This window comes from Acidiphilium cryptum JF-5, from assembly GCF_000016725.1.
GTDB lineage: Bacteria > Pseudomonadota > Alphaproteobacteria > Acetobacterales > Acetobacteraceae > Acidiphilium > Acidiphilium multivorum.
Genome location: NC_009484.1, coordinates 2,522,070 through 2,577,525, shown reverse-complemented (window position 1 = coordinate 2,577,525; position 55,456 = coordinate 2,522,070). Strand labels below are relative to the sequence as shown.

At 65.5% G+C, this 55,456-nt stretch carries 59 protein-coding genes, 1 tRNA gene and 2 pseudogenes (2 of these 62 only partly in view); 39 read left to right on the top strand and 23 right to left on the bottom strand.

Annotated elements, in window-relative coordinates:
- The 14 genes from ACRY_RS14195 to ACRY_RS14125 all read right to left on the bottom strand — a co-directional run.
- Nucleotides 1-518, bottom strand: the 5' portion of a protein-coding gene (locus ACRY_RS14195; RefSeq protein WP_012039987.1) for an integrase. Its footprint begins 607 nt before the window's first position; only the first 518 of its 1,125 coding nucleotides appear in the window; its start codon is at nt 516-518; the stop codon falls past the left edge of the window.
- A complete protein-coding gene (locus ACRY_RS14190; RefSeq protein WP_012039986.1) occupies nt 518-1,693 on the bottom strand; it encodes a hypothetical protein in 1,176 nt (391 codons plus the stop codon). Before ACRY_RS14190 ends, ACRY_RS14195 begins: the two co-directional genes overlap by 1 nt.
- Nucleotides 1,686-2,111, bottom strand: coding sequence for a hypothetical protein (locus ACRY_RS14185; protein ID WP_012039985.1), 426 nt, complete (start codon nt 2,109-2,111; stop codon nt 1,686-1,688). Before ACRY_RS14185 ends, ACRY_RS14190 begins: the two co-directional genes overlap by 8 nt.
- Nucleotides 2,112-2,138: 27 nt before the next feature.
- On the bottom strand, nt 2,139-3,308 hold the full coding sequence (locus tag ACRY_RS14180) for an FAD-binding domain-containing protein (protein ID WP_012039984.1): 1,170 nt from the start codon (nt 3,306-3,308) through the stop codon (nt 2,139-2,141).
- 18 nt (nt 3,309-3,326) lie between these two features.
- Nucleotides 3,327-4,580, bottom strand: coding sequence for an ISL3 family transposase (locus ACRY_RS14175; protein ID WP_011930454.1), 1,254 nt, complete (start codon nt 4,578-4,580; stop codon nt 3,327-3,329).
- A 147-nt stretch (nt 4,581-4,727) separates the two neighbouring features.
- Nucleotides 4,728-5,372, bottom strand: a complete 645-nt coding sequence (locus tag ACRY_RS14170; protein WP_012039983.1) for a deoxyribodipyrimidine photo-lyase — start codon at nt 5,370-5,372, stop codon at nt 4,728-4,730.
- A 59-nt stretch (nt 5,373-5,431) separates the two neighbouring features.
- A complete protein-coding gene (locus ACRY_RS14165; RefSeq protein WP_012039982.1) occupies nt 5,432-6,649 on the bottom strand; it encodes a DUF1501 domain-containing protein in 1,218 nt (405 codons plus the stop codon).
- A gap of 5 nt (nt 6,650-6,654) precedes the next feature.
- The gene (locus ACRY_RS14160) at nt 6,655-8,034 is read right to left on the bottom strand and encodes a DUF1800 domain-containing protein (protein WP_155856381.1); all 1,380 of its coding nucleotides are present in this window, start codon (nt 8,032-8,034) and stop codon (nt 6,655-6,657) included.
- Between the two features lie 13 nt (nt 8,035-8,047).
- Nucleotides 8,048-8,314 carry a hypothetical protein gene (locus ACRY_RS19755; protein WP_043509211.1) on the bottom strand — a complete coding sequence of 89 codons (267 nt, stop codon included), beginning with the start codon at nt 8,312-8,314 and terminating at the stop codon, nt 8,048-8,050.
- Between the two features lie 48 nt (nt 8,315-8,362).
- Nucleotides 8,363-8,551, bottom strand: coding sequence for a hypothetical protein (locus tag ACRY_RS14150; RefSeq protein ID WP_043509210.1), 189 nt, complete (start codon nt 8,549-8,551; stop codon nt 8,363-8,365).
- Between the two features lie 88 nt (nt 8,552-8,639).
- On the bottom strand, nt 8,640-9,179 hold the full coding sequence (locus ACRY_RS14145) for a periplasmic heavy metal sensor (protein WP_012039980.1): 540 nt from the start codon (nt 9,177-9,179) through the stop codon (nt 8,640-8,642).
- Nucleotides 9,176-9,604: a hypothetical protein gene (locus tag ACRY_RS14140; RefSeq protein WP_012039979.1), complete on the bottom strand. Its 429-nt coding sequence runs from the start codon at nt 9,602-9,604 to the stop codon at nt 9,176-9,178. Before ACRY_RS14140 ends, ACRY_RS14145 begins: the two co-directional genes overlap by 4 nt.
- Nucleotides 9,601-10,212, bottom strand: a complete 612-nt coding sequence (locus ACRY_RS14135) for an RNA polymerase sigma factor (protein WP_231295271.1) — start codon at nt 10,210-10,212, stop codon at nt 9,601-9,603. Before ACRY_RS14135 ends, ACRY_RS14140 begins: the two co-directional genes overlap by 4 nt.
- 859 nt (nt 10,213-11,071) lie before the next feature.
- Nucleotides 11,072-11,947, bottom strand: a complete 876-nt coding sequence (locus tag ACRY_RS14125; RefSeq protein WP_012039976.1) for a LysR family transcriptional regulator — start codon at nt 11,945-11,947, stop codon at nt 11,072-11,074.
- 107 nt (nt 11,948-12,054) lie between these two features.
- Between ACRY_RS14125 and ACRY_RS14120 the strand changes: the two genes are divergently transcribed.
- The gene (locus ACRY_RS14120; protein WP_012039975.1) at nt 12,055-13,614 is read left to right on the top strand and encodes a proton-conducting transporter membrane subunit; all 1,560 of its coding nucleotides are present in this window, start codon (nt 12,055-12,057) and stop codon (nt 13,612-13,614) included.
- A gap of 19 nt (nt 13,615-13,633) precedes the next feature.
- On the top strand, nt 13,634-16,060 hold the full coding sequence (locus ACRY_RS14115; protein ID WP_012039974.1) for a YbcC family protein: 2,427 nt from the start codon (nt 13,634-13,636) through the stop codon (nt 16,058-16,060).
- Nucleotides 16,061-16,408: 348 nt separating this feature from the next.
- On the opposite strand, the gene ACRY_RS14110 is transcribed toward ACRY_RS14115, so the two are convergent.
- The 4 genes from ACRY_RS14110 to ACRY_RS14095 all read right to left on the bottom strand — a co-directional run bounded on the left by ACRY_RS14110 (nt 16,409) and on the right by ACRY_RS14095 (nt 20,377).
- Complete coding sequence (locus ACRY_RS14110) at nt 16,409-17,530, bottom strand: Gfo/Idh/MocA family protein (RefSeq protein WP_007421623.1); 1,122 nt, start codon at nt 17,528-17,530, stop codon at nt 16,409-16,411.
- 4 nt (nt 17,531-17,534) lie between these two features.
- Nucleotides 17,535-18,527, bottom strand: a complete 993-nt coding sequence (iolG, locus tag ACRY_RS14105; protein ID WP_012039972.1) for an inositol 2-dehydrogenase — start codon at nt 18,525-18,527, stop codon at nt 17,535-17,537.
- Nucleotides 18,528-18,597: 70 nt separating this feature from the next.
- Entirely contained in the window at nt 18,598-19,584 is a 987-nt protein-coding gene (locus tag ACRY_RS14100) for a hydroxyacid dehydrogenase (protein ID WP_007421625.1), read from the bottom strand.
- 1 nt (nt 19,585) lies between these two features.
- The gene (locus tag ACRY_RS14095) at nt 19,586-20,377 is read right to left on the bottom strand and encodes an HpcH/HpaI aldolase family protein (RefSeq protein WP_012039971.1); all 792 of its coding nucleotides are present in this window, start codon (nt 20,375-20,377) and stop codon (nt 19,586-19,588) included.
- A 323-nt stretch (nt 20,378-20,700) separates the two neighbouring features.
- On the opposite strand from ACRY_RS14095, the gene ACRY_RS14090 reads away from it, so the two are divergent.
- From ACRY_RS14090 to ACRY_RS19750, 4 genes and pseudogenes are all read left to right on the top strand, one after another.
- Nucleotides 20,701-21,645 carry a MurR/RpiR family transcriptional regulator gene (locus ACRY_RS14090; RefSeq protein ID WP_012039970.1) on the top strand — a complete coding sequence of 315 codons (945 nt, stop codon included), beginning with the start codon at nt 20,701-20,703 and terminating at the stop codon, nt 21,643-21,645.
- Nucleotides 21,646-21,758: 113 nt separating this feature from the next.
- A complete protein-coding gene (iolE, locus tag ACRY_RS14085; protein WP_012039969.1) occupies nt 21,759-22,670 on the top strand; it encodes a myo-inosose-2 dehydratase in 912 nt (303 codons plus the stop codon).
- Nucleotides 22,667-23,479, top strand: a complete 813-nt coding sequence (locus ACRY_RS14080; protein WP_012039968.1) for an SDR family oxidoreductase — start codon at nt 22,667-22,669, stop codon at nt 23,477-23,479. Before iolE ends, ACRY_RS14080 begins: the two co-directional genes overlap by 4 nt.
- Before the next feature lie 354 nt (nt 23,480-23,833).
- Nucleotides 23,834-24,010 (top strand): annotated as a pseudogene (locus ACRY_RS19750) (IS481 family transposase); the annotation flags it as partial.
- Here the strand turns inward: ACRY_RS19750 and ACRY_RS14075 are convergent.
- The gene (locus ACRY_RS14075; protein ID WP_012039966.1) at nt 24,007-25,080 is read right to left on the bottom strand and encodes a LacI family DNA-binding transcriptional regulator; all 1,074 of its coding nucleotides are present in this window, start codon (nt 25,078-25,080) and stop codon (nt 24,007-24,009) included. The pseudogene ACRY_RS19750 and the gene ACRY_RS14075 sit on opposite strands and share 4 nt — an antisense overlap.
- Before the next feature lie 129 nt (nt 25,081-25,209).
- On the opposite strand from ACRY_RS14075, the gene ACRY_RS14070 reads away from it, so the two are divergent.
- The 10 genes and pseudogenes from ACRY_RS14070 to istA (ACRY_RS19205) form a co-directional block, all read left to right on the top strand.
- On the top strand, nt 25,210-26,118 hold the full coding sequence (locus ACRY_RS14070) for a sugar phosphate isomerase/epimerase family protein (RefSeq protein ID WP_043509209.1): 909 nt from the start codon (nt 25,210-25,212) through the stop codon (nt 26,116-26,118).
- A gap of 1 nt (nt 26,119) precedes the next feature.
- Entirely contained in the window at nt 26,120-27,130 is a 1,011-nt protein-coding gene (locus ACRY_RS14065; RefSeq protein WP_012039964.1) for a Gfo/Idh/MocA family protein, read from the top strand.
- Nucleotides 27,131-27,138: 8 nt separating this feature from the next.
- Nucleotides 27,139-27,927: a TIM barrel protein gene (locus tag ACRY_RS14060; protein WP_007421527.1), complete on the top strand. Its 789-nt coding sequence runs from the start codon at nt 27,139-27,141 to the stop codon at nt 27,925-27,927.
- A 164-nt stretch (nt 27,928-28,091) separates the two neighbouring features.
- Complete coding sequence (locus ACRY_RS14055; protein ID WP_012039963.1) at nt 28,092-29,054, top strand: sugar ABC transporter substrate-binding protein; 963 nt, start codon at nt 28,092-28,094, stop codon at nt 29,052-29,054.
- An 89-nt stretch (nt 29,055-29,143) separates the two neighbouring features.
- On the top strand, nt 29,144-30,202 hold the full coding sequence (locus ACRY_RS14050) for an ABC transporter permease (protein WP_231295269.1): 1,059 nt from the start codon (nt 29,144-29,146) through the stop codon (nt 30,200-30,202).
- A gap of 1 nt (nt 30,203) precedes the next feature.
- Nucleotides 30,204-31,007 carry an ATP-binding cassette domain-containing protein gene (locus ACRY_RS14045; RefSeq protein WP_007421524.1) on the top strand — a complete coding sequence of 268 codons (804 nt, stop codon included), beginning with the start codon at nt 30,204-30,206 and terminating at the stop codon, nt 31,005-31,007.
- A 2-nt stretch (nt 31,008-31,009) separates the two neighbouring features.
- Nucleotides 31,010-32,986 carry a bifunctional 5-dehydro-2-deoxygluconokinase/5-dehydro-2-deoxyphosphogluconate aldolase gene (locus ACRY_RS14040; RefSeq protein WP_419465244.1) on the top strand — a complete coding sequence of 659 codons (1,977 nt, stop codon included), beginning with the start codon at nt 31,010-31,012 and terminating at the stop codon, nt 32,984-32,986.
- On the top strand, nt 32,983-34,821 hold the full coding sequence (gene iolD, locus ACRY_RS14035) for a 3D-(3,5/4)-trihydroxycyclohexane-1,2-dione acylhydrolase (decyclizing) (protein ID WP_012039961.1): 1,839 nt from the start codon (nt 32,983-32,985) through the stop codon (nt 34,819-34,821). Before ACRY_RS14040 ends, iolD begins: the two co-directional genes overlap by 4 nt.
- A 31-nt stretch (nt 34,822-34,852) precedes the next feature.
- A complete protein-coding gene (gene iolB / locus ACRY_RS14030) occupies nt 34,853-35,647 on the top strand; it encodes a 5-deoxy-glucuronate isomerase (RefSeq protein WP_012039960.1) in 795 nt (264 codons plus the stop codon).
- Between the two features lie 119 nt (nt 35,648-35,766).
- Nucleotides 35,767-36,841 (top strand): annotated as a pseudogene (istA, locus tag ACRY_RS19205) (IS21 family transposase); the annotation flags it as partial.
- Between the two features lie 79 nt (nt 36,842-36,920).
- On the opposite strand, the gene ACRY_RS14025 reads toward istA (ACRY_RS19205), so the two are convergent.
- Nucleotides 36,921-37,727, bottom strand: coding sequence for a tyrosine-type recombinase/integrase (locus ACRY_RS14025; RefSeq protein WP_012039958.1), 807 nt, complete (start codon nt 37,725-37,727; stop codon nt 36,921-36,923).
- 499 nt (nt 37,728-38,226) lie between these two features.
- On the opposite strand from ACRY_RS14025, the gene ACRY_RS14020 reads away from it, so the two are divergent.
- The 22 genes from ACRY_RS14020 (at nt 38,227) to ACRY_RS13920 (ending at nt 51,948) form a co-directional block, all read left to right on the top strand.
- The gene (locus tag ACRY_RS14020; protein ID WP_012039957.1) at nt 38,227-39,459 is read left to right on the top strand and encodes a tyrosine-type recombinase/integrase; all 1,233 of its coding nucleotides are present in this window, start codon (nt 38,227-38,229) and stop codon (nt 39,457-39,459) included.
- 95 nt (nt 39,460-39,554) lie between these two features.
- Nucleotides 39,555-39,749 (top strand): hypothetical protein, encoded by a 195-nt coding sequence (locus ACRY_RS14015; protein WP_043509207.1) that lies wholly within the window; start codon nt 39,555-39,557, stop codon nt 39,747-39,749.
- Nucleotides 39,746-40,150 carry a hypothetical protein gene (locus tag ACRY_RS14010; RefSeq protein ID WP_012039956.1) on the top strand — a complete coding sequence of 135 codons (405 nt, stop codon included), beginning with the start codon at nt 39,746-39,748 and terminating at the stop codon, nt 40,148-40,150. Before ACRY_RS14015 ends, ACRY_RS14010 begins: the two co-directional genes overlap by 4 nt.
- Complete coding sequence (locus ACRY_RS14005; RefSeq protein ID WP_012039955.1) at nt 40,147-40,398, top strand: hypothetical protein; 252 nt, start codon at nt 40,147-40,149, stop codon at nt 40,396-40,398. The genes ACRY_RS14010 and ACRY_RS14005 overlap by 4 nt, the downstream gene beginning before the upstream one ends.
- Nucleotides 40,395-40,598, top strand: coding sequence for a hypothetical protein (locus ACRY_RS14000; RefSeq protein WP_043509206.1), 204 nt, complete (start codon nt 40,395-40,397; stop codon nt 40,596-40,598). The genes ACRY_RS14005 and ACRY_RS14000 overlap by 4 nt, the downstream gene beginning before the upstream one ends.
- On the top strand, nt 40,595-41,242 hold the full coding sequence (locus tag ACRY_RS19745) for a hypothetical protein (protein WP_012039954.1): 648 nt from the start codon (nt 40,595-40,597) through the stop codon (nt 41,240-41,242). The genes ACRY_RS14000 and ACRY_RS19745 overlap by 4 nt, the downstream gene beginning before the upstream one ends.
- 101 nt (nt 41,243-41,343) lie before the next feature.
- On the top strand, nt 41,344-41,532 hold the full coding sequence (locus ACRY_RS13995; protein ID WP_043509204.1) for a helix-turn-helix transcriptional regulator: 189 nt from the start codon (nt 41,344-41,346) through the stop codon (nt 41,530-41,532).
- Between the two features lie 139 nt (nt 41,533-41,671).
- The gene (locus ACRY_RS13990; RefSeq protein WP_043509202.1) at nt 41,672-41,935 is read left to right on the top strand and encodes a hypothetical protein; all 264 of its coding nucleotides are present in this window, start codon (nt 41,672-41,674) and stop codon (nt 41,933-41,935) included.
- Entirely contained in the window at nt 41,935-42,411 is a 477-nt protein-coding gene (locus ACRY_RS13985; RefSeq protein WP_012039952.1) for a bifunctional DNA primase/polymerase, read from the top strand. The genes ACRY_RS13990 and ACRY_RS13985 overlap by 1 nt, the downstream gene beginning before the upstream one ends.
- A gap of 138 nt (nt 42,412-42,549) precedes the next feature.
- Nucleotides 42,550-44,076, top strand: coding sequence for an IS21 family transposase (istA, locus tag ACRY_RS13980; protein ID WP_081432832.1), 1,527 nt, complete (start codon nt 42,550-42,552; stop codon nt 44,074-44,076).
- A gap of 17 nt (nt 44,077-44,093) precedes the next feature.
- Complete coding sequence (gene istB / locus ACRY_RS13975) at nt 44,094-44,840, top strand: IS21-like element helper ATPase IstB (RefSeq protein ID WP_011930761.1); 747 nt, start codon at nt 44,094-44,096, stop codon at nt 44,838-44,840.
- A gap of 390 nt (nt 44,841-45,230) precedes the next feature.
- Nucleotides 45,231-45,377, top strand: a complete 147-nt coding sequence (locus ACRY_RS19740) for a hypothetical protein (protein WP_155856379.1) — start codon at nt 45,231-45,233, stop codon at nt 45,375-45,377.
- Nucleotides 45,378-45,385: 8 nt separating this feature from the next.
- On the top strand, nt 45,386-46,861 hold the full coding sequence (locus tag ACRY_RS13965; RefSeq protein WP_231295268.1) for a YfjI family protein: 1,476 nt from the start codon (nt 45,386-45,388) through the stop codon (nt 46,859-46,861).
- Nucleotides 46,858-47,331, top strand: a complete 474-nt coding sequence (locus ACRY_RS13960; protein WP_012039950.1) for a hypothetical protein — start codon at nt 46,858-46,860, stop codon at nt 47,329-47,331. The genes ACRY_RS13965 and ACRY_RS13960 overlap by 4 nt, the downstream gene beginning before the upstream one ends.
- Nucleotides 47,332-47,665: 334 nt before the next feature.
- Nucleotides 47,666-47,890, top strand: a complete 225-nt coding sequence (locus ACRY_RS13955; RefSeq protein ID WP_043509199.1) for a hypothetical protein — start codon at nt 47,666-47,668, stop codon at nt 47,888-47,890.
- Between the two features lie 11 nt (nt 47,891-47,901).
- Nucleotides 47,902-48,549 carry a hypothetical protein gene (locus tag ACRY_RS13950; protein ID WP_012039948.1) on the top strand — a complete coding sequence of 216 codons (648 nt, stop codon included), beginning with the start codon at nt 47,902-47,904 and terminating at the stop codon, nt 48,547-48,549.
- Entirely contained in the window at nt 48,546-48,851 is a 306-nt protein-coding gene (locus ACRY_RS13945) for a hypothetical protein (RefSeq protein WP_012039947.1), read from the top strand. The genes ACRY_RS13950 and ACRY_RS13945 overlap by 4 nt, the downstream gene beginning before the upstream one ends.
- 90 nt (nt 48,852-48,941) lie before the next feature.
- The gene (locus tag ACRY_RS13940; RefSeq protein WP_012039946.1) at nt 48,942-50,783 is read left to right on the top strand and encodes a hypothetical protein; all 1,842 of its coding nucleotides are present in this window, start codon (nt 48,942-48,944) and stop codon (nt 50,781-50,783) included.
- 103 nt (nt 50,784-50,886) lie between these two features.
- A complete protein-coding gene (locus ACRY_RS13935; RefSeq protein WP_012039945.1) occupies nt 50,887-51,147 on the top strand; it encodes a hypothetical protein in 261 nt (86 codons plus the stop codon).
- Nucleotides 51,148-51,226: 79 nt separating this feature from the next.
- Nucleotides 51,227-51,433: a hypothetical protein gene (locus ACRY_RS13930; protein WP_155856378.1), complete on the top strand. Its 207-nt coding sequence runs from the start codon at nt 51,227-51,229 to the stop codon at nt 51,431-51,433.
- 4 nt (nt 51,434-51,437) lie between these two features.
- Nucleotides 51,438-51,764, top strand: a complete 327-nt coding sequence (locus ACRY_RS13925; protein WP_155856377.1) for a hypothetical protein — start codon at nt 51,438-51,440, stop codon at nt 51,762-51,764.
- Nucleotides 51,757-51,948, top strand: coding sequence for a hypothetical protein (locus ACRY_RS13920; protein ID WP_043509195.1), 192 nt, complete (start codon nt 51,757-51,759; stop codon nt 51,946-51,948). The genes ACRY_RS13925 and ACRY_RS13920 overlap by 8 nt, the downstream gene beginning before the upstream one ends.
- A 19-nt stretch (nt 51,949-51,967) precedes the next feature.
- Here ACRY_RS13920 and ACRY_RS19200 read toward each other — a convergent pair whose 3' ends face one another.
- Both ACRY_RS19200 and ACRY_RS13915 read right to left on the bottom strand, forming a co-directional pair.
- Nucleotides 51,968-52,228, bottom strand: coding sequence for a hypothetical protein (locus ACRY_RS19200; protein ID WP_012039943.1), 261 nt, complete (start codon nt 52,226-52,228; stop codon nt 51,968-51,970).
- Between the two features lie 1,278 nt (nt 52,229-53,506).
- A tRNA-Ser gene (locus ACRY_RS13915) sits at nt 53,507-53,599 on the bottom strand.
- Between the two features lie 198 nt (nt 53,600-53,797).
- On the opposite strand from ACRY_RS13915, the gene ACRY_RS13910 reads away from it, so the two are divergent.
- Nucleotides 53,798-55,264: an oligosaccharide flippase family protein gene (locus ACRY_RS13910; protein ID WP_012039941.1), complete on the top strand. Its 1,467-nt coding sequence runs from the start codon at nt 53,798-53,800 to the stop codon at nt 55,262-55,264.
- 4 nt (nt 55,265-55,268) lie between these two features.
- Here ACRY_RS13910 and lipB read toward each other — a convergent pair whose 3' ends face one another.
- Nucleotides 55,269-55,456, bottom strand: partial view of a lipoyl(octanoyl) transferase LipB gene (lipB, locus tag ACRY_RS13905; RefSeq protein ID WP_012039940.1) — the final stretch only. Its footprint extends 499 nt past the window's final position; the window shows 188 of its 687 coding nt (coding positions 500-687); its start codon lies off the right edge, out of view; the stop codon is at nt 55,269-55,271.

Here is a 55,456-nt window from a genome sequence, read left to right as displayed (position 1 = left end):
GCCGTCCCCATCAGGCGCAATCCCTCGGCATAGAGGATGCGGGCATCGGGGATGAGGAGTTCACGCTTGTCCATGAACAGGCGCTGACGGATCGAGGCGCCGTTTGGCTGGAGGATGCAGGTCCGGTCGGCCTCGGGTGCCAGAACCCGGATCGCCAGGTTCAGTTCGGCGAAGCGGCCGGCGATAGTGAAGGGCGCATTGCCGCGCGCCATCAGGGCACGGAACCAGGCGGCGCTGCGGGCATGGGAGATCCGGGCCCCGGGTGGCGCTGCCGGGTCGAGCCATCCGGCCTCGTCGAGGAACCGCAGCCAGTAGGTGTAGCCCCTGGCGATCTTGTGCCGGCTGGCGAGGCGCAGCGTGCTGCCATATCCGGGATCGTCGAGCGGATCGGCGGGCGCACAGTTCTGCTCCCATCGCTGCCGGTCGATCGCAGGCCAGGTGGCGAGATAGCGCGCAAGCCGCCGCGCGAGCCGGGCCTCGTCCTGCGACGCCGGCCTCTGTTCCCCAAGGTCACGCATCACGCTCTCCCTTCCATCGCTCTGCGGCGATCTGTCCTGCGGTCGGGCCCGGACTTCCGCGGGCGGAGCGTCCTCATCTGCTCGAGCACGGTCTGGTCGAAGCGCTCGAACGCACTGTCCTTCTCGGGGCCGGTATAGGACTTGCGGGCCGTCCGATCGGTCTTGTGGCCGAGCAGGACGCGGATGACCTCGAAATCTCCCGGATATTTCTTCAGATGGGCGACCGTGCCGGCAAGCAACGCTCGGCCCCGGCCGGCCATGAAGCGGATGACTTGGCGGGCCCGCTCGACCGGCACGACGAGGTCGCGGATACCGCGGATCTCCTCGAGCGGTACGCCGGTCTGCACCAGCGCCCAGACGGCCTGGCGGGCATGGCGCATGCGCTCCTCGATGGTGATGGCGCGCAGCGCCCGCCGTGGCGCCGGGGATGGTGATGCCCGACCGGCCAGACCGTCGTCATGATCGCCGCGGAGGTGATCGGCATCGAGATCATCGAGATCGGAACAGCCGAGGTGGCGCCGCATGCGCTCGAGATCGGCCTGCAGGCCGGGATGCATGGTCTCGAGCGGGACGGTGCACCGGGCCCGCTGGCGTGCGGCGCCGAGGATCGGCAGCCCGAGATTGGGCTGTTCACGTGCGGCCTTGTTCCATTGATAGCGCATCTGGGCGAACAGCCGGGACGGGCTGCGGCAGAGGGTCGCGGCACGGATCCAGGCCTGGCAGCGCTCGAAGCTCGCATCCGAGACGGTGGACGGCGGAATGCCCTCGCGGCTGTGGAACTCGATGAAGCGGGTGAGGGTGGTTGCCGCCCGGGACGGGAGGCCGTCGCGAAGTGATCTCCAGTCGGCATCGAGGGGCGCGCGCGGCTCCAGCCGGCCGAGGCGGCGCATCGCGAAGCGTGTATTCGACCGCACGGTTGCCATCGAGGTCGCCGAGATGCCGAACAGCTGGGGCGGCTTACCGAGCACCCTGTCGTTCAGCTCCGCCGGGCAGAGGCGCAGCTGGGTCGGATCGGTCCCGGCGATGCGGGCGAGTGCGCGCAGAGAGGAGATGATGCTCCGGCGACGTTCGTTCGTGAGATCGTTCCACGAGGCGACGAGCGCGATGGCGTCCGCAACGGTTGGTGCCGCGGGCGGAACATCGCCCGGACCCGGATGTTGAGTGTGTTCAGTCACTGTCGCGCCGTGGAACCGGCGCAGGGCGCTCCGCAGTTCCGATGCCGGGAAAGATTCCGAGCGCTTCGTGCAGGAGTTCTTCCACGAACCGCGAGAACGTGCCCGCCTTCGGATAGCGTCCCCCGATCGGTTCGTTCCTGAATGAGATCCACAGCGAGGCGCAGCACGTCACCGCGAAGTCCGCCGGGTCCGACATCTCCCGGCGCCCGTATCTTGTGCCCGCCACGTCCTGCTCGATCGAATAGGCCCCACGGTCCCCCACCGCCAGCAGCAGTCGGCACAGGGCGCGGAGACGCCGGGTCGCTCCGCGCCGGATCACCCCCACGCCGCGCGTTGGCGTTGCATGCGCCGCCGATGCTACGTGCCAGCCTCCTTCGACAATCCGCTTCGCCAAAAGGCTTCGACCTTGAACGGTCATCCGCGCATTCTCATGGACGTTCTCCGGTCAGGGTCGGCGCTTCGTAACCCCAACCCCGCCCCCAAGCCCCGTGCGAGCAACCTTCATAGATTCGACATCTGGCGCCACGGCGGCGCCGTCGAGATCAAGCACGAGCTGCCCCGGCGCTGCGCGGGAGCGTGTGTCGCGCTGCTGCCGGGCCCGTCCCCGACGCGAGCCGTGGCGGCGCTGCACCGCATCCGCCTCGCGCTGCGCCTCGGCCAGTTGCCGCCGCGCGAACAGCGCCGCCTTCGCCGCCCGCGCCGCCTCCTCATGGATCACAATCCGCGCCGGATACTCCGGGCAGAGCCGCGCCCGCTCGGCCGCGTCGAGCCGCCAGGGCTCATGCACCAGCGCCCCCGCCACCGCCGCCAGCTCCGGTACATGAAGCCGGATGAGCCGGCCCGCCGGGTCCTGGTCGAATCCCTGCTTGACCGGCGAATACACCCGCACCGTGTTGATCCCGGTCTCGCCGGACTGCATCTGGCATTGCGGCCAGTGGATTCCCGGCTCGTAATCGGTGAACAGCCGCGCCAGCACCAGGCCGCTCTCCTGCCAGGGCAGGAACAGGTCATGGCTGGCGAACGACATCAGCATCGCCCGCATGCGGAAGTTGATCCATCCATGCGCCGCGAGGTAGCGCATCGCCGCATCGATGAAGGGATACCCCGTGCGCCCCTCAGCCCAGGCGGCGAGGCGCGCCGGGTCGGCGGGCGGCCGCATTCCCTCGTAGATCCGGGCAAAGGGCCGCCACTCCGCCTCCGGCTCGGCCTCCAGCTTCTGGATGAAATGGCAATGCCAGTGCAGCCGGGCGATGAACGAGCGCAGCGCCGCCCCCCAGCGGCTGGCCGCCGGCACCTCGCGCTGCCGCCGCCAGGCCGCCTGCGCCGCCTCGCGGATGGAGACGCAGCCATAGGCGAAATAGGGTGAAAGCCGCGAGCACGCCGCCTCGCCCGACACCGGTGATGACATCGCCCTCGTATAATCCTCGCCCCTCGTGGCGAGGAACGAGCCGAGCGTTGCCAGCGCCGCCGCCCGCCCCGGCGTCTGGCCGTGCCGCAACCCGTCCGGCGCGAGGTGGAGTGCGGCCGCGGCCGGAACACCAGCTGCGGCCAGCCCCTCCGGCGGCGGCGCCCAGGCGATGCCGCGCGGCTGCGGCAGCGAAGGTGCCGCCATCATCCGGGGCTCTTCGACGTCTCAAGTGGAATGGAAGACGTCGAGCATGGCGTTGATGGGCGCGCCGAGCAGGTAGATGATGCACGCGAAGGTAGCGGTGTTGCGATAGCCTCGGGCGCGAGCGCGGGCTGCCTGGAACAGCCCATTGAGCGCTTCGAGGCGGGCATTGGAATGGCCTGACTTCCAGCGTCGAATGATCCGCTTGGCATTGCGCCGTACGGTATCGACGGCCTGTCGAACAGGATCGAGCAGGTGGTCGGGATCGTCCAGCCGGGCGGTGACGTGGTTGAGGAAGTTGGTCAGCCGCCAGCGCGCGGCCTGTGGCGTTGCGGCCAGGCGAACCCAGCGCAGCATCTCCTTGGCGCGATAGGCTTCGGCTGTGGCGAAGCCGCTGTTCTCCAACTGGTCGAGCGCCTGCCGCTGGGCCATGGTCAGGTTTTCCGGTCGCTTCAACGTGGCCCAGCGTACCCCCTTGGGCAGGTTGTGCTGATGCGCCTCGGCGCGCCGCACCTGCTCGACCGCGGTGGTGAAGATCTGCACGACGTGGAACCAGTCCACGGTGACCGAGGCCTGCGGGAAGCTCTCCGCCGCAGCAGCAAGGAAGGCCGCCGACATGTCACACACCACCTCGGCGATGCGGCGGGCCTCGCCGCCGTGCTCCGCCAGGAAGGCCCGGAAGGCGGTCATGCATTCCTTACCCTTTCCGGGGGTGACGAACAGCACCGGGCGCTCGGCCGCATCGAGGTCAATGAACACGGTGACGTAGCTGTGGCCTCGCTTGGCCGCGGTTTCGTCGAGTGCGATCGCCTCGACCCCGCTGAGATCGAGCCGCTCGATCGCCCGGCCGACATAGTACCGCAGAATGCGCCACAGCCGCTGGTCGGTGACGCCGATGATGCGCGCGGCAGCGGCAACCGGCATCTCGCGCATCAGAGCCAGCGCGGCCTGCTCGAACAACAGCGTGAAGCCGCTGTCGGGACGTGCCCAAGGCACAGCAATGCGGAGTACGCCGTGCTCCGGACAGTCGGTGCGTGGCACACGGGCCTCGATGATGCAGGCGTGCTGAAAGAAGTTGAGGTGCCGCCAGCTCAGTTCCTTCCAGTCGTGCGGTTTGCACAGCCGGCCGCAGGTTGGGCAGGGGAAGCGGGCGCCTGGGTCGGCGGCGACGGCCAGATGCAACTCATGCGGCTGGTAGTCGGTTTCCAACCGCTGGTCGACCACGCGCCAGGGTGGGGTCAGTCCGAGGCCGAGGGTGAAGATGTCGCTGCTTGCCATGGCGGTGCTCCGCGCAATCAGAGTGTCCCGTGCGGGCTGGCACCGCATGCCGCGCCAATGCGCGATCGGACTGCGGGATGCGGCTGCTCGGCCCGTCTGCCTCAAGACTGGCGCCGTGCTCGCCGCCGTCAAGAACGCTGCGCGTCGCTACGCGATGGCCTGCGGCCATTCTTGACCGCGGCTGTGCACGACGCCCCGCGCACGATCAGGCCGGGACGAAGAAACGGCACTCCAGCCGAACCAAGAAACTGGCCCCAGCGTGGCAGGGCTGCTACCTGCGGTGGTGGTCACGCCACTTTCAGGAACCGCCGAAGTTCCACTCGCGGCGTCGAGGAGGCTCATCCGGTCCCATTGCGCCGCCCAGCGGTCGCGATCCAGCGCCGGGCCACGAATCACGCCGAACTGGCGCAGCTCGGTCCACGCCACCCCCTGCGCCCGCGCCCAGCGCCGCACCGCCCGGTCCCGCGCATGGGTCCAGCGATTGCCCGTCTCCTCGTGCGACCACAGGGCGAACCCGCCGAGCCGCCGGCGCAGCGCCTCCAGCACCTCGATCGCGGGGCCGACGCACACCAGAAGCCGCCCGCCCGCCGCCGCGATCGCCGCCGCCAGATCCTCGATGCAGCCGGCAAGGAACGCATATTGCCGGTGCGAGATATCCGGCAGCCGCCAGTATTCCGGCTCGACGATCACCAGCGGCAGCACGGTGCCCGCAGCAGAAGCCGCCGTCAGCGCCGCGTGATCGGCAAGCCGCAGGTCGCGCTTGAACCAGACAACCGAAACACCCGTTCCCATGCCGCCCGAAATAATCGCCCGCGCCGATCGGACAAGACGCGGCGGACCAGACGAACCGCTCAGGCGCGCAGCAGCCCGCCCATCGGCGCGACCGCCGCACTCTCGGGGAAAATCCGCGCGAGCGCCTGCGGCCCCAGCCCGAACTGCGCCGCCAGCACGCCCTTGGCTAGCGCGCGCAGATCCGCCGTCGGCGCGAGGTCGCGGTTCTGGAACAGCTGCCGGTCCTTCAGCCCCGGCCAGGTCGCCAGCACCCGCCCGCCCTGCACCGCGCCGCCGGCAAGGAACGCGACCGTCGCGGTGCCATGATCGGTCCCGCGCGTGCCGTTGATCCGCGCGGTGCGGCCGAATTCGGTGATCACCAGCACCGCGGTCTTCGCCCAGGCCACGCCCAGTGCCGCTTTCAGCGCCGCCACCCCGCGATCGAGGCCGCCGAGCGGGCCGGGCAGCAGCTGCATCTGGTTGACATGCGTATCCCACCCTTCGAGCTGGAAGGCGGCGATCCGCGGCCCCTGTGCCGCGGCGAGCAGCGTGCCCACCCGGGCGGCAAGCTCGGGAAACCCGTAGCGATCGGCCGGGCGGGCACGCCCCGCCGGCGACATCATCTCCTCGTCGTCCATCGCCGGTGCCGCCCCGGCGGCGAAGGCCGTGCGGTCGAACCGCCGCGCGCCGAGCCCGCGGGCGATCGCCGGGCCGAACACCGGATCGCCCGCGTTGAGCCTGCCGATCGCCGCATACAGGCCCTGATCTGGCTGCGCGAAGCCGACCGGCGCATAGGCGCCCACCGGCGCCGCCCCGCGCAGGATCAGCGGCGTGCTGATCCCCGCCGCCAGCCCGATCCCGCCCGGATCGCCATCCGCCGGCAGCTCGCCGATCAGCCGGTTGAGCCAGCCCGAATTCATGCCGATCTGCTCGACACCGGTCTGCAACAGATCCTGCGCCTCGAAATGGCTGCGCGTCCGATACGGGCCGGCGATCGCGTGCACCGCCAGCAGCTCGCCCGCGGCATAGAGCGTGTGGAACCGCGCCAGCGCCGGGTGCAGCGCGTAGAACCCGCCGAGATCGTGTCCCGACGCCGCCTGCGGCACGAGGCCCGGCCGCAGCCGCGCGAGGTCGGGGTCGCCATGGGGAATGACGGCCTCCATCCCGTCGAGCGCGCCGCGCAGCAGCACGACGACGAAGCGCGAATCGGTCGGCGCGGCGGCGAGGGCGAGCCGGGTCCGGCCCAGGGTGGCGACGGTCGCGAGGCCCAGCAGCGTCGCGCGGCGGGAGAGGTTCATGTCGGTCACCGTCTGAGAAATTCGGGAGAAGCGAACAGCAGCGCCAGCGCCTCGCGCGGCGAGCCGGCGGTGCTCACCGCCGCCAGCGTATCCGGGCGGAGCTGCGCGCCGAGTGCGGCCGTGGCGATGGCGGCGGGGGCGCGATCATGGCTGTGCCCTGCCATGGTATAGGCGAAGTCGATCCGCGCCAGCACCGCGTCCGGCCCGCTCCAGTCGCCGCCGAGATCCGACCATCCATTGGGCAGCGGCGCCGCCCAGAGCGGCTGGCCGAGCCGCCGCAGCATCCCCAGCGCCGCCGGCACCTTCGCCTCGGTCTCGCCGAGCGCGCGGCCGACCGAGAGGAAATACTCGACCGGCGTCTTGATCTTGCGCCCCGGTATCCACGCCTGCGGCAGATCGACCAGCGCCGCCGCGGCCGCCCGCAGATCGCCCTGCGTGCCGGCCAGCACGCCGGCGACATGCGCAACCGCCGCCGCCGGCGGCTGGTCAGCGACGAAATGCCGCACCAGCTTGGTCGCCAGCGCCGTCCAGGTGGTGTGATAGGTCGAGAGGAACCGCAGCGCCGCGATGCCCCCCGCCTCGCCCGGCGGAAAGCTGCGCCCCATCAGCGTCTGCGGCCCCGGCTCATGGGCGAAGGGGCGGAAGCGGAACCCGGTCGGCTCCGCCCTCGGATCGACCGACCATCCGGTGAGCAGCTTCGCCATGGCGATGACGTCCTGCTGGCTGTAGCCCGCGCGCAGGCTCACCGTGTGCAGCTCCATGCACTCGCGGCCGAGATTCTCGTTGAGCCCGCGATGCCGCCGCACCCCGGCCCGGCTGTCCGGCCCGACCGACCCGGCATTGCCGAGATAAAGCAGCATCGCTGGATGCCGCTCCACCGCCAGCACCATGTCGGTGAACCGGCCGGTGACATGCGGGCGAATCGCCTCGCGCAGGAACGGGCCGATCAGCGCCGCGGTGCCGCCCTGGCGCATCGACACGGTGAAATGATTCGCCCAGAACCACACCAGCCGCTCGCGGAACGGCGCGTCGGTGCGCAGCGCCCAGCCGAGCTGGGCGGCGGCATCGACGCGGAACATCTCCCGGCTGCGCGGCTTGAAATGATCCTTGAGCGAGAGTCCCTGCCGCGCCAGCCGCTTGCGCGTCATCCGGTCGTCGCGCAGGGCGGCGAGGGCGGCGGCCCCGCTCGGCAGTCCGGCGAAGGAGGGTGTCGCCAGCGCGGGGTCCGGCCCGTCGAGCTGGCCGAGCAGCCACGCGCGCGGATCGGTCGGCGGCTTCTGGTCCGGCCGTCCGCCGAGGCCGAAGCGGATCATCGCCTGTGAGGGCGTCAGGCTTGTCGCCTGCGAAGGCGTCAGGCCCGCCGCCTGCGCGGATGCGAGGGTCATCGCCGCCGCCCCCTCAGCGCCAGCGCCAGTGGCCGGGAATCCACCTGCCGCGCCAGTTGTAATGCCCCGGCACCCAGACGCGCGGCGGCGGCGCGACATAGACGGGCGGCGGATAGAGGGGCGCCGGCACGGCGATGCCGATGGCAAAACGCGGCCCCCACCAGGGATGTTCCCAGGCGCGGGCGGCATGCGGCACGGCGGCGAGGCCGAGGCCGAGCGCAAGCCCGAGCGCGGCCCGCGCCGGGCGCCGGAAAGCGATGGTGCTGAACTTGTGTGTCATGTCGTCAGCCCTGTCCTTGAGCGTTGCAACAATGCCGGATCGGCGCGCTCAGCGGCACCGATAGGAGTGCCAGTAGCACCAGCCATGGCGCGGCCCGGCGGGATAGACCACGCATCCCGCAAGCCCGCCGGCGAGCCCGGCGAGCAGGATCGCGGCCACCGCCCGCCGCGCGATCCGCGCCGCCCGGCCCGGCCGTGCATCCTGGGTGGGCGTAAAACGGAGCGTACGAGACAGCATGGCGAGATCCTCGATGATCTGTGGCGCGTCGACCGCGCGGGGCCTGTATCCCGTTCAACGCGCGGGCGCCGAACATCCGTCGCCACCTTCAGCCCTTCGGTGCCACCGAATTCCCGCCCTGCGGCGGCGGCGGAGCAAAATTCCCACCTGGCGGGGGCGCAAAACGGCCGCCCCGCCGTTGCAGCTCGCCGTGTTCGGCGAGGCCGCGCGCCAGTTTCCGCCGCTCGCCGCGCGGCAGGGTGGCGGCGAAGCGCAGCGCCGCATTGTCGAGCTTCGCCAGCAGCTCGGCGCGGTCCCGCCGCGCCCTGGCCAGCAGTGCCGCGATCGCGGCGCGGTCGAAGTCGGGGCGGACGAACAGCGCCCCCGCCTGCTGACGGCGCAGCCGCGCGTCGCGGATCAGGTCGCGATTGTCGCGGATCACCGCGAGCATCGCGGCGCGGAAGCGGGCGCGGTCCGCCGGCTTCAGGGCGTGGCCGGCGGTCTGGATCGGGCCGGGATGGCGATGCGGCGGCCTGTGCCAGCCGCCCCGGTGCGACAGCACCGCGAGCCCGCCGCCAAAGGCGCCGATCATGAGGGCATTGACGAGCAGCGAGGCAACGAGGCCGATCTGCAAGCGGCTGGTGGTCACAGCGTATCACTCCAGTTGGCGGCATTTCCGCAGGATGGCACCGGCGCGCCGAGCACGGTGAGGGATTGCGAACAAGCCGCCCCGCCCGCCGGCACGAGGCGGGCGACCAGCACGGCGCCGATGGCCCCGCCGCTGGCCAGCGCACCGGCGAGGCCGAGCCCGGCGAGCCAGAGCCGGCCGCGCCGCCACAAGGCCCGCCGCCGCGCGGCATCGCGGGCGATCCGCCCGGCCAGCGCCGCCCCCGGCGCCGGCACCGCCCAGCGCGCCAGCATCGCATCCAGCGCCGCCTCGGCCGCGAGAATGGCGTCCGCCGCCGCCGGATCGGCCTCGCGAAAGGCGCGGGCGGCGTCGCGCTCGTCGGCGGGCCAGCGGTCGATCGCGCCGCCATAGGCGGCGGCAAGGGCGGCGAAGCGTTCGGGCGTCATGGTCGCAGATCCTCGAGCTGTTGGCGCAGGGCGCGGCGGGCGCGGGCAAGCAGGCTTTCCAGTGCCTCGACGCTGATGCCCAGCGCCGCCGCGGCCTCGATATTCGACAATCCCTGATACACCTGCATCACCAGCGCCTCGCGCTGGCGCGCCGGCAGGGCGGCAACCGCGCGCTCCACGCGCCGCGCCTCGGCGTCGCGCGCGAGCATGAAATCCGCCCCCGGCGCCGGGTCCACCTGGTCCGGCGGCTCGGCGACGGCCACTTCCCGCCGCCGCCGCAACCGGTCGAGGCACAAATTGAGCGCGACGCGGTGCAGCCAGGTATCAAACCGCGCCGCCCCCGGCCGCCAAGCCCGCGCCTGCCGCCAGACCCGCAGGAACACCTCCTGGGCCACGTCGTCGGCCAGCGCCGAATCGCGCAACAGCCGCAGCGCGAGCCCGTGCACGCGCGGCAGCTTGTGCGCCATCAGCGTCCGAAACGCCGCCTCCTCGCCCATGCCGATCCTTGCCAGCAGGTCCGCATCCGGGTCCCCGTCCGGGTCTGTCATGTCCTCGCGGGTGCCCGCCTTGCGCTGGTTGCCGCGCCGACCGGCCCATCCGGTCGGCATCCGGCCCATTCAACGCACGGGCGACGGGTTTCCGTCGCCGGCGCGGGAGCGCCTCTCGCCGTGCGCGCATTCAACCCAGCCGTACCAGCGGTAGCAGGCCCGCCGACGCGCGGGCAAGGGTGCCGGTCGCGAGCAACAGCGTGCCGCTCGCAAGCCTGCGCCCGTCGCCGAGTTCGAGGCCGAGCCGCACCGCCGCGACACCGCACAGCAACTCCGCCCGGCAGGCCTCGGCCCGGGCGAGCAGAGTAGCGTCGAGCCGCCTGCGGGTCGGTGAAGGGCAGTGGCACTGCCTGCTCGCGGCCGCGCCGGAGCAGCCGCACCCGGACATTTCGAAGAACCCTGGGATCGAGGTGGTTTGAGGGTCTGAGTATGCGCCTTGACGAATTTGGGCTGGGTGCGGCGTTCATAGGGACGCGGACTCACCAATAGCCCCAATTCTACATGGAATCCCGAAGATTAGTTCTCCTCATCGAATAAGCTCACGGCTTCCAGCCGGTCCATAGTATCTGACTCGGCATCAGCACCTGCGATTAGTCTTGCCTCGAATCTGAACTCCGGCGCGGATATGTCGATACCCACAAGGTCGACAGAGCGGAGCAAGTGCCTACGAAGCTAGCGCCGGCGAAGGCGCAATGCCAAATCACGCCGCCACCGCCTTGCAACTCAAACCATTATCAACCGCAACCACAAGCCGCCCGCGCAAATCCATCGAGAGAGGCTGTCCCATCCAGGACGACATCCTTTATCAGCACGGACTCTGAATCAGAATTCTACGTCAGCGGGAATCACCCATCGATTCAAACAGGCCAAAAAACGCCCTTAAAGGAAAAGACGTTGCGGCTGTCGCGCCCCTTTCGACCTAACCGGCATCTAATAGTTCGCCCAGAAGCCGATTGGGAAAGCGGCGCTTCTGAATGATTGCATAGAACGTCTCCGTAACCTCTGGTATCCGGCAGTGCTCAACGAGGACGCCGGCATCCAGTTCGTCACGAACGACGATCGGAGGCACAAGGGTGACGCCCTCTCGCTCGCGAGCCAGCAAGCGTAGCATTGCCATGTCATCGACCTCGGCGAGGATCGTGGGTCTGATCCCGGCCAACTCGAGGACGCGGTCGAACGCGACACGTATATCGCTATCGAGGCTGGGTAAGAGGATTGGTTCCGACTTTAGATCGTCCGGAAACCTGAACTTGCGCCCGGTTCGACGCGGGCGGCCCACCAGGCTGACAGGCTGCTCGTTGAGCAAATGATTACGCAGCGAGGATCGCGCGTCCCGCGGCGCAGCGCTGTTTGCCAGAACCACATCGACTGCGTGGGCTTCCAACTGGGCGAGCAGATCGCGGATGTTTCCAGATCGAACGATCAGTTCGACATCCGATCGTCCGACCAACGGTCGGAGGAACTCAAGTTGGAAATTCCGCGACAGGGTCGTCAGCGCGCCGACCCGAAGAACCTGCCGGGTGGCCAGGGGCTGTCCGCGCAAGGTGCTCATGAGTTCGTCACCCGTCTTGAACACCGTGTCGGCGTAGTCGAGCGTGATCCGGCCGGCTTCCGTCAGCACGAGCTTTCTGCCCGCACGCTCGAAAAGCGGATGCCCCATCTGATGTTCGAGCTTCTGAATTTGAACGGAAAGAGCCGATTGAGACAGGTTCATGAGCTCTGCTGCTCGTGTGAGGCTCCCCTCATGAGCCACCGCCCAGAAGTATCGTAGGTGATTGTAGTTCAGATCCCTCATAACGTTCTATTAAAGCGAATGAATTTGCAGAAACAATGAATTTTTTCCGGATTTCATAATCGGGTACGACCCTGCCCGAACAGTTTTTGCCTTTGAAGGGGATTTTCGTGCAGCTATTTTTCGCGCCGATGTCGGCGCCCGTTCCGTTGCTCCTCGCAGGAGCAACCGGATTCCTCGATTGTGGTTGTCGGCCCAAACTGGCCCCCTCATTGGCTGAAGCCGCTTCGCTCCTCGCATTGCTTGCAGCGATCTCATCAGCGATTGGCCTGATACTCTTGGGCGCGGGCGACAGTCCCGTCGTCGGGCTTCGAGGCGTCGGTCTCTGTACCCGAGTTGATGCAGTCAGTGCGTCCATGCTGGTTTTAGTCACTTTCGTCGGCTGGATCGTCGTCCGTTATGCGCGGACCTACCTGGACGGAGAGGCCCGCCAGGGTGCTTTCACCGGCTGGCTTTGCCTGACGCTGGCATCTGTGGTGCTCCTGGTCACCGCCGGGAACCTGTTCCAACTGGTGATCGCCTGGATCGCCACCAGCCTCTTCCTGCACAGGCTTCTGCTCTTCTATCCGCAGCGGATTGCCGCGCAGCGCGCGGCGCGAAAGAAATTCATCACAGCCCGACTCGGCGATGCCGCGCTTCTGGGCGCCGCTTTCCTGCTGGTCGCTGCGTATGGAACATTTGACATAGGGGCTATCCTTGCGGCTGCGCGGTCAGGTTCGGGCGGAGGGCTAGCCATCGCCGCCGCGGGCCTTCTGGGGATCGCCGCCGTGCTCAAGTCGGCTCAGTTTCCTGTTCATGGCTGGCTTACCGAAGTCATGGAGACGCCCACGCCGGTGTCAGCGCTCCTCCACGCCGGTGTCGTCAACGCCGGCGGCTTCTTGTTGATCCGCTTTGCAGAGGTCATGCTACTGGCGCCGGGCATGCTCGCGGCGCTCGTCGTGATCGGCGGATTCAGCGCGCTCTTCGGCAGTCTGGTCATGCTGACGCAGCCCGCGGTCAAGACTTCGCTCGCCTGGTCTACCGTCGCCCAGATGGGATTCATGATCCTGGAGTGCGGCCTGGCTCTCTTCCCCCTGGCGCTGCTGCACATCGTGGCGCATTCGCTCTACAAGGCCCATTCATTCCTCGCTTCCGGCGGTGCCGTTGAGCGTGTGGCTGCAATCCGCAGGCCGGGCCCGGTCGCCATCCCGAAGGCTGGCGCCGTGGCGCGTGCCTTTCTGTCGGCGCTCGCCATCTACGTCTTCGTCGGCGCTTGCTTCGGCTTCGAACACAAGTCTCCTCAGGAGATCGCGCTCGGCGCGATTCTGATCTTCGGCGTCGCTTACATGCTGGCCCAAGGATTGGCTGACGCGGCGCCCCGCGCGCTCACTCAGCGCACGGTGGCCTATGCCGTGGCGACCTCATTCGGCTACTTCGCTCTGCAGTGGTCGGCGATCTCGATCACCGCGAATGTCCTGCCGGTGCCGCCGCACCCCGGTCCGCTGGAATGGGCGCTGATAGCACTGACGGTCGCAAGCTTTGGTCTCGTTGCCGTCTTGCAGGCCATGTTTCCGCTCTGGGCCTATCACCCCGCCGCCGTTGGGCTGCGAGTGCATCTCTCGAACGGGTTCTACGCCAACGCGATCTTCGACCGGCTAATCGGCGGTTGGTCTGTGCGCAACCCATCCTAACCGACCAGGAAGAACGACCATGACCAACAAAATTCCTTCATCCTGGCCCAACCCTCAGGCATTGACGATCGTCATGGATCGCGCCGCCCGGGCGATACCGCCGGCCTGGCCTCTGGCGTCGAGCGTCGCGGTCAATCCGTTTCTGGGGCAAACCGAGGAGCCACTCGCCAAGGTCGGCGCCCGGCTCGCTCGGGTCGCTGGCGCTCGCGTCACCATGCCCCGGCGCTGGTATGCTCAGAAGATCGCAGCCGGCGTGATCAGCGAAGCTGATCTCGAGGCGGCGATAGCGAGCGCGCCGGTCGGCTCGAGATCAGTCGATGTATCGACTCTCAAATCCGCAGCTAACGCAGAAGCGCTGCCGCCGAAAGCCCTTCCGACGATCGCCGAACTCGCGGCGTACGCATCTGGCATCGATTGGCCGGGTATCATCGCCGAACGCTTCGGAGCCTGGGCCGCCGGCTATTTCGACGAAGGACAGGCGCTGTGGGCTGCTCCGAAGGGGAAGCGCGCCTACGCCGCCTGGAGGGCGGTTGCCGCCCACGACCTCACGCCCGAAATCGCCGGCCTTCGGGACTTCGCCCTCAATGTATCGGAGGCGCCAGAAACCGCGTTGGCGATAGTCGAACGGGTCGTTGCTCGGCTTGGCCTCCCTGCGGATGCGGCCGAAACCTATTTCCATCAGATGCTCATGACGCTTGGGGGATGGGCGCACTACGCCCGCTACAAGCTTTGGCAGGCCGAGCTCGCGGGCGGCGCGGACGAGACGATCACGGACTTCCTCGCGATCCGGCTGATCTGGGAAGAAGCGCTCTTTCTGCAGTATGATGCTGAGATCGCCGCCGCGTGGCGTGGCGTCCGGACGGCGCATGCGGCGCCTGTTGAGCCGACTCGCGATATTGCAATCGATGCCATCCTTCAGGCGGCTGCCGAACATGCCGCCCAGCGCGCGTTGGCCCAAACGCTGGCGGAGCATTCACCGCACGCGCTCAATGACCGGCCCGCGCTCCAGACCGCCTTTTGCATCGACGTTCGCTCGGAGGTCTTTCGCAGGGCGCTCGAGAGCATGGATCCCCGAATCCAGACGATAGGCTTTGCGGGCTTTTTTGGTCTGACGACCTCGCACCGGCGCTTCGCTTCTGACGTCGAGGAAAGGCGGCTGCCTGTTCTGCTCAATCCCGCACTCAGGTCGTATTCTGGCGGCCTGGAAGCCCACGCGAAGGATCAGTCCACGCGTGTAAAGACGCGCGCAAGACGCGCCTGGGGCCGGTTCAAGCTCGCCGCAGTCTCCTCCTTCGCCTTCGTCGAGGCGACCGGTCCCGTTTATGTGGGCAAGCTCCTGGCGGATGCGTTGGGATTGCAAGTCTCCCCGCCGCCAAGCGACCCGTCGCCTCGACTCGATCCCGCTCCTGACCTGGCGACTCGGGTTGAGACTGCAGAGACCGTGCTGCGCGCGATGTCCCTGACGCGGGATTTCGCGCGGCTTGTTCTGTTCGTGGGTCACGGCGCAAATGTCGTGAATAATCCTCACGCCAGCGCGCTGCATTGCGGAGCCTGCGGCGGGTATTCGGGTGAGGTCAACGCCAGGCTGCTCGCGTCGCTTCTGAACGATGCGGAGGTGAGAGGGGGACTCTCGCGGAATGGTATCGAGATTCCAGACGACACGCACTTCGTGGCGGCCCTGCACGATACCACGACTGACGACGTGACCCTCTATCTCGATGATCATCCCTCCGCCGCCCACAGGGGCGACCTCGAGCAGGCGAGACTCTGGCTCACATCGGCGGGCAAGATTGCGCGAACCGAGCGCGCCCTCCGCTTGCCCCGCGCCGCAAGCGATGCCTCTCTTCCCAAGAGGGGCCGCGACTGGTCCGAGACCCGGCCGGAATGGGCGCTCGCGGGATGCCAAGCCTTCATCGCCGCTCCGCGCCGGCGCACTGCCGGCAAAAGCCTGGGAGGCCGGGCCTTCCTGCATGATTACGACTGGAAGCAGGACAAGAGCTTCAGCGTTCTTGAGTTGATCTTGACAGCTCCGGTCGTCGTGGCGAGCTGGATCAGCTTGCAATATTATGGTTCGACCGTGGCGCCCGACGTGTTCGGGGGCGGCAACAAGCTCCTGCACAACGTCACCGGCGGGATCGGCGTGGTCGAGGGTAACGGCGGGCTCTTGCGCGTCGGCCTGCCTTGGCAATCGGTCCATGACGGCGAGCGTTACGCGCACGATCCGCTGCGTCTGTCGGTCTGCATCGAGGCGCCGCGTGAGGCGATGTCGGAGATCCTTGGCCGGCACGCTGACGTGCGGGCGCTGTTTGACAACGGCTGGCTACATCTGTTCGCCCTCGATGAGGCTGGGCGCATGGCCTGGCGCTATGCAGGCGATCTTCAGTGGTCGGCGATCGGAAACCTGGATGCTCCTGCCGCGTCGCAGCGTCTCAAGGTGTCGGTCTGACGCCATGCCTGGACAGCCCTCAGCGCGAATTCAGGTCTGGAGCCAAGATCATGACCCGGGCCATAAACCATCTCGCCACGTTGGAGTTGGATACTATTCACTGACGCCACGGGTACGCCGATGGCGTTCCACTCCTTCGGCGGCTGGAAGGTCTCGCTATGCGGCGACCACCACGTGCACGGCCGCGGAAGCGCGTGCTTTTACATCAAGCTCAAGATGGCCACGGCCCCGCAGGCCCACTGGCCTCCGTGTGCCAACGCCGAATTCGTGTTGCCGACGACCTAGTGACGCTGCCCTCGGCGTGGCGCAGCGAGCGCGGCCCGGATCGCCGACCCGGGCCGCTTTCGTTCAGCTGACCGCCCGCCAGCCTCCCGTCCGTGATGATTCGATGGCGGCATCGACGACTTTCTGCACCTCCCAAGCCTCGCGGAAATCCGGTCCCCGTCGGGCGCCGCCGGCGATCGCGTCAAGAAACTCGGCCATTTCGATCGTCTTGAGATCGTTGAAGCCGAGTTGATGCCCGGGCGCCACGCAGAACTGCCCGTAAGGCGGGTGAGCCGGCCCGGTCTCGATCCGGGTGAAACCCGCCCGCGCCGAATCGCCCCCCGCGCGACAGAACAGCAGCTCGTTCAGCCGCTCCTGGGTAAACACCAGCCCCCCCTTCGAGCCGCTGATCTCGAAGCCGAGCTGCATCTTCCGCCCCGTCGCCACCCAGTTTGCCTCGATCGAGCCACCGTAGCCGCGCGCGAAGCGCAGAGTGAGCCGCGCGATATCGTCCACCAGAACTGGCCGCCGCTCCGCTGCCCCCGGTGCGACAGGGCGCGTCTTTACCGCAGTTTCAAGTGTTGCGTTCACTTCGGCGATCGGGCCCAGCAGGTAGCGCGCCATGCCGATGATGTGACTGCCGATATCGGCGATCGCGCCGGCCCCGTTGGACGGATCGGTGCGCCAGCTATGCGGCTGGTCCGGGTCGGCCATGTAATCCTCGGCGTGGATGCCGCGAAACCCGGTGATCTCGCCGAGTTCCCCGGCCTCGATCATCGCCCGTGCATGTTTCAGCAGTGGATTCTTGATGTAATTGAACCCGGCTTGGGTCACCACGCCGGCGGTCTCGGCGGCGCGCGTCATCTCCTCCGCCGTCGCCGCGTCCGGCGCGATCGGCTTCTCGCAGTGAACATGCTTGCCCGCCGCGATCGCTTCCAGTGCCATCTCCCGGTGGAACGCGTTCGGCGCGGTGATTGAGACGATCTCCACATCCGGCGCAGCCACCACCCGCCGCCAGTCGCTCTCATGCCGCGCGAAGCCGAACTGCGCCGCCGCCGCGGCTGCTGCCCCTGTATCGACATCGCAGACGACGCGCAGAGCGGGACGTAGCGCACCTGGCAGGATTCCGGCGGCGGCGCGCCAGGCTATCGCGTGCGCCTTGCCCATGAAGCCGGTGCCGATCAGACCGATGCCGATTTCCCGCATGGCTTCAGACCCGGACCGCGCGGCCGGTCAACGCCGATTCCAGCGCGCAATCGGCAAGCCGCAGCGCCTGCCGGCCGTCGCGTGCGGTCACCGGCATCGGCGCGCCGGCTTCGACTGCCGCGCGGAACATCTCGAACTCGGTGCGATAGGCGTCGGCATAGCGTTCGAGAAAGAAGTTCAGCAGCGGCTCGCGCGCGTCGGTCACCGCACTGCTCCAGCGCCGCACCGTGGTCGGACGCAGGTTATCGTTCATCAGCATCCCCGCCGAGCCGAACACCTCGAAGCGCTGGTCATAGCCATACACGGCGGCGCGGCAGCAATTGATGTGGCACTGCCGGCCGGACTCCGTGCGCAGGTTGACCATCACCGTGTCGAAGTCGCCAATTTCCGCCAGGTTCGGATCGATCAGCCGGCTCGCCGTCGCCATCACCTCCACCGGTTCCTCGCCGAGCAGGAAGCGCGCCATGTCGAAATCATGGATCGTCATGTCCCGGAAAATCCCGCCGGAATGTTCGAGATAGGCGCGCGGCGGCGGCGCCGGGTCGCGGCTCGAGATGATCACCTGCCGCACCTCGCCGATTTCACCGGCGTCGATCGCGCGCCGCAGTTCCTGCGAGGCCGGATCGAAGCGCCGGTTGAACGCCAGCATCACCCGTCCGTCGAGCCGTTCGACCTCGGCGACCGCCGCATCCGCCTTGGCGATGTCGAGATCGATCGGCTTCTCGCACAGCACGGCCTTGCCGGCGCGCACCGCGGCGAGCATGAGCGCGACATGCGTGTCGGTCGGCGTGCCGATCACCACGGCATCGACATCTGCGCGCGCCAGCACGGCTTCGGGATCGGTCGAGGCGGCGCAGCCAAGTTCCCGCGCGAGGTCCTCCGCCGCGCTTCCGAACGGATCGGCAATGGCAACGAGCTTCGCCTGCCGGTTGGCGGCGGCATTGGCGGCATGGATCCGGCCGATGCGGCCGGCGCCGAGAACGGCAACCCTCAACATTGAAGACACTCCGGGTTCTGGGGCCGCGGCCCCGGGTTCGAGAGACCGCGCCGGCGCCGGCGCGGCAGGTTCATGCGCCGGCCGGCGCGGCCGCATACCCGATCGCCGCGCGGTTGACGACGAGCGCGGGGTCGAGCCGCCCGGCGAAATGGTCGAGAATGTTGCGCGCTGCGGCGAGCGACATCCGCATCGCGCATTCCTGCGTCAGTCCGGCCACATGCGGCGTCAGCAGCACGCGTTCGTTGTCAAGCAGTCCCCGGCCCGGGTGTGGCGGTTCCTCAGTGAACACGTCGAGCCCGGCGCCGGCGAGGCGGCCGGCGCGCAGCGCCTCATCGAGTGCCGCGTCATCCACCAGCCCGCCCCGCGCCGTGTTGATCAGGAAGGCGGAAGGCTTCATCCGCGCGAGCTCGGTCGCGCCGATTACCGGGGCCTGTCCCGCGCGCGGGATGTGCAGCGACACGAAATCCGCTGCCGCCAGCGCCCCGCCCAGATCGTCCGCCGGAACGGCCCCGGCATCGCGGATTGCCGCCGGATCGGCCATCGGATCACGCACCATGACCTGCATCTCGAAGGCCTGCGCCATCTTCGCCACGATCCGGCCAATCCGGCCGAAGCCGATCACCAGAAGGCTCTTGCCGGCGATGTCTCCCGCCTCGCGGCTGTCACGGCGATGCCATTCGCCCGCCCGCGTCGCCCGGTCGTAATCCGGCAGGCGGCGGGCGAGGGCGAGAATCATCATGAGCGCATGTTCGGCCACCGAGCGGGAATTGACGTCGCCAACCAAGGAAAGCGGAATCCGGCGCGCGTTCAGCGCCGGGACATCGACCGAATCATACCCCACCCCATGCCGAGAGACGATGCGTAGCTGAGGTGCGGTCGCAATCACCTCCGCTGGCATCGGTTGCGTGCGAATCAGCACTGCGTCGGCCCGAACGATCAGCTTCGCGTAGGACTCGAGTGAAACCTCATCGACCACGTCCAGCGTGATGCCCTCCGCCGCCCGCAGCGCATCGATCCCGGCCTCGTGAATCCGTCCGGCGACAAGAACATGCGGCATGTCAGGACTCTCCCGCGCCGGCGGTGAGGCGCCGTGTCGTCTCCACGCTCGCGCGCGCGGCATCGGCCAGCAGCCGCACATCGTTCGACACGGTGACGAGATCGAACCCCCACCCGATCGCCTTCGCCGCATAGGCAGGCGAGCCATTGTGCAGGCAGGCGCGGATGCCCGCCTGGTGCGCCGTGTCCAGAATTGTGCCGATCGCCTCGACGAGTTCCGGTTCCACCCGGTCAAATCCGGTCGGAAAACGCCGTCCGGTCAGGCCAAGCGTGAGGTCGGCCGGCCCGATATAGACGCCATCGAGCCCGGGCGTTGCCACAATCTCGGCGAGATTGGCGAAAGCCTCGGCGGTTTCGATCATCGCCAGGCAGATCATCTCCCGGTCGGCCTCGCGCCCATAATCGGCGCCGGCGGAGAAATTCGCCCTGGTCGGGCCGAAGCTGCGCGTCCCGACGGGTGGATAACGGACATAGGACACCAGCCGCTCGGCATCCTCGCGCGTGTTCACCATCGGGCAGATCACGCCATAGGCGCCGGCGTCCAGCGCCTTCATGATCCAGGTCGGATCAAGCCATGGAACGCGCACAAGTGGCGTTACACCGCTAGCCTGCATCGCCTGCAGCATCGTTGTCGCCACCTCGTAGCCGACCAACCCGTGCTGGAGGTCGATCGTGATCGAGTCGTATCCCTGCGCCGCCATGATCTCGGCAGTGAATGGACAGCCGATTGATAGCCAGCCATTGATCGCAGCCCCGCCCGCGCGCCATGTGCGCAACACATTGTTCGGGATCATTGCCGGCTACCGGTCATCGCAACGTTTCTTGCGATGCCGCATCCGCACGCTATAGTGGCAGCTGACCGGACTGCGTCGCCGTACTGCATGCCCTGACTTTGGAGGCAGGACGAAGGCGCCATGGGCGGCGGGCACGTGCGGATCGATCGGATCATCGGAAGGCGGTTCCTCGTCTTGTTGTGCCGATTGTGTTCATGGCGTGACGCAGAAAACATATTGCCGAAAAATATAATCTGCAACAAAAATTCCAAACCGATTCCGTCTTCCCATACGGGCATCGGTGTCCGGTCGCGAACGAAACCAGTGAAGCGGAGAGTGGGTGAATGGTCAGGGGTAAGTCGACGTCCGGCAGCGGACTGCCGGAGAACTATGAGGGCATCGTCAATCTCATCACCGCGCAATATCCCAACCTTTCTTCGGGATTTCAGAAAATCGCCCGTTTCGTCACACAAAATCCCAATGTCGTCGCGCTCGAATCGATCAGTGTCATCGCGCTGCGATGTGACACCCATGCTTCCAGCCTGGTCCGTTTCGCCCAGGAATTCGGCTATTCCGGGTTCAAGGAATTGCAAGCCGTGTTTCAGACCCGGCTTGCCACGGCGGCGCCGGGGTTCCGCGAGCGGGTCAAGGCCCTGGATGGCGAACTGTCCCGCCATGCGCGCTCCGGCAATCTCGGTTACCTGCGCGATCTTGTAGTGCGCGACATAGCCGCCCTACAGGACCTGCTCGAACGCGTTCCCGAGGACACCCTCACCGGAGCGGCCCGCTTGATCACCGGGGCCGACACGATCTACATCGCCGGCCAGCTCCGCTCCGAACCCATCGCCCTGCTGCTGCGCTACCTGCTGACCATGCTGCACCGCCGCGTTGTCCTGCTCGATCCGGCGGGCGGCCTCGCGCAGGAAATGGCGGAAACAATGACGCGCGGCGACGTGCTCGTCGCCATCGCCTTCCGGCATTATGCGCAGGAGGTGGTGGCGATTTCCGAGCGCGCGGCCGCGAGCGGAACGCCCGTCATTGCTATTACCGATAGCCAGCTGTCGCCGATCGCCAAGGATGCAAAGGCGCTCTTCACGGTTCCGGAGGATGAATACTCGTTCGCGCGCACGCTCGCGGCGCCGATGTGCCTCGTACAATGCCTTGCGGTGGCGAGTGCGGCGATCCTTCAGCGCGGCCGAGATGAAATGCCACGTATCCCCACCGTCACCGAGAAGGATCGCAGCCGCGGTGCCGCCGGCCCGCGCCGCCGGCGCGCTGAAGGAACCTGACGCTTCCGGCGGCGGCATTATTGCAATAAAGCTTGCAATATAAAATAATCGGCAATAAAAATTCTAAAGCCGCGTAGGTCGCTTGCCGAGGCCGCGGGATGGGAGGATTCTGAATGAAAGCCAAGCTGGCCATTGCCCCGATCGCCTGGACCAATGACGACCTGCCGGAACTCGGCGGTGACACGCCGCTCGAAACCTGCCTCGCCGAGAGTCGTGCCGCCGGCTTCATTGGCGTCGAAAATGGCGGCAAGTTTCCAAGAGATGCTCCGTCTCTGCGGGCAAAGCTGGGCGCTTTCGGTCTTTCTCTCGTCGGCGGCTGGTATTCCGGAACGGTGTTGGACGCACCCGACGATCTCGTAGCCGAGCGTGAGCAGGCCGCCGCTCAACTCGCCTTGTTTCGAGAGCTCGGTGCCTCCTGTCTCGTTTATGGCGAAACCGCCGGCACGCTGCAGAATCGCCGCAACGCCCCGCTCGCTGGCCGCCGTGTGTTAGCGGAGGATGCGTTTCCCGCCTATGGGCGGCGCCTGACTTGCTTTGCCGAATACTGTGCGGAACAGGGCGTTCCGCTCGTCTTCCACCATCACATGGCCACCGCGGTCGAGACCGAGCGCGACATCAATCTGCTGATGGCCCATACCGGCGAGGCCGTCGGGCTGCTTTTCGATGCCGGGCATCTCCGCTTTGCCGGCGGCGACATGTTCCGCGTGCTGACGAAACATGGCAGGCGAATCCGCCATGTTCACGTTAAGGATGTGCGAGAGCTAGTGATCGCGGGGCTCGACCGTACGCGGCAGTCCTTTCTGGATGCGGTCCTCGCTGGCGCCTTCACCGTGCCGGGCGACGGGTCCATCGATTTCGGACCGGTCATCCAGCGTCTTGCCGATTTCGGTTACGAAGGCTGGTTCGTCGTCGAGGCCGAGCAAGACCCGGCCAAGGCACCGCCGGCGCGCTATGCGAAAATCGGCCACGACGCTCTCGCCGATGCGCTGCGTCGCGCCGGCTATTCTATTCAGGAGACCCGATGATGGCTCAATTGTCGGGAAAAATCGCGATTGTTTCCGGCGGCACCCAAGGGCTTGGCTTGGCGATCGCCCGGCTATTCGCCGAGCGCGATGCCGCCGGGTTGGTCACCTGTGGCCGCTCGCGTGAAAAGGGTGAGGCGCGGGCAAGGGAAATATCTGAAGCCACTGGCGCTCGGGTAATCTTCGTGCAAGCCGATCTCGGGCAGGTCGAGGATTGCCGAGCGGTCGTCGCCGCGGCCGACACCGCTTTCGGTCGGGTCGATGTCCTTGTCAACGCCGCTGCGATCACCGACCGTGGCACCATCATCGATACCTCCCCGGATCTGTTTGACCGCATGTTCGCCGTCAACGTCCGCGGGCCGTTCTTTCTCATGCAGGATGCAATCCGGATCATGCGGCGAGAGAATACCGAAGGCACGATCGTCAATATCTGCTCGATGTCGGCGAAGGCTGGGCAGCCCTTCATTTCCGCCTACTGCGCCTCGAAAGGCGCGCTGGCGACCCTGACGCAGAACACCGCCTATGCACTCCTGCGCAACCGAATCCGCGTCAACGGCCTGAATATCGGCTGGATGGCGAGCGATGGCGAACACCGGGTTCAGACTGAATTCCACGGCGCCAGCGAGAACTGGCTGGCCGACGCCGCGGCGCAGCAACCCTTCGGCCGGCTGATCGACCCGACCGAGGTCGCGCGCGCGGTTGCCTTCCTCTCCAGCGCCGAATCCGGATTGATGACGGGGGCGATTGTCAACTTCGACCAGTCGGTCTGGGGGGCCTACGACTCGTCTCCGGCACCCGCGGCACCGCTCTGACGGTGGCTCCTTTCATCAGGGCGCGGGTGCCGGGCACCGAGTTAGTATTCGACCTTCAAAGTCTAGACCGTATGGTTGTCGCTAAAGTGCGAACTGAATAGTGTCACGTGAGGCGCGTAGCGGCGGTGTTCCGGCGCCAGCACGATCCGCCGCAGCGCAGTCTCGATCTTCGACTGAAAATACAGCAAGGCCTGATTGCGTTCCACGCCCATCCACAGCGAGGTGACCCGGCCAACCTTCGCGAAGCAGCCCGCGCAGACAAGGATGAACGGAAGCCCCGGCGCGTGGATTGCGGCGAGCGCGTGGTCGATGTCCCAGGCCTGAAGCGGTAGGCTTCGCCGATGACGCGCAGTGTCACATGATATTTTGCGCCGCCACCTTCGCGACTTGATCGACGCCTACAACTTTGCCCAATGGCTCAAGACCCTAAAGGGTCTCATACCAAACGAATTCATCTGCAAACGATGGACGTCAGAGCCAAACGGGTTCATCATCACCCCAATCGACCAAATTCCGGGACTAAACACCTAGTCCAACGACAACTGACTAGATTCCTCATAATTGCGGGCGGGCAGATTCTCCCGGGTGTAAATTCGCAGTTCGGCATGCGACAGTGCCGGGGTGGAGGTGATCAGACCGCAGCGGTAAAGAAGGGTCTGCAAGCTACCTAGGGCCTGGCCACGCGGATTCTGATCAATCGCGTAATCCATTGTGCCGTCCTTGAGATAGATGATGTGATCGTCGGATAACTCGTGTCCGATCCAGAATGGACGCGGCATAGCCCCTTTCAGCGCATTCATGATGCCGATCGAGCCGGCGCCGGTATTGTAGACGCCGACAAGCGGCCCGAACGACAATGCCGCTCGCAGAGAACGCGCACAACGATCAGGGTCGTCGCGCGTATCCATTTCGATGATCTCGCAATGCAGGTGGGGGAAATCGCGCGATAGCGTCGTCTGGAAGCCTCCCATGCGCTCGACATGACCAGCCCAGTCGTGATGGGCACCGAGAACGGCGACCCGGCCACCCTGCCGGCAGCTGCGCCCGAGAAGATGGGCGGCAGTGGCGCCTGCCTGACGATTATCAATGCCAAGATAATCAGCTCCGGCGAGACCCGGCAGATCGGTCACGATCGTTACCACCTTCTGGCCGGCGGCCTGGATGGATTGGACCGCGGCACGGATCTCCGGTCGGTCCGGGACGGCGAGGATCATTCCTTTTCGTGCGTACGACGTCTCGGAAATGAGGCGCACGAAGCTTGCGGTATCCTCCACGGCAAGGATGTGCCGGTGCATGGCGATGCCACGATCCAGCATGGCGATACCGTCGCGGAAAGCCGCCCGAAGGCGGACGAAAAATGGTGAGTCGTTCTGCGGCAGGATCAGGTCAAGATGCGTGATCGGCCTGTAGGCTTCTGGCAGATCCCGGCGCACACCCATCTCGCGCGCGACCCGGATCACCCGTTCGCGCGCGGCATCTGAAACTGACTCACGCTCGTTGAAGACCCGGTCCACTGTGGCAATGCTTACACCCGCCACCCGCGCAATGTCGGCGAGGCGGGCGCGCGTCCGCGTCTTGCGGGAAGCTTGGGCTCCAGTCATGCGCGAGAGTGCGCCGCTGACGAAAAATCGTCAACAGCGCACGCGGCGTGCCCGTTACAGAGCGCGTAAGAAGAGATGCCGGACCGCGCGGCAGGACTTGCCGAAGCGCTGCCGCAGGGAGGACATACGATGAAGATCGCACTTGATCCGTTCATGCACCGTCGTCTTGGCCTGGAGGAACTACCCTTCAGAGTGAAGGAAATCGGCTTCGACTGGATCGAACTTTCCCCGCGGGGAGATTTTCTGGAATGGTTCAAGGCGCCGCGGGTGTTTCCGGAACGGGTGCGGGGCTTCAGGCGGGCGCTGAAAGAGGCCGGTGTGGGGATCGCCTCGCTGCTGCCGATGTATCGCTGGGCGTCGAATGACGAGGACGAGCGCAAGGCAGCGGTGCGGCACTGGAAGCGCGCCATCGAGATCTGCCTCGAACTGGAAGTCGACACGATGAACTCGGAATTCGGCCGTGGCCCACACCCCGACAAGGGGTCCTGCTATTGTTGCCATACCGGCTCGATGATCGAGGCCTGTGAAGACTCCTGGTGGCGTTCGATGGAGGAACTTGTGCCAGTGTTCGAGCGGGAGGGTATCAACCTTCATGTCGAGCCGCATCCGGAGGACTGGGTGGAAACCCTTCAGCCGGCAGTGGACATCATCCGCACGGTCAATTCGCCGCGGGTGCGATTTCTTTACTGTGCGCCGCACACCTTCTACTTTGGCGACAATACAGCGGCAATGCTGCGCGAATGCGCGGATGTGCTGGCACATGTGCATGTCGGCGATACATTCAATCACCGGGCCAGTTCGGGCCTGCGCTACATCGTCAACCCTCCCGGTTCGGCTGTGCGGGTGCACCAGCATCTCGATATCGGTCAGGGAGAGGTGCCATGGGACGAGTTCTTCGGCACGCTCGCGGAAATTGGTTTCGACGGCATCATGACCGCCTGCGTCTTCGCCTGGGAGGAGCGGGCCGATGCCTCTGGTCGCTTCATGCGCGCCGAAATGCAGCGCTACATCGACAAATTCTGGAAACGGGAGCTCTGAGATGACCCTACGGATTGGTGTTATCGGGACCGGCGCGATCGGGCGCGACCACATGCGGCGGATCAACCAGACCTTGTCTGGCGCCAAGGTGACGGCCGTGTCGGATGTCAATATCGAAAGCGTCCGCACCGCGCGGGCGGATCTTGCGCCCGAGGCTGAGGTCGTTGGCTCCGGCGAGGAAGTGGCTGCATCTGCTGGCGTCGATGCCGTGGTGGTAACGTCGTGGGGCGCGACCCATGAACAATACGTCCTGGCCGCGATTGCGGCGGGCAAGCCGGTCTTCTGCGAGAAGCCACTGTCGACCACGGCGGCGGGCGCCGGGCGTATCGTCGAGGCCGAAACCGCCTTCGGCCGCCGCCTCGTGCAGGTGGGCTTCATGCGCCGCTACGATGCGGGCTACCGCATGCTAAAGGCGGTCGTCGAGAACGAGATCGGCCGGCCCCTGATGGTGCATGCAGCGCACCGCAATCCGTCCGTGCCGGAGCAGTATATCACGCCAATGGCGATCCAGGACACGCTGATCCACGAAATTGATGTCCTGCGCTGGCTTCTCGACGATGACTACGTCTCCGCGCAGGTCATCTCTCCACGTCGGACACGGCATGCACATGCGAGGGTCGAGGATCCACAGATCGTCCTCCTGGAAACCAAAAGTGGCATCCGGATCGATGTCGAGATCTTCGTCAACTGCCGCTACGGCTATGACATCCAGTGTCAGGTTGTGGGTGAGGAAGGTCTCGCCAGCCTGCCAGACCCAATGGCGGTCGTGATGCGCAAGGATGCAAAGTTGCAGAGCGCGATCATGACCGACTGGAAGGATCGATTCATCGACAGTTACGATCTCGAGTTGCAGGATTTCATCAAGGCGGCGGCGCGGGGAACTGCATCCGGCCCGACGGCCTGGGACGGATATGTCGCCGCGGTCTCCTCGGATGCCTGTGTAGAGGCGCAGAGCCGGCCTGGTTCGATCGTGCCGATTTCGCTGCCCGCGCGGCCTCCTCTTTACAACTGAGGTTTCTCATGCGCTTCGCACTCAATCACATTGCAACACCGAAACTTTCTCTTGCCGATTTCCTCGGCCTAGCGTGCCGCCTCGGGATGCCGGCGATCGAGATCCGCAACGACCTTCCGGATGTCGTCGGCACGATGCCGGCGGGCGCCGTCAGGGCTGCGGCCGTAGCATCCGGGGTCGATATTCTTTCGATCAATGCGCTTTACCCCTTCAATGTCTGGTCGGGGGACATGCCTGCGCGCGCGCTTGCACTTGCGGATTATGCGCAGACCTGTGGTGCGCGGGCGCTCGTCATGTGCCCGTTGAACGATGGCACGCCGGTGCCGCATGGCGATCTGGTCGCTGCCCTGCGCGAGTTGGTGCCGATCCTGCGCCAACATGGCATTACTGGTCTGGTCGAGCCGCTGGGCTTTCCTGTCTCATCGTTGCGGACGAAACGGGAGGCGATCGAGGCAATCAGGGAAGCCGGCGCCAGCGATGTCTGCAAGTTGGTGCACGACACATTCCATCATCACCTTGCCGGCGAGAGGGAATTTTTCCCGGAGTTCACTGGCCTTGTCCATATCTCGGGCGTCAGGGAAGCTGATCTGGCTTTGAACGACATGCTGGATGCTGACCGCGCGCTCGTCGATGAGATGGATCGTCTGAACAATATCGGTCAGCTCCGCGCCCTCGCGACCGGTGGCTATGCGGGCGCGGTGAGCATCGAGCCCTTCGCGCCTTCGGTGCATGATGATCCTGATCCGGAAGCGGCGCTCCGAGCCAGCTTTGCTCATGTCGCTCAGGGGGTAGCTTGAGGTGCTTTGCCGCGTCGTGCGCTGATCGCGAAATTTTTTTTATCAACTGGCAAGTATTTGCTTGACGCAGGCGTGGCTGAGTGATTTTTTGCATAAACAATAAAGTTGCAAAAATATTTGCGGGCATAGCATGGTGCGGCCTGCGTGAGAGGGAGGGTATGAGGATGAGGACGATCGGGACGGGCATGCTGGCGGGCCTGCTGGGTGGTGTAGCGCTTGGCTGTGTTTCGCTGGCGGGGATGACGGGGACGGCGGTGGCGAAGGCGCCGGAATACACGTTTGCGATGATCACGCACGCGCAGCCTGGGGACACGTTCTGGGACATCATTCGCAAGGGTGCGGAAGCGGCGGCGAAGAAGGACCATGTGAAGCTGGTCTATCTGAACAACCCGAACGCCTCAGGCGAGGCGCAGCTGATCACGAACGTGACGCAGCAGCATGTGGACGGGATCGCGGCGACGCTCGCTTTCCCGGACGCCGAGGATTCCGCGCTGGCGCAGGCGGAGAAGGCGGGAATTCCGGTCGTCGGCTTCAATGCTGGCACGAGTGAGTGGAAGAAGGCCGGCATGATGATGTATGTCGGCCAGGACGAGACGATCGCCGGCGAGGCGGTGGGTGATCGTCTCAATGAGCTTGGCGCGAAGAGCGTGGTCTGTGTCGACCAGCAACAGGGCGCGATCCAGCTCGAGGCGCGCTGCGACGGCATCAAGAAGACGTTCAAGGGCAAGATGTCGGTGCTGTACGTGAACGGCTACGATATGGCCGGCGCGCAGTCGCGGATTGTCGCGAAGCTGCAGCAGGACCACGCCATCGACTATGTGGTGACGCTGGGTGCGCCGTTTGCGCCGACGGCGATCCAGGCTGTGAAGATGGCTAACAGCAAGGCGAAGGTTGCAACCTTCGACCTCAATCCCCAGGCCGTGCACCTGATCCAGGAAGGCAAGCTGCAATTCGCGGTGGATCAGCAGCCTTACGTGCAGGGCTACGAGGCCGTCGATTTCCTCTGGCTCTACAAGACGAATGGCGACGTGGTCGGGGGCGGCAAGCCGGTGTTGACCGGCCCAACCTTCGTGACGTCGAAGAATATCGCGGCGGTCGCGAAGTTCGCGAAACGCGGCACCCGCTGATCCTGGCCCGATCCTGAGGCTTCCCGCCGGCTGGCGCCGATGATGGCGCCGGCCGTGCGAAGCGCCGAGCGGGAGGAGAGATGACGATCATGACCAATGGAACAATGACCGGGAACGATGCGCCGCGCACTGCGCACCCGCAGCTGGTTCAGCAGGCGTTCTGGCGGAAGACCCTAAAGCGACCAGAGGCCGGCGCGCTGGGCGGGGCCATACTGGTCTTTGTTCTGTTCTTCGTGGTGGCGCCGCCGTTCCGGCAGGTGGATGCGTTCACGACGGTGCTGTATCAGTCAGCGACGATCGGGATTCCGGCGGTTGCGGTTTCGCTGCTGATGATCGGCGGCGAGTTCGACCTGACGGCGGGTGTCGCGGTGACGACGTCGTCGCTGGCAGCGTCAATGTTCGCGACGAAGGTGGCTGGCAATATGTGGGCAGGGATCGTGTTCGCGCTGCTGGTTTCACTGGCGATCGGCGCGCTGAATGGCTACCTGCTGATCCGCACGCGGCTGCACAGCTTCCTGGTCACGCTGTCCACCTTCCTGATGCTGCAGGGGCTGAACATCGCGCTCACCAAGCTGGTGACCGGCAATGTCGCGACCGGGGACATCAGCCATGTGCCCGGCTTTGCCTCGGCACACGCGATCTTCGCGTCGACCTTCCGGATTGGCGGCGCTGATGTCAGCATCGCGATCCTCTACTGGTTCCTGTTCATCCTGGTGGCGACCTGGGTGCTGCTGCGCACGCGCTTCGGCAACTGGATCTTCGCGGTGGGCGGCAGCGACGAGAGCGCGCGGGCCGTGGGCGTGCCGGTGCGGCGGATGAAGATCGCGCTGTTCATGCTGGTGGGCTTCAGCGCCTGGTTTCTCGGCATGCACATGCTGTTCGAATACAACGAGGTGCAGTCGGGCGCCGGTGTCGGCAACGAACTGCTCTACATCGCCGCGGCGGTGGTGGGCGGCTGCCTGATGACCGGAGGCTATGGCTCGGCGATCGGCTCGGGCTTCGGGGCGTTCATCTTCGGGATGACGACGGAAGGGGTGATCTATGCCGACTGGGATCCCGACTGGTTCATGTTCTTCGTCGGCGCGACGCTGCTGACGGCGACGGTGGTCAACACCTGGCTGCGTCTGCGGGCGAGCGGAGGGAAGTGAGATGAGCGAGAGATCCGCGCCGATCATCCAGCTCACCGATATCGGCAAGAGCTATGGCAATATCAGCGCGCTGCGCGGCGTCAGCATGACGGTGCGCAGCGGTGAGGTCACCTGCGTGCTGGGCGACAACGGTGCGGGCAAGTCGACGTTGATCAGCATCATCGCCGGGCTGCGCGAGCACAGCACGGGCACCTACGCGGTGGATGGCGAGGCGGTGACGTTCGGCTCCCCGCGCGAGGCGCTGGATCGCGGCATCTCGGCGGTCTACCAGACACTGGCGCTGGTGCCGCTGCTGCCGATCTGGCGGAACTTCTTTCTCGGGTCCGAACTGACCATCGGGCGTGGTCCGTTCCGCCGGCTCGACATCGCCTCGATGTGGGAGATCACCGACCGCGAACTGCGCCGGATGGGCATCCATGTCGCCGATCTCGACCAGCCTGTGGGCACGCTCTCGGGCGGGCAGCGGCAGGTGGTGGCGATCGCGCGGGCGATCCATTTCGGCGCACGGGTGCTGATCCTCGACGAGCCGACCGCGGCCCTCGGCGTCGCCCAGTCCGGCCTCGTGCTGCGCTACATTGCCCAGGCCGCCCGCGAACACGGTACCGGCGTCATCTTTATCACCCACAATCCGCACCACGCCTACATGGTCGGCGACCATTTCATCATCCTCGCCCGCGGCGAGGTCGAACTTGACGCTGCCCGCGACGGCCTCACCCTCGAAAACCTTATGTTCCACATGGCTGGCGGTGCCGGGCTCAACGCGCTCCAGCACGAACTCAACAGACCCCAGCCACAAGGCGCCTGATCGTGCCGGCAGCAACTCAGCAGACCCTGAACGATGGCGAAACGACCCGGCTTGCGGCGAGTAGGCGTATGAAGGCGCTCGACGTGATCACGATCGGCCGCTCCTCGGTCGATCTGTATGGCGCCCAGGTCGGCGGGCGGCTCGAGGATATGCGTTCTTTCGACAAATATATCGGCGGTTCGCCGACAAACATCGCCTGCGGCGCGGCGCGTCTGGGGCTGCGATCAGCGGTGATCACCAGGGTCGGCGACGAGCACATGGGCCGCTTCATCCGCGAACAACTGTCCCGCGAGGGCGTGGATGTGCGCGGCGTCGTCACCGATCCCGCGCGGCTGACCGCCCTCGTGCTGCTGGGCATCCGCGATGAAGACCAGTTTCCGCTGATCTTCTACCGTGAGAACTGCGCGGACATGGCCCTCTGCGAGGACGATATCAACGAGGGATTCATCGCCGAGGCGCGCTCGGTGTTGGCAACCGGGACACATCTCAGTCATCCCCGTACCGAGGCTGCGGTGTTGAAGGCGCTGCGGCTCGCGCGGGCGCATGGCGCGCGAACCGCCCTCGATATCGACTACCGCCCCAATCTCTGGGGGGTGGCCGGGCATGGCGCGGGCGAGAGCCGCTATGTCGAAAGCGAGGCGGTAACCGCGAAATTGCAGATGACGCTGGAGTTGTTCGACCTGATTGTCGGCACCGAGGAGGAGTTCCATATCGCCGGCGGCTCGCCTGACACGCTGACGGCGTTACGGGCGGTGCGCGCGCTGACCGGGGCGACCCTGATCTGCAAGCGCGGTGCGAGAGGGGCGGTGGCCTTCGCAGGTCCGATCCCGGCTAGGATTGAGGATGGCGAGACCGGGCCTGGCTTTCCTATCGAGGTGTTCAATGTTCTCGGCGCCGGCGACGGCTTTTTCGCCGGCCTGCTGAAGGGGTGGCTCGATGACGAAACCTGGCCGAAGGCTCTGGAATACGCCAATGCCTGCGGCGCCTTCGCGGTTTCGCGCCATGGCTGTACGCCATCTTATCCTTCGCTTGAGGAACTGACATTTTTTCTCCGGCGCGGTGTCCGTGAACCCGCTCTCCGGCATGACGCCGAACTTGAACGGCTTCATTGGTCGACCACCCGGCCGCACGGCGTCGCGGATTACCGGATCTTTGCTTTCGACCATCGCGCCCAGTTCGAGGAGATGGACGGTTATACGGCGCAGAAAGGCGGTGCCTTCAAGCGGCTTTGCCTGGAAGCGGCGCTCTCGGTGCAGGCCGGCCGGCCCGGCTACGGCATCCTGTGCGATGAACGGATCGGCCGACGCGCGCTGCACGCGGCCTCCGGCTCGGGGCTGTGGATCGGTCGGCCCTGCGAGTGGCCCGGCTCGCGCCCACTCGCCTTCGAGCCCGCGCTCGGCAGTGATTGCGGCGGCCTGTCCGAGTGGCCGAAGGAAAACATCGTCAAGGTTCTCTGCTTCTGCCACCCAGACGACGATGCGGCCATGTGGGCAACCCAGGACGCGGCGGTGCGGCGGTTGTTCGAGGCCGCGCGCCGCAATGACCTGGAATTCCTCCTGGAAATCATTCCCTCCAAGGTCGGCCCGGTGAATGATGGCACCACCGCGGCGCTGATCCGCCGCTTCTACGCCGCCGGGATCTATCCCGACTGGTGGAAGCTCGAACCGATGGCGAGCCTGGCCGCCTGGGAGGCCGCCTGCACCGCGATCGAGACGCATGATCGCCACACGCGCGGCATCGTGGTACTCGGCCTTGATGCGCCGGAAGCCGATCTCGCGTCGAGCTTCGCGGTCGCGGCGGGCTTTTCCCTGGTGAAGGGGTTCGCTGTAGGGCGCACCATCTTTGCCGGAGTGGCGCGCGCCTGGCTCACGGGCGAGATGGATGACGGCACGGCGGTGACCGAGATGGCGCGCCGCTTCGCGCGGCTTTGCGCGATCTGGGACGATGCGCGGACCCAGGCACGGGAGAAGGCGGCATGAGCAACACGATCAGGCTGACGGCGGCGCAGGCCATGGTGCGCTGGCTCGCCGTGCAGATGACCGAGGAGGGTGAACGCTTCATCGAGGGCGTCTGGGCAATCTTCGGCCATGGCAACGTGGCGGGGCTGGGCGAGGCGCTGCACGGCATCGGTGATCGCCTGCCGACCTGGCGCGGCCAGAACGAGCAGACCATGGCTCATGCCGCCATCGCCTATGCCAAGACGAAGGCACGCCGCCGGGCGATGGCTGTTACATCGTCGATCGGGCCGGGTGCGACCAACATGGTCACCGCGGCAGCGCTCGCCCATGTCAACCGCCTGCCCGTCCTCTTCATTCCCGGCGACGTCTTCGCCAACCGCCGCCCCGATCCGGTCTTGCAGCAGATCGAGGATTTCGATGACGGCACTGTCAGCGCCAATGACTGCTTCCGTCCGGTCAGCCGCTATTTCGACCGGATCGCACGGCCAGAACACCTGCTCACCGCCCTGCCGCGCGCGTTGCGCGTGATGACCGATCCGGCGAATTGCGGCCCGGTCTGCCTCGCTTTCTGCCAGGACGTGCAAGCCGAGGCCTACGACTATCCCGAAACCTTCTTCGCCCCCCGGACCTGGCGCATTCGTCGCCCCGAACCCGATCCGCGCGAAGTCGCGGATGTCGCTGCCCTGCTGCGCGCGGCGCGCCGGCCGGTGATCGTCGCCGGCGGCGGGGTGATCCACTCGGGCGCGGAGGAACGCCTCGCCACGTTTGCCGCCCAGCACAACATCCCCCTCGTCGAGACCCAGGCGGGCAAGGGCGCCGTGTCCTGGCAGGACGAACGGAATTTCGGCTCCCCCGGCGTGACCGGCTCGGACTGCGCCAACCGGCTCTGCGCCGAGGCCGACCTGGTTCTCGGCGTCGGCACCCGCTTCCAGGATTTCACCACGGGAAGCTGGACGGTGTTTGCCAATCCGGCGCGGCGCCTCGTCTCGATCAACCTGGCCGGCTACGACGCGAACAAGCACGGCGCGACAGGGATCGTCGGCGATGCGCGGGCGACGCTGGACGCGCTGTCGCTGGCGCTGACGGAACACCGCGCGCCCGATTTCGACGCGGAAGCCCGCCGCGCCTGGCATGCGAAAGTCGCCGCCGTCACCGCGCCGCCCGCAGAGGTCCATCGCAACGCGCTGCCAACCGACGCGCAGGTGATCGGCGCCGTGCAGCGCGCGACAACCGAGCGGAGCATCGTGATGTGCGCGGCCGGCACCATGCCCGGCGCGCTGCAGGTGCTCTGGCAGGCGTCGCCGGGCGGCTATCACATGGAATACGGCTATTCCTGCATGGGTTACGAAGTCGCCGGCGCGATGGGCGTCAAACTGGCCGCGCCCGACCGCGAGGTGATCTGCTTCGTCGGCGACGGTTCCTACATGATGGCGAATTCGGAACTCGCCACCGCGGTGATGCGGCGGGTGCCCTTCACCGTCGTGCTGACCGACAATCGCGGCTATGGCTGCATCAACCGGTTGCAGGCCGAATGCGGCGGTGCCGCCTTCAACAATCTCTACGAGGACTGCAATGTCGAGGTTCAGCCCGAGATCGATTTTGTCGCCCATGCCGCCGCGATGGGGGCTCACGCCGAGAAGGTTACGGATATCGCGGCGCTCGAGGCCGGCATTGCGGCGGCGCGTGGCCGCGCCGTCCCGACTGTCCTGGTGATCGATACCGATCCCACTCCCGGCACAGGCGCCGGTGGCCACTGGTGGGATGTTGCCGTACCGCAGGCGGGCGGCCCCGAGCGGCTTGAACAGGCGCGGGCGTGCTACAACCGCAACGCGGCCGCCCAGCGTGTCGTCGACTGACCCGAACCGTCCCGAGAACAGGATATCCCGGATGCCCGACCTGCTGCGCAAACCCTTCGGCACTCACGGCAAGGTGCACGACATCACCCCCGCCGCGGCCGGCTGGCGGCATGTCGGCTTCGGGCTCTACCGCCTGCGCGCCGGCGAGTTCGCCGCGGAGGCGACCGGCGGCAACGAGGTGATCCTCGTGATGGTCGAGGGGAAGGCGTCGATCCGCGCTGCCGGGCGGGATTGGGGCGTGCTTGGCGAGCGGATGAGTGTCTTCGAGAAATCCCCGCCGCACAGTCTCTATGTGCCGAACGGCGCGGAATGGGCGCTCGTAGCCGAAACGGACTGCGTCGTCGCGGTCTGTTCGGCGCCGGGCAGGGGCGGGCACGCGGCGCGGCGGATCGGGCCGGAGGGCATCGTCCTGACCGCCCGCGGCGAGGGCACCAATACGCGCCACATCAACAATATCGCGATGGAAGCCGAGGACTACTGCGATGCGTTGCTGGTCACCGAGGTCTTCACGCCGGCCGGCCACTGGTCGAGCTATCCGAGCCACCGGCACGACGAGGACGATGATCCGCGCATCACCTATCTCGAGGAAACCTACTACCATCGCCTGAACCCGGCGTCGGGCTTCGGCGTCCAGCGGGTCTACACCGATGATCGCGCGCTCGACCAGACGATGGCGGTCTCGGACGGCGATGTCGTCCTGGTCCCGCGTGGCCATCATCCCTGTGCGGCACCGTATGGCATCGAGATGTATTACCTCAACGTGATGGCCGGGCCGCTCAGGAAATGGCGTTTCCTGCCGGACCCTGAATTGGGTATCGCTAAGTAGTGTACGCGGCGGTGGAAAAGTAGGCCATGTAGCGGCGGCATCATGCTGCTGCGTGGCGGGGCAAAAACCGGCCACTTTTAGAGTTGCCTCTTTCTGAACGGAGGGAGAGGCTGCCGTGGATGTATTCAGTAGAGGTTTATGCGGCGGTTAGGCAATTTGTGGTTGTCGAGGGGCGGAGCCGGCGGGAGGCTGCGCGTGTCTTTGATCTGAACCGGGAGACGGTGGCGAAGATCTGCCGGTTCTCTGTGCCTCCAGGGTATCGGCGTGAGCAGCCTCCTGTGAAGCCGAAGCTTGGGCCGTTCATCCTCGTGATCGACGCGATCCTGGAGGCTGATCGGAACGCGCCGGTGAAGCAGCGTCACACGGCGCAGCGGATATTTGAGCGTCTGCGCGACGAGCACGGCTATACGGGCGGCTACACGGTGGTGAAGGATTACGTCCGGCCGGCACGGCTGCGGCTTCGCGAGGCATTCGTGCCGCTTCGTATCCGCCTGGGCATGCGCAGGTGGATTTCGGCCAGTGCATTGGCTTCATCGGCGGTGTGGGACGGTGATGCACGTCTTCTGCATGGACCTGCCGCACTCGGATGCCCCGTTCGTGAAGGCATATCCGGCGGAGACGACGGAGGCGTTTCTGGACGGGCATGTGTCGGCTTTTGCCTTCTTCGGCGGGGTGCCGCTGTCGATCCTCTACGACAACACGAAGCTGGCGGTGGCGCGGATCCTTGGCGATGGCCAACGGACGCGGACGCGCGCCTTCACGGAGTTGATCAGCCACTACCTGTTCAGGGGCCGGTTCGGCCGTCTTGGCAAAGGTAACGACAAGGGGAAAGTCGAGGGGCTGGTGAAGTATACGCAGCGGCGCTTCATGACGCCGCTGCCGCATGCGGCGAGCTTCGATGCCCTGAACGCGGCGCTGGAAGCGCGCTGTCTGGCGCGGCAGGATGAGCATTCTGGACGCCATGAAGAGACGATTGGCGAGCGGTTGCTGCGCGACCTCGCGGCATTGAGGGTGTTGCCGGCGGGACCGTTCGAGCCCTGCGAGAAGAAGCCGGCGCGGGTCTCGTCGACGGCGCTGGTCCGCTATCGGATGAACGACGACTCGGTGCCGGCGACCTATGCCTTCCGGGACGTATTGGTCAAAGGTTTCGTCGATCGGGTGCTGGTCGTGGCCGGGGCTGAGGTCATCGCCCGGTCAGCCGGGAACCGCTCGTTCATGATCGAGGAAAATGTTGCCCGCCAGCCATGCGGCACCTTGTGGGCGTCCTTCATCTTCATCCGTGGGCGGGGATCAGCCAGAGCGGTTCGTCTCCCTCCAGCCCCTCGAACTCGGTCCACCGTGTGCCGTGCACCTCTCCGGGTCGGACATGGGTGAGGGCGAGGAACCGCATCGCCAGCCGGGTCACCGGGTGCGCAGGGATCGCCTCGCAGGCTGCCAGCGCCTCCCGGGCTTCCTCCAGCGTGACCACGGCCGGTTGCCGCCCCTTGGTCATCGGCGCCATGGCTTTCTGGATCACCGCCGCAGGGTCGGTGGTTGCGAGCCCGAGCCCCATCGCAAACAGGAAGATCGCCGACATCCGCTGGCGGACCCGGCGCGCGGTCTCCAGCGCCGGGCGCGCTTCGATTCGCCGGATGACGTCGAGCACCATCGGCGGCGTGATCACCGCGACGTCGACATTGCCGAGGAGGGGAAAAACCATCTGCTCGAGGCTGATCATCACGTCCGCCGTGTGGCGCTCGGTCCAGCGGGACTTGTTCAGCGTATGCCAGTCGCACGCGACCTTCTCGAACTTCCGGTCGTCATTGGCGGCCTGTGCGCGCAGCTGCTTGCGGACCAGCGAGGGATCGCGGCCGGCGCGCAGCCCGGCCCGGGCCTCGTCGCGCGCATCCCGCGCTGCGGAGAGCATCACCTCGGAGTAGGGGCCGATGCTGAGCAATTTGTCCTTGCCGCCGATCTTGTAGCGGAAGCGCCAGAGCTTTCCTCCAGCCGGCGTGACCAGCAGGTACAAACCATAGGAATCAAACATCTTGTATGGCTTGTCTCGGATCTGTGCCTTGCGGATGGCGATGTCGGTGAGCATACCCCTGCTTCCTGTCCCATACCCCGCATCCGACCCCAGGGCGCCCCGGGATTGAGGGGTATTTCGTGAGACGGATTAGGACACCGTCACGGAGGAAAGTGAAGAGATTTCAGGTGGTTGAGACTGATTGAGATCGCGTGAAAAGCGAAACTGGCGGAGGGGATGTCCGCCTTACCTCGTGATCTAGCCTCAGAGAAACGGCGGCATACACCCAGCGATATAGCCAAAGTTTGCCCTATAACGTCCATTGACGTCCTAGGACGTGCGGGATTATGGTGTATCCATGAAGGCCCGAGCATGTAGCCGGACAGTTCGACGGAGAGTCTGACGTGATGAGCCCAGCGACCACGGCACATAGACCCCCTGCGGTTTCTGCGGTTTTTGCGGTTCCTGAGTGTCGGCCAAATGAAATCAATGGTTTAAGTGCCAAACAAAACCGCAAACGGGTTGCGGTTCGGTTGCGGTTTTCTGCGGTTTTCTGCGGTTCGGGGTGCTGACGATGCCCAAAACCGTCTCAAAACGCTTGAACGCTCTCGCCATTACGAACGCGAACCGCGAGGGCAACCTGCACGATGGGGGCGGTTTGTATTTGCGCGTTCGGGCTGACGGCTCGAAAAGTTGGGCGTTCCGCTACACGATGGCTGGACGCAAGCATTGGATGAGCCTTGGCCCGCTCCGGGATGTATCCCTGAGTGAAGCCCGCGAGCAGGCCCGCCAGCTACGTAATCTTGTGCGGGATGGGTTCGATCCGCTCGCCCAGCGCCGCGAACGCCAGCACCTCGCCGCCGAGCAGACTGCCAGAACCTTCGATGCCGTCGCCGCGGCTTATGTCGAGGCGCATCGAGCCGAATGGTCAAACCCAAAGCACGCTCAACAGTGGGAGAACACGCTCGCCACCTACGCCAGTCCGATCATTGGAAAGCGGCCGGTAAGCGAGATCAGCCTGCTCGACGTCCGCCGGGTGCTCGATCCGATCTGGGCCGAAAAGCCGGAGACGGCTAGCCGGCTGCGCGGCCGCGTCGAGGCCGTGCTGGCATACGCGACGGTTCATGGCTGGCGAAGCGGCGACAATCCGGCCCGCTGGCCGGGCTTCCTCGATCAGATTTATGCACCGAAAGCGAAAGTGCGGGCGGTGAAGCATCACGCTGCGCTCGACTACCACGACATGCCGGCCTTCATGGCCGAACTGCGCGAGCGTGAAGCCGTTTCGGCGCGATGCCTAGAGTTCGCCATCCTGACGGCTACACGCTCCGGCGAGGCGCGCGGCGCCCGATGGGATGAGATCGACTTTGACGCAGCCGTGTGGGTGATCCCGGCGCCTCGAATGAAGATGAAAAAAGAACACCGCGTGCCGCTGGCTCCGCGTGCCGTCGAACTCCTGCGCGAGATGGCAGGCCGCTCTCCCCGCCGGGATGGGCTGATCTTCCCCGGCGGCGCACCCGGCAAACCCATGACAGACGTTGCGCTCGCCAAGGCCGTCGCTGTGCTGCGGCCGGGCTTCACGGCGCATGGGATGCGGTCATCGTTTCGCGATTGGGCTGCAGAGATGACCAGCTTCCCACGCGAGATCGCCGAGGTTGCGTTGGCGCATATCAACAAAGACCGCACAGAGGCGGCATACCAGCGCGGCGACCTGCTCGCGAAGCGGCGGCAGCTTATGGAAGCCTGGGCGAACTACTGCGCCGGGCTGGTCGAGGAATCTGAAAAGGTGGTGGCGATGCGCCGCGCCTAACTGATCCGTGCCGGCCGGATGCCGGCGAACCGGGAGTGCCGGAGCGGGATTGCAGCCCGCCCCGGCGATTGATCCCGAATATGGAAGGCTGAACCATGCAACGAGATCGAAAAAACCATACCACGAATCCGGCCACGAATGACAATCGGCCCCGCGTGCTGGTGCTGGACGTGGCCCGCCGGGCCGAAGCCCCCGCCCGCGACCTGGCGGCGATGGCGACGACCGCCAGCGAGCGGCGCCTCGTCGGCCTGATCCTTTCAGGTGCGATGCACCGGGCCGGGCTGGCATGAACCGCCGCCACACGCTCAAGGCCGCGATGGCAAGCGCCGCCGCCATCGTCGCCCCTGCGGTCGCTACCGCTGCCGGCAACCCGGACGCCGAGCTTATCGCCATGTGCGACCGGTTCGTGCTGCTGCAAGCTGAATATGAGGCAGCGTATAAGGTGCCCGACCTGACAATCGAAACCGAGGAACGGATCGACGCGCAGACGGCACCCCTCGAAGCCGAGACACAGGATCTGCTCGACCGCATCACCCGAATGAAGGCTGAGACGGCTTCCGGGGTGGCTGCCATTGCCCGCGCCGCCCATGCTTACGCCGATTCTCGCGAACTCGACCCGACCAACGAGCGGCTCTATCTCTGTGATCGGCTGAACGCTCTGCTTATCCGTGATGCTGGGAGGCTGGCATGAGCCGCCCCGTCAAGAGCGTGGTGGAACTCCGCGCAGCCGACGTAGACGACAGCACAAGCCGGATGCAGGACGCCGCCCGCGCCCTGCGGACGTTCGCGAGTGATCTTCCCGCCGCGCCTGACGAAAGCAGGCTTCGCTCCCTGCGCTGGCTGGCGGACGCTGTGGAGATGGAGGCCCACGTGCTGCGCGATAACTGGCAGAAATTCTGCGATGACGCGGGTATGAACTCAGACGAGAGGGCAGCATGACCCGCGCAGCCAAGCCCGGCTCGAACGCCACGCTGCGCGAGGCCCTGATCTACGTTGCCCAGCACCCTCGCCACTGGCCCGGCTTCGTCATGCTGCTGGTGCGGCATCTGGCCGGCAAGGTGCGGTTTTACGTGATGTGCTGGCGGGCGGGGTATCGCGTCTCAACGGTGCGGCGCCTGGCGCGGGAGAATGGACTGTGACCGATGACAGGGAGGCCGGGGGTAAAGCCCCGGCCGATCCGCAATTCGTGGAAATCACGGGGGCGGATGGCAAAGTTATTTTTCGTGCTGCGCTTAATCCTCCCCGGTTTCGTCAACTCGACGCCGAGGCGCAAGCGCGGATTGTTTCTGAGGTTCGCCTGCATCTTGCCGTGCCCGAGACAGTTGCCGCAGCGGCTTGGCGAAATGTGTTCATGGCGATGTTTCCGCTAGCTCACGCAATCGAGCCACGTCCTGACACATTCAAAAAATCGGACTGGCTGCGAATGACAAAGTTGGCCGCCGAGCTTAAGAACTTATGCGCTCGGCACGTTCGAGAGCAGCCAGAAACAGCCGAGCAAGACCCCTGTTTTGATCTAATTGGGCGGCTCGACCATCTAGAAAATTGGTCGAAGCGACAATCTGCGATGTCTGGCCGAGCGCGCGGCCAGCCTCGCCCCAATTGGCTTGACGGCGCGTTGGAAGACTTTCGCCTTTCATTTGCTCACTTGTTCGGTGTCGAACCAACAGACGCGCCGAAAGCCCCGTTCAATAGGTTTGTTCAGGCAACGTTGCGAGAACTCTCGGGCATTGAAATCGGCAATGATTGGCTGCGCGACAAGCGCAGAAAACAAGGCGGGAAGTAATCTGAAAAAAACTGCTTTGTTCCCGCAAAAGGACTTTGTCAGTACGATACGCGACCTGATAACTGGATCGTCAGTCCATTAACATCCGTATGGAGTAAGGAATGACGACTGACACAAAACTTCTCTACCGGCCAGCCGAGGCGCAGGCCGCCCTAGGCGTCAGACACGCAAAGTTCTGGGAGCTGGTGAAGGCCGGGACGTTCGACGTCCGCAAGCTGGGCCGCAGCACCTTCATTACCGCTGAGAGCCTCCGCCGGTTTGCTGAAAACCTGCCCAAGAGCGCGGCCTGATCCCCCAAATGAACACCGCCCCGAAAACCTACTGGCTCCGGAGCGGCGCGGAAATCTTTGGATTGCTTGGCGGCGATACAGAGATAGAGGCGTCGGTGACTCGGTGCAAGCGGTTTGTGGGGCAGAAAGGATGCCCAAAATGGTTGACCGCAAAGGCGCTGCCGACCGGCAGCACGACCGCATTATTGACGACATCGAAACCCGCTCACGCCGCCGGACTCTGACTATCGAGATGCCCGAGGCTGATCTGCGCCGCGCTGCCCGCTCGCTCGCCAGCCGCGCCGATTGGATCATGGCAAAGCGCGAGCGCGATAGCGTGCTCCGCGCGCTGGCGGACATTGAGGCTCGCCACTGCCGCCGCATCGCTGAGGCGCTGGCCGGCATGATCCGCGAGGGCAACTGATGGCCAAGATCCTGGACACCGCCCTCGACCTCGCCGCCGCCGGCCGCGCCGTTTTCCCCGTAGGCAACGATAAGGCTCCGCGCTGCCCGCGCGGTCATCTGGCCGCCTCGACCGATCCCGCCGTGATCCGCGCGATGCACCGCGATTTTGGTTTCGTCCTGGTAGGGGTTGCGACCGGCGAACGCTCCGGCATCGCCGCCTTGGATATTGACAACAAGCCGGGCGGCCTCGACTGGTTCGAGGCGAACCGCGACAAGCTGCCCGCCACCCGGACGCACCGCACCCGGTCCGGCGGCCTGCACTTGTGGTTCAAGCATCGCGCCGGGCTGCGTTCCAGCGTGTCAGCCATCGCCCCCGGCATCGACATCCGGGCGGACGGGGGATCGTGTGCTGATTCCGGGCTCAATTCGCCCGGGATTCCGATATTAACTCGCCCGGGATTCCGGGAATTATTCGCCCACCTATTCCGAGATTAATTCGCCCACCTGTTCCGACTTTTATTCGCCCAGGCGGGCGGGGTTGGCCGGGTCGGATTGAGGTCTCTGCTGGCTGGTTCAGGTTCCCTCCCTTTGTCTGATCGAGGGAGTGGATGAATGCCAGTGGAGCGGATTGCGATGCGCGATGTGCGCGAGATTGTCAGATTGAGGATGGCGGGGCTTTCGACCCGCCAGGTAGGGATCCGGGTCGGGGTTGCGGCATCGACGGTGCGCTTGACGCTGCGGCGACTGGAGGCGGCCGGGCTCGATGGGCCAGGGGCTCTGGCGCTGTCCGAAGCGGCCTTGGAAAGGCGCTTGTTCGAAGGCTCGGCGGGCAAGCGGCCGGGGCATCGACGTGTGGATGAGCCGGACTGGGGGCGTATCCGCCGCGAGTTGCAGCGCAAGCACGTGACGCTGTCGATCCTGTGGGACGAGTATATCGCCGAGCACCCGGACGGATATCGCTACAGCCGGTTCTGCGAGCTCTACCGGAGCTGGGAAGCCCGGCTACCGGTGACGATGCGCCAGACCCACGCATCGGGCGAGAAGCTGTTCGTCGATTATGCCGGCGACACGGTGCCGGTGGTGATCGACCGACTCACCGGCGAGACGCGTGCGGCCCAGATCTTCGTCGCCGTTCTCGGCGCATCGAGCTTCACCTATGCTGAGGCGACCTGGACCCAGACCCTGCCGGACTGGATCGAGGCGCATAATCGCACTCTGGCAGCAATTGGCGGCGTGCCGGCGCTGCTGGTGCCCGACAACGCCAGGGTCGCGATCATCCGCGCCTGCCTCTACGATCCACAGGTCAACCGGACCTACACCGATATGGCGCGCCATTACGGCACGGCCATTCTCCCGGCGCGGCCGCGGCGGCCGCGTGACAAGGCGAAGGTCGAGGTGGCGGTTTTGCTGGCGGAGCGGTGGCTGCTGGGCAAGCTGCGCAACCGGGCATTTTACAGCCTCGCCGAACTGAATGCCGCGATCGCTGAATTCTGCCGCTGGCTGAACGAGGAGCGGGTCGTCCGTCGCCTGGGGGCGACAAGACGGCATCTGCTGGAAACACTCGATCGTCCCGCGCTGAAGGAACTGCCGGCCGAACCCTATGTGCTGGCGCAATGGCGGCGCCGGCGGGTCGGCATCGATTATCACGTCGAGATCGAGAAGCATTTTTACTCCGTCCCCTACCGGCACGCCCGCGCCGAGGTCGAGGCCCGGTTCACCGTGCGCACGGTCGAGATCTTTCTCCGTGGCGAGCGGATCGCCGTGCATGCGCGCGGGTCGGGCAACGGCAAGCACACGACGATCGCCGAGCACATGCCCTCGAGCCACCGGCGTTACGGCGACTGGACCATCGCGCGGATCCATCAGGAAGCCGCACGGCTCGGCCCGTCGGTCGCGACACTCTGCACCCTGATCCTCGAACGCCGGCCTCATCCGGAGCAGGGGTTCCGCGCCTGCATCGGCATCCTTCGCCTGGCCCGCAGTGTTGGCGCCGACCGGCTCGACGCCGCAGCCGAGCGCGCGCTCACCATCGGCACCCTGACCTACGGCTCGGTCAAATCCATCCTCGATCACCGGCTGGAGCGAGCCGCCGGCACCGCCAGTCCCGATCCCACCCCGATCCGCCACCCCAACATCAGGGGCGGCGGATATTTCCACTGATGACAAGGAGAAGCCTCATGCTGAACCATCCGACCCTCGATCAGATCCACCAGCTCGGTCTTGCAGGCATGGCCCGCGCGTTCACCGAGCTGCACGCCAATCCCGAAACCCCCAGCCTCAGTCACGCCGAATGGCTCGGCCTTCTGCTCGACCGCGAGATCACCGTCCGACGTGACAAGCGGTTGAGCACAAGGCTGCGCCATGCCAAGCTGCGCCATGACGCTGCAATCGAGGATGTCGATTACCGGAGTGCCCGCGGCCTCGATCGGGCTCTGTTCCAGAAGCTGATCCAGGGTGAGTGGATCGACGCGCACGACAATCTCGTCCTGAGCGGGCCGACAGGGGTCGGAAAATCCTGGCTGGCCTGCGCCCTCGGTCACAAGGCATGTCGTGATGACAGGAGCGTGCTCTATCAGCGCGCGCCGAAACTCTTCACCGAACTCGCACTCGCCCGCGCCGAAGGGCGGCACGGCCGGATGATCCGCACTCTCGGCACCGTCAATCTGCTGATCCTCGACGACTTCGGCCTTGCACCGCTTGACGCCAGCGCCCGTCACGACCTGCTCGAGATCGTCGAGGATCGCTACGGCCGTCGCGCCACCATCATCACCAGCCAGATCCCTCCGGCGCATTGGCATGAGCTGATCGGCGATCCGACCTACGCCGACGCCATTCTCGACCGTCTGCTCCACAATGCCCACCGCATCGAACTCACCGGTGAAAGCCTGCGCAAGACCCGCAAGCAAACCCCAAAAACCGCTTGACCCAACAAGAACAGGAGAGCAACGAAATCAACAGCCACAGAGACCGCTACCCGGGCGAATAAATCTCGGAATCCCCGGGCGAATAAACGTCGGAATCGTGGGCGAATTAAAATCGGAATCCATGGGCGAATTCTCCGGAATCCGCAATCGTGCATCTGGTGGCCCGCTGCCGGCCTTCCTGTCCTGTCTGCCGGCCCGCTGGCCGAGTGGCCTGAATGGCTTGCGCCGCCGCCGAAACCGGCCTGGACGCCGCCACCTGCCGCGCCGTGGGCAGGGAACGACCGCCGCGCCCGCGCCTATGCCGAGGCCGCGCTACGGCGCGCAATCGAGCGTGTCGCCGGCGCCGCGCCTGGCACCCGCAACGCGACACTGAATTCCGAGACGTATGGCTTGTTGCGCCTCACCTCGACCGGCGGACTGTCAGCCGGCGAGGTTGCGGAGGCGATGGCACACGCCGCCATCGTCGCCGGCCTCGAAAGGCGAGAGATCGAGGCAACGCTGAAAAGCGCACTATCGGCGCGCGAGGTGGCACGATGAACCATTTCATGGCCGATCAGATCGCCCGCGAGGCCGCTGCCAAGGCGAGCACGCCACCGGAGTTGAAACGGCCTCTCCAACGCGAGACGCCGCCGCCGGAGCCTTATCCGATGGCTGCGCTGCTCGCTTTGCGGCCGGCAGTAGAGGCCATCCAGCGCAGGACGCAGGCCCCGCACGCTCTATGCGCTGCATCCGTGCTCGCCGCGGCCGGCTTCGCTGCCGCGATTCACTACGATGTCGAAATTCCGGTCATCGGAGTGCGGCCGCTGCTGACGGCTTTTATGACCATCGGGCACTCGGGCGAGCGCAAGTCATCGGTAGATATTCTCGCTAGTTTTCCGATCACCCGCGCCGAGGCCGCACTTGCGGCGCAATTCGAGGTGGATCAGGAAAAATTCAGCCGCGACAAAGAGGCTTTTGATGCCGCCCGGATCGAGGCGCGCAAGGCCGCAAAGGACGGCCGCGCTGCAGCCGAGCGGGCGCTGGCAGATGTCGGATCAGAGCCGAAACCGCCGGCCCCCCCGATCCTGACCGCGCAGGAGGGGACCATTGAGGGTCTAATCAATTTGCTCGTGCTTCGCCCATACGCTTCGATCTTCTCGAGCGAAGGCGGTCAATTCCTTGGCGGCCATGCGATGTCAGAAGACGCCGCGCTGAGGACGATGACCACAATCAATTCGCTGTGGGACGGCGCCCCGATTAAGCGGCTGCGGGCAGGTAAAGCGACATTCGCGCGCGGGCGCCGAGCTTCGCTTAGCCTGTTTGTTCAACGCTCCGTTGCCGCCATCCTGCTGGACAACAGCAGCGCACGCGACAACGGCCTTCTCGCGCGGATGCTAATCGCGGACCCGTCCACCACAATGGGCACCCGCATGTGGCGGGAACGGGAATCCGACTTTGACTTGTTACTCGACGAATACAACGACCGTTTGGGCTACATGCTCGCCAAACGGCCGCGCTTGCTGGAAGGATCGGACGGCCTCGATCCTGAGCCGTTGCCCTTCAACGTCGCGGCCGAACGCCGCCTGATCCTTTTTCACGATGCAACCGAACGCGACCTGGCGGACGGTCGGCGCTACGCCTCAATCCGTGGTTTCGGCGCAAAGATGACCGAACACGCCAGCCGCCTCGCCGGCATCCTCGGTGCCTATGCCGGGCGGGATATGATCGACGCCGAGACTTTCGAGGCCGGCGCCGCACTGGCAACATGGTATGCTGGCGAACAACTCCGCCTCGGCGAGACGGTTGCACCTGATCCCGAACTGGACGCAGCGCAAGAATTGCTCACCTGGTGGCAGTCGCAGCCCGAGCCACGCCTTTACCTCACTGCGCTTTACAAGTCCGGGCCGAACCGGCTGCGGCAGGCCGCCGACGCCAAGCGGGCCGTTGCCATCCTCGAAGATCACGGATGGATCGAGCGACTACCGACCGGAACAGTGCTCGACGGCAGCCCGAGGCGCGAAGCGTGGAGTTTGATCCAATGATGCAGATAAGGACAAAAGCCGAGTTCGGCCGCGTCATCGAGGTTGCTTCGCGCCTGGTGCCGTGGCGGCTGCCGCTCTACGCCGCCGCCGCCGATGGGCTGATCCAGTTGGTCGAGGTCATGCCCGGCGCCGGGCTTCCGAAGGCTCTTGACCGGGCAGCGCGGCCGCTTGTCATCCTGGTGGGCGATGATGGGGAAACGCCCGTAGGGCCGGACGGCTGGCGCTGCACGGCACGGCTGCGGCGCATGGCTCGCAGTGCCATCGTCCATGCAGCCGGCGGCCAGCGCGGCCACTATCAGGAAGCCGTCCGGGCTGCTGTTTCCGGCGCGGCGCCGCTCGCCCTGATCGAGACAACGACCGAGCAGGCCCAAGCCTGGCGTGCAGTATTCGGGCAGCGGCCTCAAATATTGATCCTCCCGCCGCCGGGCGACCGTCACCCGCGCGTCACGCCGGCCCAGCCGATCAACTGAACGCCATACCGGCGCCCGTAAACGTATCCAAGACGGGCGCCAAATCCCCAAACGACTGACATAAACAAGCCTATTGCTGGAATGGATCAGCGATAGCGGCGGAAACGACGTCCGCCGTATATCGTTGAGATGGCACCTGCGGCGCAATCGGTGCAGATGTAGTGCGCAAGCCGGTTCAAATAATGATCGTCTATGATCCATAGTAATTCATAGTAATATGCTACCGTATGCCGAACAGTATATTTAATATTTATTGTCTCCTATCCGCCATTTCTGCTATTATTTGAAAAGTTGACTATAGGAATGCAGCGAAATGGGTAAGCCGTTTTCAGAGATGACCCCGCTTGAACAGCACGTGAACCGGCGGCGGATGCGCGCCGGCTTCGATGCGGGATGGACCGAGGAAATCGGCGTCCGCGACCTGGCAGGGCGCGAGGGCGACGTGGTTTCAGCCGCGATCCTCGATCACGTTCAGCGCGTCCAGCGAGCAACTGATTCCGCCCGGCAGAACGAAAACGCGCTGAACGGCACGTTGAAGCGTCTCGGGCTCGACCGTTGAAAGGAAATCAGATGGACCTTCAGGACATTCTCAACCTCCGCGATGCAGGCCTGCCGCAGCGGGCGCGCGAAGCCTATCAGGCGGCGATCAGCCGGGTTGCAACTGCTACCGCCGCAATCAGCGATGCCGAGGCCGCCGTTGCCGCAGCCCGCGCCACCCGCGCCAACCTCGTGCAGCGGGCCGCCGAAGGCGAGGCGATCGACACGGGCGAACTGGTGAAGGCCGAGGCCGCTATCCGCGCCGCCGAGGATAGCGTCCTGTTCCGGCGCGAAAGCCTTGCCGCTGCCGAGGCCGCCGTCACGAAGGCCGGCGAAGACCTCCGCACCGCAGAACAACGCGCCTGGGAGCCTGTTCTCGCTGCCGGGATCAAGCTGCGGATCGAAGGCGCGGCGATGATCGTTGAGGCAAAGCGACTGCTCGCAAACGGCGAGGCCGCTTTCGGTGCCGGCGTTGAAGCGGTCGGGCGGGCGATGGCCGGGGGCGTCAATCTCCGGCTGGGCTTCATGCCGGGGGCCAACCCCGAGATGTTCAACGGCGTTCTGAGCCCCGAGCATCCGAACCCGGACGCGGAGCGCCGCACCTGGGCCGCGCATCTCGACGGATCCGGCGACGTGATCCTGCCGGATACCGCCCGCAAGCTGCTGGAAGCCGCCGAATGACCGTTGGCAGCGTCAACCCGTTCAATCCCGCCGGCACGGTCGCCATTGCCGCGACCTCGACCAGCGCGAGCACGGCATTGCCGGCGAAGGGCGATACGGTGGTGGTGACAAACCCCACGGCCTCGCTCGCCTTCGTCCGCGTCGGCAATGGGCCGCAGAGCGCAAGCGAAGGCGATATGCCGGTGCCGGCTGGAACGCGGGCACGCATCTTTGCCGGCCCCTACGTCAACCAGATCGGCGCCGTCATGCCGGGCGGCTCCGGCACGATCTACGCGACGGTGGGTAATGGCACCGAATTCTGAGACCGCGCCGCCTATCCAGCGCGCCCGGCCCGGCGAGGTTTGCTCCATTTCCTCGTCGGGCCACCCCGTCGCGTCGAAAGGAACTGACCGATGCTGAAAAGCTACAAGATCGGGATCGAGATAGCCGCGATCAATTCGGTCGGCCCGGTGCTCAAGCTGATCTCGAAGGACATGATCGGCCTCGGCAAGCAGGCCAAGTATGTCAGCAGCCAGATCAAGGGCGTCCGCATCGCCGCCATCGGCGCCGCCGCGGCCCTCGGCGGTATGGCGATCCTCAAGGCGTCGTCAGACCTCGCCACCTATGGCAACCGGCTGGCGAACGTCCAGAGCCGCCTGCGGCAGATGGGCGTTTCGGCCCGCAACGTCGGCGCCCTGACCAATGCCGCGTTCACGCAATCCATGCGGACGCCGAATGTGGACTGGTCGGACGCGCTGGCCGCACTCACCAAGGGCCGCACGGTGCTGGGATCGAGCGCCGAGGCCGTGCGCGCTGCGCCGCTGATCGTCCGCGCCGAGGGCGTCCTGTCGAACTGGGGCATGGGCGGTCCGACCGCGCTGGGCGAACTGCTCAAGGCCATCGAACTGCGCGGCGGCACGTATGGACCGGACGGCAAGACGTTCTCGGTCGGGGCGCTGGGCCGCAACCTGAATTACGCGCTTGAGGCGCAGAACATCGCCGGCAAGCTGCTGACGCCGAACCAGATCATGCGGGCCACAAAGTTGGCCGGCGCAGCGTCGCAGATGATGAGCGGTTTTGCGTGGTGGTCCAGCATGGCGGAAGCCGTGCAGCAGATGGGCCCGACCGGCGGTCGCGGCTTCGGCATGGTCATGAAGGCGCTTTCCGGTGGTCCGATCAGCCGGATGTATGCCTACAACATGAAGCGTTATGGCCTCGTCGCGCCGGGCGGCTTCGTCCACATCCCGCACACCTTCCAGACCGCCATCAAGCCCGGCGCGCTCAAGGGATCCAAGATCCTTTACGGTCAAGGCCTATTCGCCTGGACGCAGAAGGTGCTGGTGCCGACGCTGGAAGCGCACGGCGTTCACGGCAAGACCAACCTGCTCGCGGCGGTCTATCAGACGATCAGCAGCCAGACCGGTTCGCGGCTCATCGCGAACATGATCACCAACGCGCTCTCCTACATCCGCACGCAGAAGCAGATGCGGCAGGCTGGTAGTGTGTCGGTCTACGGCGTTCAGATGGCGACCTCCATGACCGGGCCGCTGCACGCCTTCGAGGGGGCATGGACAAGCCTGCTGGAAGCCCTCGGCACGCCGTTGGTCAAGCCGGCGATCGCCATCCTCAACGCCATGACCAGCGCCGTAACCGGCGTGACGAAATGGTCGAAGGTGCATCCGGCGATGGTCCGCGACATTGTGGGCGGCATAGCCGGTCTGGGCGTGGCACTGGTGGGCCTCGGGACGGGCGCCGTGCTGGTCGGCCTCGCAACCGCCGGCGCCATCCCGGCGACGATAGCGGGCGCGGTGGCGGCAATTGCTACCGGAACCGGCGCGATCATCGCCAACTTCAACGGGATCAAGACCGTCTTCCACGACCTCGGCAACGACTTCAGGCAGTTCAATCACTGGCTGCTCGGGCTCGAGCGGACGATCAACGGCTTTCTCGAACATCCGATCCGAAGTATCGGCAGCGGCCTCGCATCCGCTGGTCACGCGCTGGCAACCGACATTGCCAACCATCCACACGGCATGCTGCCGGCGTGGGATACGGCAGGCAGGCAGCCTGCGGTGCCGTATGGGTCGGGTGTGGGTGCGCTGGTGCACGGCGTCCACATCACCAACCCGCACGATATCGCCAAGGCGGTCAAAAGCGGCCTCGGCGCGTCCCTGAACCGCAACCAGAGCGGCACCACGGGCTTTAACGGGCGCGTCTCGCCCGCTGGCTCGCCTGCCTACGCGGACGGCCTATGAGCAAGCACCGCACCCCCAGCCGAAAGAGCATCCGCGCCTGGCGCCGGTTTCTTGCCGGGGCCAAGGCCGGGCGAATCCGCACGCCGAGGCGGAAAAAGAGCCGATGACCGCAATCGACGACGCCGCCATTGTGCTGCTGCTGGCCCGCGCCTTGGCCGCTGCATCCGGCGAGGGGCGGGTGGCGACACCTGCCCTTCACGCCGCTTGCCGGGCCGCGTTCCCGTCTTGGCACGTCACGCCCGCCGAGATCGGCGCGATCCTGTCCGCCGCCGGCTGGAAGCATAAGCAATGGCGCGAAAGGCGCGGAAATCCTGACAATCGGATGCGCGGATACATGCCGCCAATGCCGGAGGGGCAACGATGAGTGCCGAACCGCTTAACCGGTGCGCGCGCGTCTATATAGACGAAGGCGTGACGCGGCACCGCAGACCGGAGACCTGCAGATGACTGAAACATTGCGCGCCAAAATGGCCGCCAAGGCCGGCGGCGACGTTGTCCGCACCGCCTGCAGGAATGACCTGATCGCCGCCCGCCGCAAGCTCTATGCCGGCGCCAAGGCGGTTGACGCCGCGTTGAAGCTGGGCACGGATGAGATGATCGACGCCGCGCGCCCGCTGGTGGCCGCTGCACGGCTGCTGCCCGATGCCTGACGCCATGACCGAGGATCAGATCGAGATGGTCGCCCTGGTGGCCGTGGCAGCCGCCGCCGCTCTGGGAGACAACAAGATCAGCACCGCCCGCCTCGTTGCCGCGTGCCGCACGGTGCCGCAACTTTCCACTGTCACACGATTCGGAGTTGGCCGCGCCATGAAGGGCGCCGGCTTTCAACGGGCGCAATGGCGTGAGTTCGGTGCAAAGTGCTCATTCTGCTCGGATCGAGTGCGAGGATACCGCATTGAGCGTAGCCGCAAGGCGCAACAGTGTGACGAAAACGCAACAAAGGGATACAACCATACGCGCACGGGAGAGGTCCATGACTGACGCCGAGATTGCCGAACTGCGCCGCGTAGCCGAAAACCAGCTGGTGCGGCCATCTGAGCGTGTGGAAGCCCGGCGCAAGCTGGTGGAGATGGGCGAGGTGCGGCAGCGCCGGATCAGCGCCAAGGACAAGTCATATGCCCTGATCGAAGCACGGCAGATGCTGCGGGAAATGGGCTTCGAATAGAATGGCGCCAAGTCGACTTCTAACCGTGCCCGGAATGCATCCGGAACAGCGCGAACAAGGTGAGGCCGATCAGGCTGGCGCCTCCCATCAGCAGAACGCCAATGGCCTCGGATCGGTTCTCGGATTTCGTCTTTTGCGGATAGGTGTGATGCATCGAATGTCTCCTGTCCAGGCGCTCTACCGATTGCCGGATAAAGGGGTTGATTTGTGCTGATCCGGCCGGTTTTGCATGTTGAACGCGGCGAGCCATGCGCAGGGCGTACCTGACACGGTCAGACATACGTCCTCATTGAAGCCGGTCGTGCTGATTGGAAGGCTACTGACGATGAGTATCTTTTTTCTTTCGCCGTAGCGGATGGTATAGCGAATTATTCAGATATAGCAAGGTTTCTAAAAATAATATGAAAATTGATGCGATACAAACTATAATTAAAACCAAAATAATAGGGTGAGCTATCAGATCATAATACCAAGACAGGAATTTTATCATTTGAATTTTTCCAGACAAACAAACTGAGTTTTCACAAATTTATCGAAATAAATATACTTTTTAATTGTAAATTAATGTGCAGTTATGCCGCGCGAGCGCGCGCTGTTCACGCAGCGCCGCAAGGAGGCTTACGAGGCGCTGCATCCTGAGACGAGGCATGGAACGCCGGGCGTAAGTCGCTAAGTTGGCGACACACATGAGCGGTCATCCGAAAGCCGCTTCACCGCCGATACCGCCTCCCGCACCGGCCAGTCAGAGCGCAGCGTGCAGCCAGCACCCGCCCGGTTATCTCGCACTGCGTGGCGGGCCGCTCTGCGGCGATACGTGAGCCTGTAGAGGCGTCCCAGCCGGCGGATCGTCAATGCTTCCGTCACCGCCTGGCGACGGGCTGGGCGAGGCCGCAGGCCGGGCGCCGGCTTCCATGCCGACGATGCCCGAAACCGCCCCCAGATCGAGCGCCGGTCAATGCGCCATCGCCCTGCATCCTGCCGCCGGTCGGGTGCCGGTCATGGGGCGGTCGCCGCGCGCCGGATTGCACGCCAGTTATCGACCCAATAGGGGAGACATAGATAGCGGATGAGGCATAGATAACCGGCATATAAAGGCTATTGCATTGCCATAGGGCATGAATTGACCGCGCATCACCCGAAAAACCGCAGAAAACCGCAAGGAACCGCAAGTGGGTTGCGGTTTTTCGAGGCCACCAACTCGACTAAATACCTGCATTTTTTCCAAGCATAGCCTCAAAACCGCAGGAACCGCAGGAACCGCAAGGGGTGCCAATCGCCCGAAACCGCGCAAACCGCCTCTCTAGGCTAAACACAAATTAAAATAGGACAGTATTACTGTCATATTATATATCTTATAGATATATTCTGCGGTTTTTAGAACAACTTTCAATACATCGTGTCTATGGCTTGGGCTTTTGAAAAGTAACATTCCGATTGGTGCGGGACGTCCATAGACGTCCGACAAGATGCGGGGGCTGAATGTATCCGGATATGTGTATCCACGATACATCGTTGCTTTTGAATATTGCTGGAAAAAACTATGGATTTAGGAAATGGGTGGCGGAGGGGATGGGATTCGAACCCACGAGACGACTCTACATCGTCTAACGGTTTAGCAAACCGCCGCCTTCGGCCACTCGGCCACCCCTCCGCCGAGGGTCACGGCGTATGCGAAAATGTTTCTAGTGAGGCGCATCGCATTCGTAAAGGGCGCTGCCTCTGGTTGTCGCACCGGGTGGGCAAAATTCGCACCAAGATGTAGCTTGACAATCATGACTTGTATCTCGCCCTGCGATCGTGAAAGTCGCGCATCTGTGTGCCGAGGCATGTTGCCTCGCCGGTGGCGGGTATGAGTCTTCAGCGCGGCGCGGCAAGGAGCACGGCGTGGAACCTGCTCACCGTCCTTGGCGAGCGGAGTTTCGGATTCGCCATCCTTGTCGTGCTGCTCCGCCACGTCTCGGTGCAGGATGTCGGAATCGTCGCGTTGGCGTCCGCGATTTCCGAACTTGCGCGCATGGTCACGGCAGGCGGCGCGGGTGAGCAGGTTGTGGCCGCCCCCGGAGACCGGACCGTGGAGGCGGGGGCGTTCTGGGCGCAGATGCTCCTTGCGCTCGTTGTCACCGGATTACTTTTCGCCATTGCCGGACCGATTGCCCGGTATTATCAGGCATCGGCGCTCGGCTGGGTCATGCGGGCGTTGTCGCTCAACATCCTTCTTGGCGCGTTCCTCATCGTGCCGGCGGCAAGGCTCGCCCAGGCGTTCCGGTTTCGCGCGCTCAGCCTGATGTCGCTGGGCAGCACGATGCTGGGCGGCGCGGTGGCGCTGGAACTCGTCTTCCATGGCTACGGGCTGGCGGCCCTTGTCGTGCAGAGGATGGTCGGGATCGGCTTCTATTCGGTCGCGGCATCGATCGCCGCCCGTTGGCATCCGCCTCGGCCGCCGCGATGGGACGCTCTCGCCGCGGCGCTGCGCTTCAACCTGCCGATGATGGGGGCAGCGTTCGTCGATTATCTCGCCCATACCGGCTATGTCGTGCTGGTCGGCATGCGCGTGCCGGTGTTTGCCGTGGGGCAGTTCCGCATTGCCCAGCGCCTCGCCGAAGTGCTGCAGGAACTGGCGATCCTGCCGGCGAGCAAGGTTTTTCTCCCCGTGTTCGTGGCCGTGCGCGACGACCAGGAACGGCGGTATGCCGTTGCCTCGGCGCTGATGGATACGCTGGCGATCCTCTCGCTGGCCGCCGCCGCCGTCAGCGGTGCCGTCGCACACCCCCTTGTGGTGCTGATGTTCGGCGCGCGCTGGGCCAGCGCGGCGCCGGTGTTCGCGGCGCTCAGCCTGATCGTGCCGGCCTCGACGATCTACGCCTTCGTCAAGCCGATGCTCACCGCCCTGCGCCGGCCGGGGCTGGTGTCGATCTTTGCGGCGTTGAATGCCGGCACCATCGGACTCGCCGCCTGGTTCGCCGCACCCTACGGGCTCGTGCCGCTCGCCTGGGCGCTGTCCGCCCGCGGCCTGGTCGTCGCGCTGCTGCTGCTGCCGGCGCTGTCGATCGGGATCGGCCAGTCGGGCTGGCCGCTGCTGCGGCTGATGGGCGCGCCGATTACCGCCCTCGTCGCCGCCCGCCTCGCGACCGCCGCGTTCCTGCATGCGGTGGCGCCCGGCATCGGGCTGCTGTCGCAACTCGTACTGGGCGCGAGCGTGGCGGGCGCGGTGTTCCTGCTGGTGCTCATGGCGCTCGCGCCCTGGCGGCTGATCGGGATGGCCCGCCGCCTGGCCTCGGCCTTCCGTCGCAGTCCGGTGCTGACCATCGCCGGCTGAAACCTCAAACCGGCTGCGGCGCCGCGTCGAAGACCCGCTCGAATGACCGGGCCAGCGCCGCATCGACCGCATCCAGCGTCGCGGCGACGCCGAGTGCCGCCAGCGACGTCACGCCATGCTCGCTGATGCCGCAGGGCACTATGCCGCCGAATCGCCCCAGGTCCGGCGCGACATTCAGCGCGATCCCATGAT

Coding starts and splice junctions, on each gene's coding strand:
- ACRY_RS14185 (WP_012039985.1), bottom strand. CDS start 2,111: ATGACCGTTCAAGGTCGAAGCCTTTTGGCGAAGCGGATTGTCGAAGGA.
- ACRY_RS14180 (WP_012039984.1), bottom strand. CDS start 3,308: ATGATGGCGGCACCTTCGCTGCCGCAGCCGCGCGGCATCGCCTGGGCG.
- ACRY_RS14175 (WP_011930454.1), bottom strand. CDS start 4,580: ATGGCAAGCAGCGACATCTTCACCCTCGGCCTCGGACTGACCCCACCC.
- ACRY_RS14170 (WP_012039983.1), bottom strand. CDS start 5,372: ATGGGAACGGGTGTTTCGGTTGTCTGGTTCAAGCGCGACCTGCGGCTT.
- ACRY_RS14165 (WP_012039982.1), bottom strand. CDS start 6,649: ATGAACCTCTCCCGCCGCGCGACGCTGCTGGGCCTCGCGACCGTCGCC.
- ACRY_RS14160 (WP_155856381.1), bottom strand. CDS start 8,034: ATGACCCTCGCATCCGCGCAGGCGGCGGGCCTGACGCCTTCGCAGGCG.
- ACRY_RS19755 (WP_043509211.1), bottom strand. CDS start 8,314: ATGACACACAAGTTCAGCACCATCGCTTTCCGGCGCCCGGCGCGGGCC.
- ACRY_RS14150 (WP_043509210.1), bottom strand. CDS start 8,551: ATGCTGTCTCGTACGCTCCGTTTTACGCCCACCCAGGATGCACGGCCG.
- ACRY_RS14140 (WP_012039979.1), bottom strand. CDS start 9,604: ATGACGCCCGAACGCTTCGCCGCCCTTGCCGCCGCCTATGGCGGCGCG.
- ACRY_RS14135 (WP_231295271.1), bottom strand. CDS start 10,212: ATGCCGACCGGATGGGCCGGTCGGCGCGGCAACCAGCGCAAGGCGGGC.
- ACRY_RS14125 (WP_012039976.1), bottom strand. CDS start 11,947: ATGAGGGATCTGAACTACAATCACCTACGATACTTCTGGGCGGTGGCT.
- ACRY_RS14115 (WP_012039974.1), top strand. CDS start 13,634: ATGACCAACAAAATTCCTTCATCCTGGCCCAACCCTCAGGCATTGACG.
- ACRY_RS14110 (WP_007421623.1), bottom strand. CDS start 17,530: ATGCGGGAAATCGGCATCGGTCTGATCGGCACCGGCTTCATGGGCAAG.
- iolG (WP_012039972.1), bottom strand. CDS start 18,527: ATGTTGAGGGTTGCCGTTCTCGGCGCCGGCCGCATCGGCCGGATCCAT.
- ACRY_RS14100 (WP_007421625.1), bottom strand. CDS start 19,584: ATGCCGCATGTTCTTGTCGCCGGACGGATTCACGAGGCCGGGATCGAT.
- ACRY_RS14095 (WP_012039971.1), bottom strand. CDS start 20,377: ATGATCCCGAACAATGTGTTGCGCACATGGCGCGCGGGCGGGGCTGCG.
- ACRY_RS14090 (WP_012039970.1), top strand. CDS start 20,701: ATGGTCAGGGGTAAGTCGACGTCCGGCAGCGGACTGCCGGAGAACTAT.
- iolE (WP_012039969.1), top strand. CDS start 21,759: ATGAAAGCCAAGCTGGCCATTGCCCCGATCGCCTGGACCAATGACGAC.
- ACRY_RS14080 (WP_012039968.1), top strand. CDS start 22,667: ATGATGGCTCAATTGTCGGGAAAAATCGCGATTGTTTCCGGCGGCACC.
- ACRY_RS14075 (WP_012039966.1), bottom strand. CDS start 25,080: ATGACTGGAGCCCAAGCTTCCCGCAAGACGCGGACGCGCGCCCGCCTC.
- ACRY_RS14070 (WP_043509209.1), top strand. CDS start 25,210: ATGAAGATCGCACTTGATCCGTTCATGCACCGTCGTCTTGGCCTGGAG.
- ACRY_RS14065 (WP_012039964.1), top strand. CDS start 26,120: ATGACCCTACGGATTGGTGTTATCGGGACCGGCGCGATCGGGCGCGAC.
- ACRY_RS14060 (WP_007421527.1), top strand. CDS start 27,139: ATGCGCTTCGCACTCAATCACATTGCAACACCGAAACTTTCTCTTGCC.
- ACRY_RS14055 (WP_012039963.1), top strand. CDS start 28,092: ATGAGGACGATCGGGACGGGCATGCTGGCGGGCCTGCTGGGTGGTGTA.
- ACRY_RS14050 (WP_231295269.1), top strand. CDS start 29,144: ATGACCAATGGAACAATGACCGGGAACGATGCGCCGCGCACTGCGCAC.
- ACRY_RS14045 (WP_007421524.1), top strand. CDS start 30,204: ATGAGCGAGAGATCCGCGCCGATCATCCAGCTCACCGATATCGGCAAG.
- iolD (WP_012039961.1), top strand. CDS start 32,983: ATGAGCAACACGATCAGGCTGACGGCGGCGCAGGCCATGGTGCGCTGG.
- iolB (WP_012039960.1), top strand. CDS start 34,853: ATGCCCGACCTGCTGCGCAAACCCTTCGGCACTCACGGCAAGGTGCAC.
- ACRY_RS14025 (WP_012039958.1), bottom strand. CDS start 37,727: ATGCTCACCGACATCGCCATCCGCAAGGCACAGATCCGAGACAAGCCA.
- ACRY_RS14020 (WP_012039957.1), top strand. CDS start 38,227: ATGCCCAAAACCGTCTCAAAACGCTTGAACGCTCTCGCCATTACGAAC.
- ACRY_RS14015 (WP_043509207.1), top strand. CDS start 39,555: ATGCAACGAGATCGAAAAAACCATACCACGAATCCGGCCACGAATGAC.
- ACRY_RS14010 (WP_012039956.1), top strand. CDS start 39,746: ATGAACCGCCGCCACACGCTCAAGGCCGCGATGGCAAGCGCCGCCGCC.
- ACRY_RS14005 (WP_012039955.1), top strand. CDS start 40,147: ATGAGCCGCCCCGTCAAGAGCGTGGTGGAACTCCGCGCAGCCGACGTA.
- ACRY_RS14000 (WP_043509206.1), top strand. CDS start 40,395: ATGACCCGCGCAGCCAAGCCCGGCTCGAACGCCACGCTGCGCGAGGCC.
- ACRY_RS13995 (WP_043509204.1), top strand. CDS start 41,344: ATGACGACTGACACAAAACTTCTCTACCGGCCAGCCGAGGCGCAGGCC.
- ACRY_RS13990 (WP_043509202.1), top strand. CDS start 41,672: ATGGTTGACCGCAAAGGCGCTGCCGACCGGCAGCACGACCGCATTATT.
- ACRY_RS13985 (WP_012039952.1), top strand. CDS start 41,935: ATGGCCAAGATCCTGGACACCGCCCTCGACCTCGCCGCCGCCGGCCGC.
- istA (WP_081432832.1), top strand. CDS start 42,550: ATGCGCGATGTGCGCGAGATTGTCAGATTGAGGATGGCGGGGCTTTCG.
- istB (WP_011930761.1), top strand. CDS start 44,094: ATGCTGAACCATCCGACCCTCGATCAGATCCACCAGCTCGGTCTTGCA.
- ACRY_RS13965 (WP_231295268.1), top strand. CDS start 45,386: ATGGCCGATCAGATCGCCCGCGAGGCCGCTGCCAAGGCGAGCACGCCA.
- ACRY_RS13960 (WP_012039950.1), top strand. CDS start 46,858: ATGATGCAGATAAGGACAAAAGCCGAGTTCGGCCGCGTCATCGAGGTT.
- ACRY_RS13955 (WP_043509199.1), top strand. CDS start 47,666: ATGACCCCGCTTGAACAGCACGTGAACCGGCGGCGGATGCGCGCCGGC.
- ACRY_RS13950 (WP_012039948.1), top strand. CDS start 47,902: ATGGACCTTCAGGACATTCTCAACCTCCGCGATGCAGGCCTGCCGCAG.
- ACRY_RS13945 (WP_012039947.1), top strand. CDS start 48,546: ATGACCGTTGGCAGCGTCAACCCGTTCAATCCCGCCGGCACGGTCGCC.
- ACRY_RS13940 (WP_012039946.1), top strand. CDS start 48,942: ATGCTGAAAAGCTACAAGATCGGGATCGAGATAGCCGCGATCAATTCG.
- ACRY_RS13935 (WP_012039945.1), top strand. CDS start 50,887: ATGACCGCAATCGACGACGCCGCCATTGTGCTGCTGCTGGCCCGCGCC.
- ACRY_RS13930 (WP_155856378.1), top strand. CDS start 51,227: ATGACTGAAACATTGCGCGCCAAAATGGCCGCCAAGGCCGGCGGCGAC.
- ACRY_RS13925 (WP_155856377.1), top strand. CDS start 51,438: ATGACCGAGGATCAGATCGAGATGGTCGCCCTGGTGGCCGTGGCAGCC.
- ACRY_RS13920 (WP_043509195.1), top strand. CDS start 51,757: ATGACTGACGCCGAGATTGCCGAACTGCGCCGCGTAGCCGAAAACCAG.
- ACRY_RS19200 (WP_012039943.1), bottom strand. CDS start 52,228: ATGTCTGACCGTGTCAGGTACGCCCTGCGCATGGCTCGCCGCGTTCAA.
- ACRY_RS13910 (WP_012039941.1), top strand. CDS start 53,798: ATGAGTCTTCAGCGCGGCGCGGCAAGGAGCACGGCGTGGAACCTGCTC.